The organism is Curtobacterium pusillum, assembly GCF_007680845.1.
Lineage (GTDB): Bacteria > Actinomycetota > Actinomycetes > Actinomycetales > Microbacteriaceae > Curtobacterium > Curtobacterium pusillum_B.
This window is the reverse complement of record NZ_VEIY01000005.1, coordinates 170,937-227,668: the sequence shown is the minus strand read 5'-3', so window position 1 is coordinate 227,668 and position 56,732 is coordinate 170,937. Positions and strand designations below refer to the sequence as shown.

50 protein-coding genes and 1 other RNA gene (2 of these 51 cut by a window edge) are annotated in these 56,732 nt (G+C 71.8%); 36 read left to right on the top strand and 15 right to left on the bottom strand.

Features of this window, described 5'->3' with window-relative positions; all coding sequences use genetic code 11:
- The 8 genes in view from FS825_RS12790 to FS825_RS12755 are tightly spaced (each overlapping or abutting the next) and all read left to right on the top strand, a layout consistent with a single transcriptional unit that may run on beyond the window.
- Window positions 1-843, top strand: the 3' portion of a protein-coding gene (locus FS825_RS12790; protein WP_144713591.1) for an NtaA/DmoA family FMN-dependent monooxygenase. 525 nt of this gene lie to the left of the window's left edge; the window shows 843 of its 1,368 coding nt (coding positions 526-1,368); the start codon falls outside the window, past its left edge; it ends in the stop codon at window positions 841-843.
- Window positions 840-1,856 (top strand): LLM class flavin-dependent oxidoreductase, encoded by a 1,017-nt coding sequence (locus FS825_RS12785; RefSeq protein WP_144713588.1) that lies wholly within the window; start codon window positions 840-842, stop codon window positions 1,854-1,856. The genes FS825_RS12790 and FS825_RS12785 overlap by 4 nt, the downstream gene beginning before the upstream one ends.
- Window positions 1,853-2,878: an ABC transporter permease gene (locus FS825_RS12780; RefSeq protein ID WP_144713586.1), complete on the top strand. Its 1,026-nt coding sequence runs from the start codon at window positions 1,853-1,855 to the stop codon at window positions 2,876-2,878. The genes FS825_RS12785 and FS825_RS12780 overlap by 4 nt, the downstream gene beginning before the upstream one ends.
- Window positions 2,875-3,777: an ABC transporter permease gene (locus FS825_RS12775; protein ID WP_144713584.1), complete on the top strand. Its 903-nt coding sequence runs from the start codon at window positions 2,875-2,877 to the stop codon at window positions 3,775-3,777. Before FS825_RS12780 ends, FS825_RS12775 begins: the two co-directional genes overlap by 4 nt.
- On the top strand, window positions 3,774-5,465 hold the full coding sequence (locus FS825_RS12770; RefSeq protein WP_144713582.1) for a dipeptide ABC transporter ATP-binding protein: 1,692 nt from the start codon (window positions 3,774-3,776) through the stop codon (window positions 5,463-5,465). Before FS825_RS12775 ends, FS825_RS12770 begins: the two co-directional genes overlap by 4 nt.
- Entirely contained in the window at window positions 5,462-7,087 is a 1,626-nt protein-coding gene (locus tag FS825_RS12765; protein WP_144713580.1) for an ABC transporter substrate-binding protein, read from the top strand. The genes FS825_RS12770 and FS825_RS12765 overlap by 4 nt, the downstream gene beginning before the upstream one ends.
- Window positions 7,084-8,262, top strand: coding sequence for an LLM class flavin-dependent oxidoreductase (locus FS825_RS12760; protein ID WP_260981160.1), 1,179 nt, complete (start codon window positions 7,084-7,086; stop codon window positions 8,260-8,262). Before FS825_RS12765 ends, FS825_RS12760 begins: the two co-directional genes overlap by 4 nt.
- The gene (locus tag FS825_RS12755) at window positions 8,262-9,359 is read left to right on the top strand and encodes an LLM class flavin-dependent oxidoreductase (RefSeq protein WP_144713578.1); all 1,098 of its coding nucleotides are present in this window, start codon (window positions 8,262-8,264) and stop codon (window positions 9,357-9,359) included. Before FS825_RS12760 ends, FS825_RS12755 begins: the two co-directional genes overlap by 1 nt.
- An 11-nt stretch (window positions 9,360-9,370) precedes the next feature.
- Here FS825_RS12755 and FS825_RS12750 read toward each other — a convergent pair whose 3' ends face one another.
- From FS825_RS12750 to FS825_RS12735, 4 genes are all read right to left on the bottom strand, one after another.
- Window positions 9,371-9,775: a VOC family protein gene (locus FS825_RS12750; protein ID WP_144713576.1), complete on the bottom strand. Its 405-nt coding sequence runs from the start codon at window positions 9,773-9,775 to the stop codon at window positions 9,371-9,373.
- A 134-nt stretch (window positions 9,776-9,909) separates the two neighbouring features.
- A complete protein-coding gene (locus tag FS825_RS12745; protein WP_144713574.1) occupies window positions 9,910-10,929 on the bottom strand; it encodes a transporter substrate-binding domain-containing protein in 1,020 nt (339 codons plus the stop codon).
- Window positions 10,930-11,007: 78 nt separating this feature from the next.
- The gene (locus FS825_RS12740) at window positions 11,008-11,781 is read right to left on the bottom strand and encodes an amino acid ABC transporter ATP-binding protein (RefSeq protein WP_144713572.1); all 774 of its coding nucleotides are present in this window, start codon (window positions 11,779-11,781) and stop codon (window positions 11,008-11,010) included.
- Complete coding sequence (locus tag FS825_RS12735) at window positions 11,781-12,818, bottom strand: amino acid ABC transporter permease (RefSeq protein ID WP_144713570.1); 1,038 nt, start codon at window positions 12,816-12,818, stop codon at window positions 11,781-11,783. Before FS825_RS12735 ends, FS825_RS12740 begins: the two co-directional genes overlap by 1 nt.
- 133 nt (window positions 12,819-12,951) lie before the next feature.
- On the opposite strand from FS825_RS12735, the gene FS825_RS12730 reads away from it, so the two are divergent.
- From FS825_RS12730 to FS825_RS12715, 4 genes are all read left to right on the top strand, one after another.
- Window positions 12,952-13,203 carry a DUF4287 domain-containing protein gene (locus FS825_RS12730; protein WP_144713568.1) on the top strand — a complete coding sequence of 84 codons (252 nt, stop codon included), beginning with the start codon at window positions 12,952-12,954 and terminating at the stop codon, window positions 13,201-13,203.
- 74 nt (window positions 13,204-13,277) lie between these two features.
- Window positions 13,278-13,844: a hypothetical protein gene (locus tag FS825_RS12725; RefSeq protein ID WP_144713566.1), complete on the top strand. Its 567-nt coding sequence runs from the start codon at window positions 13,278-13,280 to the stop codon at window positions 13,842-13,844.
- The gene (locus tag FS825_RS12720; RefSeq protein ID WP_222126934.1) at window positions 13,841-14,509 is read left to right on the top strand and encodes an RES family NAD+ phosphorylase; all 669 of its coding nucleotides are present in this window, start codon (window positions 13,841-13,843) and stop codon (window positions 14,507-14,509) included. Before FS825_RS12725 ends, FS825_RS12720 begins: the two co-directional genes overlap by 4 nt.
- Before the next feature lie 64 nt (window positions 14,510-14,573).
- Window positions 14,574-15,587, top strand: coding sequence for a hypothetical protein (locus FS825_RS12715; RefSeq protein WP_144713564.1), 1,014 nt, complete (start codon window positions 14,574-14,576; stop codon window positions 15,585-15,587).
- 14 nt (window positions 15,588-15,601) lie between these two features.
- Here the strand turns inward: FS825_RS12715 and FS825_RS12710 are convergent, their stop codons facing one another.
- The gene (locus tag FS825_RS12710) at window positions 15,602-16,168 is read right to left on the bottom strand and encodes a GIY-YIG nuclease family protein (RefSeq protein WP_144713562.1); all 567 of its coding nucleotides are present in this window, start codon (window positions 16,166-16,168) and stop codon (window positions 15,602-15,604) included.
- 178 nt (window positions 16,169-16,346) lie between these two features.
- The gene (locus FS825_RS12705; RefSeq protein WP_144713560.1) at window positions 16,347-17,192 is read right to left on the bottom strand and encodes a siderophore-interacting protein; all 846 of its coding nucleotides are present in this window, start codon (window positions 17,190-17,192) and stop codon (window positions 16,347-16,349) included.
- 58 nt (window positions 17,193-17,250) lie between these two features.
- Between FS825_RS12705 and FS825_RS12700 the strand changes: the two genes are divergently transcribed.
- The 10 genes from FS825_RS12700 (at window position 17,251) to FS825_RS12655 (ending at window position 27,386) form a co-directional block, all read left to right on the top strand.
- Window positions 17,251-17,949, top strand: coding sequence for a biliverdin-producing heme oxygenase (locus FS825_RS12700; RefSeq protein WP_144713558.1), 699 nt, complete (start codon window positions 17,251-17,253; stop codon window positions 17,947-17,949).
- 115 nt (window positions 17,950-18,064) lie between these two features.
- Complete coding sequence (locus FS825_RS12695; RefSeq protein WP_144713556.1) at window positions 18,065-20,722, top strand: phosphoenolpyruvate carboxylase; 2,658 nt, start codon at window positions 18,065-18,067, stop codon at window positions 20,720-20,722.
- Between the two features lie 130 nt (window positions 20,723-20,852).
- On the top strand, window positions 20,853-22,061 hold the full coding sequence (locus FS825_RS12690) for a Bcr/CflA family efflux MFS transporter (RefSeq protein WP_260981159.1): 1,209 nt from the start codon (window positions 20,853-20,855) through the stop codon (window positions 22,059-22,061).
- Window positions 22,062-22,117: 56 nt separating this feature from the next.
- Window positions 22,118-22,456: an STAS domain-containing protein gene (locus FS825_RS12685; RefSeq protein WP_144713552.1), complete on the top strand. Its 339-nt coding sequence runs from the start codon at window positions 22,118-22,120 to the stop codon at window positions 22,454-22,456.
- Complete coding sequence (locus tag FS825_RS12680) at window positions 22,453-22,866, top strand: ATP-binding protein (protein WP_144713550.1); 414 nt, start codon at window positions 22,453-22,455, stop codon at window positions 22,864-22,866. Before FS825_RS12685 ends, FS825_RS12680 begins: the two co-directional genes overlap by 4 nt.
- Window positions 22,867-22,968: 102 nt before the next feature.
- A complete protein-coding gene (locus FS825_RS12675) occupies window positions 22,969-23,928 on the top strand; it encodes a helix-turn-helix domain-containing protein (RefSeq protein WP_144713548.1) in 960 nt (319 codons plus the stop codon).
- Window positions 23,929-23,968: 40 nt separating this feature from the next.
- Window positions 23,969-24,538, top strand: coding sequence for an RBBP9/YdeN family alpha/beta hydrolase (locus FS825_RS12670; protein WP_144713546.1), 570 nt, complete (start codon window positions 23,969-23,971; stop codon window positions 24,536-24,538).
- Window positions 24,539-24,643: 105 nt separating this feature from the next.
- Complete coding sequence (locus FS825_RS12665; protein WP_144713544.1) at window positions 24,644-25,729, top strand: hypothetical protein; 1,086 nt, start codon at window positions 24,644-24,646, stop codon at window positions 25,727-25,729.
- A 74-nt stretch (window positions 25,730-25,803) separates the two neighbouring features.
- The gene (locus FS825_RS12660; protein WP_144713542.1) at window positions 25,804-26,649 is read left to right on the top strand and encodes a Nif3-like dinuclear metal center hexameric protein; all 846 of its coding nucleotides are present in this window, start codon (window positions 25,804-25,806) and stop codon (window positions 26,647-26,649) included.
- 2 nt (window positions 26,650-26,651) lie between these two features.
- Window positions 26,652-27,386 (top strand): zinc ribbon domain-containing protein, encoded by a 735-nt coding sequence (locus FS825_RS12655; protein ID WP_144713540.1) that lies wholly within the window; start codon window positions 26,652-26,654, stop codon window positions 27,384-27,386.
- Window positions 27,387-27,899: 513 nt separating this feature from the next.
- Here FS825_RS12655 and rnpB read toward each other — a convergent pair.
- The 3 genes from rnpB to map all read right to left on the bottom strand — a co-directional run bounded on the left by rnpB (window position 27,900) and on the right by map (window position 30,057).
- Window positions 27,900-28,259: RNase P RNA component class A (rnpB, locus tag FS825_RS12650), an RNA gene on the bottom strand.
- A gap of 159 nt (window positions 28,260-28,418) precedes the next feature.
- The gene (gene ppgK, locus FS825_RS12645) at window positions 28,419-29,168 is read right to left on the bottom strand and encodes a polyphosphate--glucose phosphotransferase (RefSeq protein WP_144713538.1); all 750 of its coding nucleotides are present in this window, start codon (window positions 29,166-29,168) and stop codon (window positions 28,419-28,421) included.
- A gap of 25 nt (window positions 29,169-29,193) precedes the next feature.
- Window positions 29,194-30,057 carry a type I methionyl aminopeptidase gene (map, locus tag FS825_RS12640; RefSeq protein ID WP_144713536.1) on the bottom strand — a complete coding sequence of 288 codons (864 nt, stop codon included), beginning with the start codon at window positions 30,055-30,057 and terminating at the stop codon, window positions 29,194-29,196.
- 132 nt (window positions 30,058-30,189) lie between these two features.
- Between map and FS825_RS12635 the strand changes: the two genes are divergently transcribed.
- The 6 genes from FS825_RS12635 to FS825_RS12610 all read left to right on the top strand — a co-directional run bounded on the left by FS825_RS12635 (window position 30,190) and on the right by FS825_RS12610 (window position 39,829).
- A complete protein-coding gene (locus tag FS825_RS12635) occupies window positions 30,190-30,369 on the top strand; it encodes an SPOR domain-containing protein (protein ID WP_144713534.1) in 180 nt (59 codons plus the stop codon).
- A 36-nt stretch (window positions 30,370-30,405) separates the two neighbouring features.
- Window positions 30,406-31,743, top strand: a complete 1,338-nt coding sequence (glnA, locus tag FS825_RS12630; protein WP_144713532.1) for a type I glutamate--ammonia ligase — start codon at window positions 30,406-30,408, stop codon at window positions 31,741-31,743.
- Between the two features lie 19 nt (window positions 31,744-31,762).
- Window positions 31,763-34,735: a bifunctional [glutamine synthetase] adenylyltransferase/[glutamine synthetase]-adenylyl-L-tyrosine phosphorylase gene (locus FS825_RS12625; protein WP_144713530.1), complete on the top strand. Its 2,973-nt coding sequence runs from the start codon at window positions 31,763-31,765 to the stop codon at window positions 34,733-34,735.
- Window positions 34,736-35,248: 513 nt separating this feature from the next.
- Window positions 35,249-36,865, top strand: a complete 1,617-nt coding sequence (locus FS825_RS12620) for a glycosyltransferase family 2 protein (protein WP_144713528.1) — start codon at window positions 35,249-35,251, stop codon at window positions 36,863-36,865.
- Window positions 36,858-38,402: a glycoside hydrolase family 26 protein gene (locus FS825_RS12615; RefSeq protein ID WP_144713526.1), complete on the top strand. Its 1,545-nt coding sequence runs from the start codon at window positions 36,858-36,860 to the stop codon at window positions 38,400-38,402. The genes FS825_RS12620 and FS825_RS12615 overlap by 8 nt, the downstream gene beginning before the upstream one ends.
- Window positions 38,399-39,829, top strand: coding sequence for a UDP-glucose dehydrogenase family protein (locus tag FS825_RS12610; RefSeq protein ID WP_144713524.1), 1,431 nt, complete (start codon window positions 38,399-38,401; stop codon window positions 39,827-39,829). The genes FS825_RS12615 and FS825_RS12610 overlap by 4 nt, the downstream gene beginning before the upstream one ends.
- Window positions 39,830-40,267: 438 nt before the next feature.
- Here the strand turns inward: FS825_RS12610 and glnA (FS825_RS12605) are convergent, their stop codons facing one another.
- Entirely contained in the window at window positions 40,268-41,692 is a 1,425-nt protein-coding gene (gene glnA / locus FS825_RS12605) for a type I glutamate--ammonia ligase (RefSeq protein ID WP_144713522.1), read from the bottom strand.
- A gap of 314 nt (window positions 41,693-42,006) precedes the next feature.
- Here glnA (FS825_RS12605) and FS825_RS12600 point away from each other — a divergent pair, with 314 nt between their 5' ends.
- Window positions 42,007-42,390, top strand: a complete 384-nt coding sequence (locus FS825_RS12600; protein ID WP_144713762.1) for an RDD family protein — start codon at window positions 42,007-42,009, stop codon at window positions 42,388-42,390.
- Between the two features lie 427 nt (window positions 42,391-42,817).
- Here FS825_RS12600 and FS825_RS12595 read toward each other — a convergent pair whose 3' ends face one another.
- The gene (locus tag FS825_RS12595; RefSeq protein WP_144713520.1) at window positions 42,818-43,546 is read right to left on the bottom strand and encodes a DUF4191 family protein; all 729 of its coding nucleotides are present in this window, start codon (window positions 43,544-43,546) and stop codon (window positions 42,818-42,820) included.
- Window positions 43,547-43,672: 126 nt separating this feature from the next.
- Here FS825_RS12595 and FS825_RS12590 point away from each other — a divergent pair, with 126 nt between their 5' ends.
- Window positions 43,673-44,596, top strand: coding sequence for a hypothetical protein (locus FS825_RS12590; RefSeq protein ID WP_144713518.1), 924 nt, complete (start codon window positions 43,673-43,675; stop codon window positions 44,594-44,596).
- A 110-nt stretch (window positions 44,597-44,706) separates the two neighbouring features.
- Here FS825_RS12590 and sucB read toward each other — a convergent pair whose 3' ends face one another.
- The 3 genes from sucB to FS825_RS12575 all read right to left on the bottom strand — a co-directional run bounded on the left by sucB (window position 44,707) and on the right by FS825_RS12575 (window position 49,283).
- Window positions 44,707-46,227, bottom strand: a complete 1,521-nt coding sequence (gene sucB / locus FS825_RS12585) for a 2-oxoglutarate dehydrogenase, E2 component, dihydrolipoamide succinyltransferase (RefSeq protein WP_144713516.1) — start codon at window positions 46,225-46,227, stop codon at window positions 44,707-44,709.
- Between the two features lie 49 nt (window positions 46,228-46,276).
- The gene (gene lpdA, locus FS825_RS12580) at window positions 46,277-47,650 is read right to left on the bottom strand and encodes a dihydrolipoyl dehydrogenase (RefSeq protein ID WP_144713514.1); all 1,374 of its coding nucleotides are present in this window, start codon (window positions 47,648-47,650) and stop codon (window positions 46,277-46,279) included.
- Between the two features lie 154 nt (window positions 47,651-47,804).
- Window positions 47,805-49,283 (bottom strand): leucyl aminopeptidase, encoded by a 1,479-nt coding sequence (locus FS825_RS12575; RefSeq protein ID WP_144713512.1) that lies wholly within the window; start codon window positions 49,281-49,283, stop codon window positions 47,805-47,807.
- Between the two features lie 75 nt (window positions 49,284-49,358).
- Here FS825_RS12575 and FS825_RS12570 point away from each other — a divergent pair, with 75 nt between their 5' ends.
- The 5 genes from FS825_RS12570 (at window position 49,359) to FS825_RS12550 (ending at window position 55,272) form a co-directional block, all read left to right on the top strand.
- Complete coding sequence (locus FS825_RS12570; RefSeq protein ID WP_144713510.1) at window positions 49,359-50,291, top strand: proteasome assembly chaperone family protein; 933 nt, start codon at window positions 49,359-49,361, stop codon at window positions 50,289-50,291.
- A gap of 139 nt (window positions 50,292-50,430) precedes the next feature.
- Window positions 50,431-51,750: an MFS transporter gene (locus FS825_RS12565; protein ID WP_144713508.1), complete on the top strand. Its 1,320-nt coding sequence runs from the start codon at window positions 50,431-50,433 to the stop codon at window positions 51,748-51,750.
- A gap of 190 nt (window positions 51,751-51,940) precedes the next feature.
- Window positions 51,941-53,236 carry an RNA polymerase sigma factor gene (locus FS825_RS12560; protein WP_144713506.1) on the top strand — a complete coding sequence of 432 codons (1,296 nt, stop codon included), beginning with the start codon at window positions 51,941-51,943 and terminating at the stop codon, window positions 53,234-53,236.
- A gap of 6 nt (window positions 53,237-53,242) precedes the next feature.
- Complete coding sequence (locus FS825_RS12555; RefSeq protein WP_144713504.1) at window positions 53,243-54,502, top strand: MurT ligase domain-containing protein; 1,260 nt, start codon at window positions 53,243-53,245, stop codon at window positions 54,500-54,502.
- On the top strand, window positions 54,499-55,272 hold the full coding sequence (locus tag FS825_RS12550; RefSeq protein WP_144713502.1) for a type 1 glutamine amidotransferase: 774 nt from the start codon (window positions 54,499-54,501) through the stop codon (window positions 55,270-55,272). Before FS825_RS12555 ends, FS825_RS12550 begins: the two co-directional genes overlap by 4 nt.
- Before the next feature lie 98 nt (window positions 55,273-55,370).
- Here the strand turns inward: FS825_RS12550 and FS825_RS12545 are convergent, their stop codons facing one another.
- On the bottom strand, window positions 55,371-55,595 hold the full coding sequence (locus FS825_RS12545; protein ID WP_144713499.1) for a DUF7455 domain-containing protein: 225 nt from the start codon (window positions 55,593-55,595) through the stop codon (window positions 55,371-55,373).
- 179 nt (window positions 55,596-55,774) lie between these two features.
- Here FS825_RS12545 and FS825_RS12540 point away from each other — a divergent pair, with 179 nt between their 5' ends.
- Window positions 55,775-56,732, top strand: partial view of a DNA gyrase/topoisomerase IV subunit B gene (locus FS825_RS12540; RefSeq protein WP_144713488.1) — the beginning only. 1,169 nt of this gene lie beyond the right edge of the window; the window shows 958 of its 2,127 coding nt (coding positions 1-958); the start codon lies at window positions 55,775-55,777; its stop codon lies beyond the right edge, outside the window.

Here is a 56,732-nt window from a genome sequence, read left to right as displayed (position 1 = left end):
GCCGCAGCGGGCGGCAGCTTCGCGGACCGCTCCCGGATCCGCGACGTCGACCACCACGGCCCGCAGTTCGACGTCACCGGGACGTTCCCGGTGCCGCGGAGCCCGCAGGGCCACCCCGTGGTCGTGCAGGCGGGCGACTCCGACGAGGGTCGCGACCTCGCCGCCCGGCACGCCGAGGTGATCTTCTCGCTGCACACCGAGTTCGAGGACGCGCAGACGTACTACCGGGACATCACCGAGCGCCTCGAGCGGGTCGGCCGGTCGAAGGACGAGCTGCACATCCTGCCCGGCGCGACCTTCACGATCGGGGACACCGCGGCCGACGCCGAGGAGCGGTCCCGCGCGATCCGCCGTGCCCAGGTCAGCCCGGCGACCGCGATCGCGTTCCTCGAGCAGGTCTGGAACCGCGACCTGTCCTCGTACGACGTCGACGGCCCGCTGCCCGAGGTCGATCCGGACTACGAGGGCGCGGCGATCACCCGCGGTCGTGCGCGGCACACCCGTGACGTGCCGGCGCTCGTGCAGTCCTGGCGCGACCTGGCCGAGGCCGAGCACCTGTCGATCCGCGAGCTCGTCATCCAGGTGTCGACCCGCGGCGGCTTCGTCGGCACGCCCGAGCACATCGCCGCCGAGATCGACCGGTACGTCCAGGAGCGCGCGACCGACGGCTTCGTCGTCGTCCCGCACACGAACCCCTACGGCCTCGACGAATTCGTCGACCGGGTCGTCCCGCTGCTGCAGGAGCGCGGGGTGTACCGGGAGTCGTACGACGAGGGCGCGACCCTCCGCGAGACGCTCGGCCTGCCGGGGACCATCACCCAGCGCCAGGCAGTGTCGGCATGACCGTGCGGAGCCTGTCCATCCTCGTCCCGGGGAACTTCGACGACGACGCCCCTGTCGAGGGACTCGAGGCGACGCTCGACCTGTTCGCCACGGCGGAGCGGCTCGGCGTCGACGGCGCCTGGGTCCGCCACCGCCACCTCGAGCACGGCATCGGGTCGGCGGCGGTGTTCCTCGCGGCGGCGTCGCAGCGCACGAGCACGATCGAGCTCGGCGTCGCGGTCGTGCCGATCGGCTGGGAGAGCCCGTTCCGCCTCGCCGAGGACTTCTCGCTCGCCGACGTCCTGTCCCACGGGCGGGTCCAGGTCGGGCTGTCGACGAGCGCGCCGCACGAGGACATCCTCGGCGACCTGGTGTTCGACGGCGACTGGCGCTCCTTCGACCGCGGCTACGGGCGGGTCACCCGGTTCGTCGACAACCTGCGCGGGGAGTTCCTCGGCGACGAGGACACCGTCATCCAGAGCCCGGGCAACGTCCAGCGGCCGCGGCTGCAGCCGCACGCCCCGGGGCTCGTGGACCGTGTCTGGTACGGCGCCGGGTCGCTGCGCTCGGCCGCGTTCGCGGGCAGCGCCGGACTCAACCTGCTGATCGGCAACCTCACCTCGGGCGAGGGCACCGACGACTACGCGACCGCGCAGCGGAACCAGCTCGCCGCGTACCGGGCGGCGCTACCGTCGGGCCGCGCGCCCCGCGTCGCCTGGGGTCGCTGCGTCGTGCCGACCGACTCGGCCGACCGGGTCTCCCGAGAGCGCTACCGGTCCTGGTACGAATCGCGACTCGCCCGCCAGTCCGCTCCCCAGGGGCCTCGTCGCACCCTGTTCTCCGCGGACCTCGTCGGTCCCGCCGAGCAGATCGTGGAGCAGCTCGTCGAGGACGCCACCCTCGCCGAGGTCGACGAGTTCCGCATCGAGCTGCCGTACGAGTTCGCCGGCGACGAGTACGAGCAGATCGTCGCCGACGTCGCGGCGAGGGTCGCGCCCGAGCTCGGTTGGCTGCCGGCGGTGGTCGCGGCGTGACCCGGTACGTGCTCTCCCGCATCGGGCAGGCCGTGCTCGTGCTCTGGGCGGCGTGGACGATCTCGTTCTTCGTCCTGTACGTCCTGCCGAGCGACCCCGCCCGGATCATGCTCGGGCCGGACGCCACCGACGTGACCCAGGCGCAGCTCGACCAGCTCCGGCACCAGTACGGGCTCGACCAGCCGGTCCTCGTGCAGTACGTCCAGCACCTCGGCTCGCTCCTGACGGGCGACCTCGGCCGCTCGATCGGCGTCGGGCGTCCGGTCACCGAGGTCATCGGCGAGGCCGTCGGACCGACCGTGCAGATCGCCGTCGCCGGCCTGCTCCTCGCGATCGTGTTCGGCGGCGGACTCGCGGTGCTCGCGACGTGGACCCGGAACCGCTCCCTCGGCCAGTTCCTCCTCCAGCTGCCCCCGATCGGCGTCGCCGTCCCCGGCTTCTGGTTCGCCCTGCTGCTCGTGCAGTGGTTCTCGTTCGGGCTGCACGTGTTCCCGGCGTTCGGCGGCGAGGGACCCGCGTCCGTGGTCCTCCCCGCGATCACCCTGGCGCTCCCCACCGGAGCCACGATCGCCCAGCTGCTGTCGAAGTCCCTCGTGGCGACGCTCCGCGAACCGTACGTCGACACCGCGTACGCCAAGGGCGCGAGCCGCTGGCGGGTGCAGCTCCGGCACGCGCTGAAGAACGCCGCACTGCCGGCCCTCACCGTCACCGGCCTCATCGTCGGCCAGCTCTTCTCCGGCACCGTCGTCACCGAGACCGTGTTCTCCCGCCCCGGCCTCGGCCGCGTGACCGCGACGGCCGTGCAGGGGCAGGACATCCCCGTCGTCCAGGGCATCGTGCTCGTCGCCGCGGCGATCTTCGTCGTCGTGAACCTCGTCGTCGACCTCGTGTACCCGCTCCTCGACCCGCGCGTGGTGCTCGCCGGCAGCCGCCGACGGCTCCGCGAGCAGGACGGAGCGGCACCCGGCGCGGGTACGCCCGGGGCGAGCACCCACTCCGAACCGAAGGCGGTCCCCGCATGACCGAGACCACCCGGCTCGCCGTCGGCCGCGTCGCCCCGCTCGGTGCCGACGCGCTCCCCGGCACCCACGGCGGACCGACCGCAGCTCTCCGCGCCGTCGTCGCGCGCCCGACCCTCACCGTCGCGGTGGTGTGGCTCGCGCTCGTCGTCCTCGCCGCCCTCGTACCGGCGCTCCTCACCCAGCACGACCCGCTCGCCGCCGAGCCGGCGGTGAAGCTCACCGCCCCCGACGCCGCGCACTGGTTCGGCACCGACCAGCTCGGCCGGGACCTCTACGCCCGGGTCGTGCACGGGACCGCCCTGACGCTGCAGGCCGCGATCCTCGCGATCCTCATCGGGCTCGTCGGCGGGTCGCTCGTCGGGCTCGTCGCCGGGTTCGTCGGCGGCGTCGTCGACACCGTGCTCATGCGGGTCGCGGACGTCCTCCTCGCGATCCCGAGCCTGCTGCTCTCGCTCACCATCGTCACCGTGCTCGGCTTCGGCACCGTGAACGTCGCCGTCGCGGTCGGTGTCGCGAGCATCGCCACCATCGCCCGGATCATGCGGTCCGAGGTCGTCCGCGTCCGCACGGCCCTGTACGTCGAGGCCGCGGCAGCGAACGGGAACCGCTGGTGGCGGGTGCTCCTCGTGCACGTGCTGCCGAACGCCGCCGGCCCGGTGCTCGTGCTCGCCGCACTCGAGTTCGGCACCGCGATCCTCGCGGTCTCGAGCCTGAGCTTCCTCGGCTACGGCGCCCAGCCGCCGGCGCCGGAGTGGGGCTCCCTCGTGGCGACCGGCCGCGACTCCATCGCCACGTCGTGGTGGCTGACGACCATCCCGGGTCTCGTCATCGCGGTCACGGTCCTCGCGGGCAACCGCGTCGCCCGCGCGCTCGACACCGAACGGCGGGCGGTCCGATGAGCCTCCTCAGCATCCGCGACCTCACCGTCGCCTACGGCCACGGCCGGCACGCGCGCACCGCGCTGCACGGGGTCTCGCTCGACGTCGGCCGCGGCGAACGGGTCGCGATCGTGGGCGAGTCCGGGTCCGGCAAGTCGACGACGGCGCACGCGGTCCTGCGGCTCCTGCCCGCAGCGGCGGAGCTGACGGGAGGCACGGTGCGGCTCGCCGGGACGGCCGCCGGTCCCGCAGGCCTCGACCTGGTCACCGCGTCCGACGCCGAGGTGCGCTCGGTCCGCGGCCTCCGGATCGGCTTCGTCCCGCAGGACCCGACCGTCTCGCTCAACCCCGTCACGAGGATCGGTACGCAGGTCGCCGAGGTGCTCGAGATCCACGGCATCGCGACCGGAGCCGAGGCGCACGAGCGTGCCGTCGAGGAGCTGCGCCGCGCCGGCATCGACCGGCCGGACCTCCGCGCGCGGCAGTACCCGCACGAGCTGTCCGGCGGCATGCGGCAGCGCGTGCTCATCGCCATCGCACTCATCGGCGACCCGGAGCTGCTGGTCGCCGACGAGCCGACGAGCGCGCTCGACGTGACGGTCCAGCGGACGATCCTCGACCACCTCGACCGGCTCGTCGCCGAGCGGGGCACGAGCGTCCTCTTCATCACGCACGACCTCGGGGTCGCCGCCGACCGGGCCGACCGGATCGTCGTGATGTCCGAGGGGCGGATCGTCGAGCAGGGCACCCCCGCCGAGGTGCTCGGCGCACCCCGCGAGCCGTACACCCGCGCGCTCATCGCCGCCGCCCCGAGCCTCGACGACGTGACGGGCGCCGTCGACGCGCGCCGGGCCGTGACGGCGACCAGCGTCGAGGACCGGTCCCCGGCCGACGGGGCCGCACCGCGCCTCCCGTCCGACAGCGGCGAAGCGCTCGTCGTCGCGACCGGACTGCGGAAGTCCTTCGCCCGTGTGACGGCCGTCGACGGCGTCGACGTGACCGTCCCGCGCGGCCGCACCCTCGCGCTGGTGGGGGAGTCCGGGTCCGGCAAGTCGACCACGGCGCGGCTGGTGCTCGGGCTCGAACGCGCCGATGCCGGCGCCGTCCGGTTCGACGGCGACGACGTGACCGACGCGCGCGGCGGGCGCTTGCGGGCCTACCGGCGCCGCGCGCAGATCGTGCAGCAGAACCCGTACGCGGCACTGCACCCACGGCTGTCGGTCGGCTCGATCATCGCCGACCCGCTCGCGGCGTTCGGCGTCGGCACCCGGCGTTCGCGTGCTGCCCGCGCCGCGGAGCTGCTCGACCTCGTCGCCCTGCCCGCCTCCGCCGCGCGGCGTCGGCCGTCAGAGCTGTCCGGCGGCCAGCGGCAGCGCGTCGCCATCGCCCGGGCGCTCGCGCTCGACCCGTCGTTCATCGTCCTCGACGAACCCGTCTCGGCGCTCGACGTGTCCGTGCAGGCGCAGATCCTCGAGCTGCTCGCCACGCTGCAGGACGCACTCGGGGTCTCCTACCTGTTCATCTCGCACGACCTCGCCGTGGTCCGCCGCATCGCCCACGAGGTGTCCGTCCTCCGGGGCGGGCGCGTGGTCGAGCACGGCGGGGTCGCCGCGGTCCTGCACCACCCGCAGCACGAGTACACGCGTGCGCTGCTCGACGCGATCCCGGGACGATCCCGGCACCTCGCCACCTCAGAAGGAGTCTCATGACCACCCACCGCACCCCGATCCGTCTGGTGGCCGCGATCGCGGCCAGCACCGCGGCGGCACTGGTGATGGCCGGCTGCTCGTCGGGGAGCACGTCGTCGTCCTCGTCGTCGTCGAAGCCCGTCGACGGCGGTTCGCTGCAGTACGCGATCGCCAACGACCCGATCTCGCTCAACCCGAGCGGGACCGGCGCGGGCAACGACACGCTCGCCATCACCCGGCAGCTCGTCGACTCGCTCCTCTGGCAGGACCCGTCCGACGGCTCGCTCAAGCCGTGGCTGGCGACGAAGTACTCCGCGAACAGCGACGCGACCGCCTTCACGTTCGACCTGCGGTCCGGCGTGACGTTCTCGGACGGGTCCGCGTTCGACGCCACCGCCGTGAAGGACACCTTCGACGACATCGCGAAGGCCGGGGCCTCGAGCACCGCCGCGGCGTACTTCTCCGGGTACCGCGAGACGAAGGTGATCGACGACGACACGGTGGAGGTCGACTTCACCACGCCGAACGCCGCGTTCCCGAACGCCACCTCGACCGTCGCCCTCGGCATCGTCGCACCGAAGACCACCGAGACGCCGTTCGACGACCGCGCCGACGGGTCCGCCGTGATCGGCTCGGGACCGTTCACGCTGCAGTCGTACACGAAGAACACCTCGACGGTCCTGACGAAGCGGAAGGACTACGACTGGGGTCCCGCCGCTCGTGGAGACTCCGGAGCCGCGCACCTGTCGAAGGTCACGTTCCAGGTCGTGCCGGAGGCGAGCGTCCGCACCGGCAGCCTGCAGTCCGGGCAGCTCGACGCGATCTCGAGCGTGCAGCCGAGCGACGTCGACACCCTGAAGTCCCAGTACGAGCTCGTCACGCGGGCGAACCCCGGGCAGGTGTTCGGTCTGACGTTCAACCAGAAGCGCGCGGTCGTGTCCGACCTCGCCGTCCGCAAGGCGATCGCGCAGGCCGTCGACCCGAAGACCGTGCGGGACACCTCCCTGAACGACCTGTTCAAGGTCGCCACCTCGGTGCTCGGCTCGACCACGCCCGGGTACACGGACACGTCGTCGGCCATCTCGTACGACCCCTCGGCCGCCGCTTCGGCTCTGGACGACGCCGGGTGGAAGAAGGGCTCGGACGGCATCCGTGCGAAGGACGGCGAGAAGCTGCAGCTCAAGCTCATCTGGATCACGAACTTCGGCCCGAACCAGACCTCGCTCGAACTCGTCCAGCAGGAGCTGAAGAAGGTCGGCGTCGGCCTGACCCTCGAGAGCGGCACCGTCCCGCAGTACCTGGCGAACCTGACCAGCGGCGACTGGGACCTCTCGTGGGACAACAGCTCCCGGGCCGACGGTGACGTGCTCCGGTCGAAGTTCGCCAGCGGCGGTGCGCAGTCCATCGGGGCGTCCGACTCGACGCTCGACGCGCTGTTCACGAAGGAGCTGTCCCAGTCCGACGCCACGGCCCGGTCGGCCACCTTCGCCGAGATCCAGGAGCGGATCGCGTCGCAGGTCGACTTCGTGCCGGTGCACGAGCTGACGAGCATCATCGCGACGGCGAAGGACGTGCACGGCATCGTCTTCGGCGCGGACACCCGGCTCGACCAGCTCACCGGCGCGTGGAAGGACGCATCGTGACCGGCGCGCTGGGTGCTGAGTCCGGCGCTGGCGGCCGCGCTGTCCCGCTGTCCGTGCTCGACCTCGTGCCGGTGTCGTCCGGGTCGACCGCCACAACGGCACTGGCGAACACCCTCGACCTCGCCCGCGCCGCCGAACGCGCCGGGTACGCCCGGTACTGGCTCGCCGAGCACCACCTCAACCCGGGGGTCGCCGGCAGCGCACCGAACATCGTGATCGGTGCCGTGGCCGCCGCGACCTCGACCATCCGCGTCGGCAGCGCGGCGACCCTGGTCGGCAACGTCCGCGGGCTGCAGATCGCCGAGACCTTCGGCACGCTCGCCGCCCTGTACGGGCCGCGGATCGACCTCGGGCTCGGACGGTCCGGTGCGCCCGCGCCCGGCACACCCAAGCCGCCCTCGCTCGCTCCGCGTGAGGACGAAGTCGTCGACGGCCTGCTCGTCCCGGCACCGTTCGACTTCCGGATCGCGCCACGTTCCCGGTTCGCGCTGCAGGGCGAACTGCTCGGCCGGGTCCCCGGCGACGTCGACCGGTTCTCAGACGATCTTGCGGTGATCCGAGCCCTCTTCGCGGGGACGTACACGCGAGACGGCGTCGTGGTCGAGGCGCCACCCGCCACCGGAGCACCCGTCGAACTCTGGATCCACGGGTCGACGGGAGGTGAGAGTGCCCGGACCGCCGGTGCGCTCGGCCTGCCGTACGGCGCGAACTACCACACGTCGCCGGGCACGGTCCTGGCTTCGGTGCAGGCGTACCGCGACGCGTTCCGGCCCGGTGTGCTCGACGCCCCGCACGTCATCGTGTCGGCCGACGTCGTGGTCGGCCGGACCCCGGACGAGGCGGCGGAGCTCGCGCTCGGCTACGGCCAGTGGGTGCACTCCATCCGCTCCGGAGTCGGGGCCGTCGAGTACCCGACGCCCGACGCAGCACGGGAGCACCCGTTGGACGACGCCGCGGCGGCATCGGTGGCGGACCGCATCGCGACCCGGTTCGTCGGCGACGCCGGGACGGTCGCCGACCGGCTCGAGACCCTGCGCCGTGCGACCGGGGCGGACGAGCTCCTCGTCACCACGATCACGCACGACCACGCCGCCCGCGTGCGCTCCTACGAGCTGCTCGCCGCGGAGTGGGCCCGGCGCGCGGACGCCCCGGAGCCCGCGGTGGCGGTGCGCTGATGCGGTTCCAACTGCTCGACATCGTCCCCTACCAGGAGGACCCGGTCACCGGGCACATCGTGCCGCCGTCGGAGCGCTTGGCATCGGTGGTCGAGACCGCCCGGTTCGTGGAGGAGCTCGGGTTCGACTCCTTCGCCGTGGGGGAGCGGCACGCCGGTCCGTTCCTGTCCGCCGCGCCGACCGTGCTCCTCGGGGCGATCGCGGCCTCGACCTCGCGCATCCGCCTGCAGACCGGGGTCACCGTGCTGTCGATCCTCGACCCCGTCCGGGTCGCCGAGGACTACGCCACCGTCGACCAGCTCTCCCGTGGTCGTCTCGAGCTGACGGTCGGCAAGGGCAACGAGGTGCTGCAGTACCCGATCTTCGGGCTCGACCTCGCCGACCAGTGGGACCTGCTCGCCGAGAAGTACGCGGCGCTCCGGGCGTTCTGGGGCCCGGCGCCGGTGGACTGGGCCGGTGGGGCCTCCACCCACCCGCAGCACGGCATCACCACGCTGCCGCGCCCGTTCCGTCCGGGAGGTCCACGCGTGTGGCACGGCTCGGCATCCTCCACGGTGTCGGTCGAGCTCGCCGCACGGTGGGGCGACCCGCTGTTCAGTGCGAACGCCATCCAGCCGCTCGAGGCCTACGGTGTGCTCGTCGACCGGTACCGCCGTGCCTTCGCGGAGGCCGGGCACACCGACCGGAGGCCGTACGTCGGCGCCGGAGCCGGTGCGGGCGGCATCTTCGTCGCGTCGACGTCGCAGGAGGCCAAGCGGCTCTACGGTCCGGTGTACGAGGGACTCGTCGCCCGCCGCGACGTGCCCGGGAACAACACGCCCTTCCGTGACATCGACCACGCCGTCGCCGAGGGGCCGGCGCTGGTCGGCAGCCCGCAGCAGGTCGTCGACAAGATCGGGCGGTTCCACGAGCGGCTCGGCACGGACCTGCAGTCGGTGTCGTTGCCGACGACGCTGCCCCTGGCGGATCAGTTCGCGACGCTGGAGCGGTTCGCCGCCGAGGTGGTGCCGGTGGTGCGCGCGGCGTTCCCGACCACCCTCTGGTCGGAGGCGGACGTGCACGGCTCGGCGGTCCCCGCCGCGGAAGTCGCGGCCTGAGGTCGTCGGCGTCACTCCGTCGCGTCGGCGTCCGGCTTCATCCAGAACGGCGACCAGTGGTAGCCGTCGGGGTCGTCGAACTGGCGCTGGTACATGAACGGGTAGTCGTCGGTGTCGCCGCTCCGTCCTCCCGCGGCGCCGGCCCGTTCCACGAGGTCGTCCACCGCTTCGCGACTGCCGAGGTCGAACGACACCGTGACCTTCGACGGCGTGTCCGGTCCACCGATCAGGGACTCGACGCCGCCGACGCTCGCGTACATCTCACGGCTGCCGAGCATCACGTACTGGTCAGGAGCGATGGCGAAGCACGACACCTGGTCGCCGGACAGCTCAGCGTTGAGCGTCCAGCCGAGGGCGGTGGTGAAGGCGGTCGCGCGCGGCACGCTCTCGACCGGGCAGGTGATGAAGATGCTCATGCGGCCGAGCGTGCCCGCGCGGGTCCCCGGCGTCAAGGGCACGGCAGGGCGGCCTGCGCATCGCGTGCGGCCTGGCGCGCACATGCAGCGACACCGCACGCGTCGATGGACGGGTGCGGTGTCGCAGCCACGGTTCAGCTGTTGTCGAGCGGCAGACCCTCGGGGTTGAGCTCGGACTGCTTGACGGCCTCGTTCGACAGGTTGTACGCCTTGAGCCACTTCGCGTAGGTGCCGTCGTCGATGAGCTCGTCGATCGCCTCCCGCATGGGCTTGGCGATCCCGCTGTCCTTCTTCGTGGTCGCCGCGATCAGCCCCTGCAGCGAGGAACCGGCGCCGGAGTACGTGCCGGCGGTCTTGGTCGGCTTCGCGCTGCCCTTGCTCTGCGTGTTCTGGTACGCGATCGTCGGGTTCGGGCCGAAGTACGCGTCGATCTTGCCCGAGTCGAGCGCGAGCTTGATCGCGTTCCCGTCCGGGTAGTACTTGATCGAGAAGTCCTTGCCCTTCGCCTGCAGCTCCTTCTGCCACCCGAGCAGGATCTTCTCCTGGTTGGTGCCCGAGCTGACCGACAGGGTCTTGCCGGCGAGGACGGACGGGTCCCCGTCGAAGGTGAACGACGAGTCGGCGAGCACCTGGAACGCGAGGTTGTCCTGGCGGTACGAGGCGAAGTCGTACTTCTCCTTGCGCTGCTCGGTGACGGTGATGTTCGAGAAGCCGGCGTCGTACTTGCCGCTGTCGATGCCGACGAAGAGGTTGTCCCACGTGGCGTTCTGGACGTCGGCGTCGAGACCGAGCTTCGCGGCGACGAGTCGACCGAGGTCCGGTTCGGACCCGGTCAGGGTCTTCTGGTCGTCACCGGTGAACGCGAGCGGCGGGAACCCCGACGGCAGGGCGCCGACACCGATCGTGAGCTTGCCGGACTTCTTGACGGCGGCGGGGAGTTCGTCGTGGAGCTTCGTGTCCTCGGCGACGGTGACCTTCGTCTCGGTCGCGGCGCCGTTCGACGCGGCACCGATCGTGACCGTGCCGTCGGACGAGTCGGAGCCCGTGCCGGCGCTGGCGTTCGCGGCGCAGCCGGCGAGGGCGACGACGACTCCGGTGGCGAGGACGAGGGCGCCGGCGCGGTGGCGCCAGCGTGCGGGGGTGGTCGTGGACATGGTTCTCCTGGGGTCGGGTCGAGCGGGGTCGGGTCGAGCGGGGTCGGGTCGGGTCGGTGTGCTGTGTGCGGGGAGTCGTCAGCGGACGCGGGACAGGAAGTCGCGCGTCCTGGGGTGCTGCGGGTCGTCGATGACCTGCGCGGGCGGGCCCTGCTCGACGACGCGGCCGTGGTCGAGGAACACGACGTGGTCGGCGACCTCGCGGGCGAAGGCGACCTCGTGCGTCACGATGACGAGGGTCGTGCCGGACTCGGCGAGGCCGGCGATCACGCCGAGCACCTCGCCGACGAGCTCGGGGTCGAGGGCCGAGGTCGGCTCGTCGAGCAGGACCACGGACGGCTCGAGCGCCAGCGCCCGGGCGATCGCCACGCGCTGCTGCTGCCCGCCGGACAGTTGCCGCGGGCGGGTGGCCCCGCGGTCGCCGAGGCCGACCCGTTCCAGCAGCGTCTGCGCCCGCGCCTTCGCCGTCGCCGCCGGGACACCCGAGGCGATCGGTCCCTCGGCGACGTTCTCGAGCGCGGTGAGGTGCGGGAACAGGTTGAAGTGCTGGAACACGAACCCGATCCGGGAGCGCTGTCGGAGGATGTGCCGCTCGGGCAGCTCCTTGTACCGGGGGACCCCGTCGCGGCCGGTCTTCACGCGGACGCCGATCGTCTCGCCGCCGACCGTGACGACGCCGCGGTCGAGGGGTTCGAGGTGGTTGATTGCCCGCAGCAGCGTGGACTTGCCGGAGCCGGAGGGGCCGAGGATCACGGTGACGCTCCCGGACGCCAACTCGAGGTCGACGCCGTCGATCACGACCTGGGAGCCGAACGTCTTCACGGCGCCGTGGATGCCGATCGCTGCGCTCATCAGACGGCCTTCCCGTCGTTCCGGGGCCGACGTCCGGCACCGCGCCGGACCGCAGCCCGCAGCCGCTGGAACGGCGTCGGCGGGAGCGACCGCACGGACCCGCGCGCCGTCCACCGCTCGACGTAGTACTGCACGACCGACACTGCGCTCGTGAGCGCGAGGTACCAGATCGTCGCGACGACGAGCAGCGGGATGATGTCGGTCGGGTACGTGCTCGACAGGTTCTGCACCACGCCGAACAGGTCGAGCAGCGACACGTAGAACAGCAGCGACGACGCCTTGAGCAATCCGACGACCTGGTTCACGAACGCCGGCACGATCGACCGGAGCGCCTGCGGCAGGATGACCCGGACGAACTGGCGCCGTCGGGGGAGCCCGAGTGCCTGCGCGGCCTCGTGCTGCCCGTGGTCGACGGCGAGCACGCCGGCGCGGACGATCTCCGACGCGTACGCGATCTCGCTGAGGCTCAGGCCGATGACGCCGATGGCCAGGTCGCCGAGCACGTTCGCGGTCGGCACCTGGAACTGCGGCCCGAACGGGATGCCGACGCCGATCGTCGGGTACAGCGAGCCGAGGTTGTAGAGGAAGACGAGGACGAGGATGAGCGGCACCGAGCGGAACAGCCACACGTAGCCCCACGCGAGCCCGGACAGCACCGGGTTCCGCGACAGCCGCGCGATCGCCACGACGACGCCGCCCGCGAAGCTGATGACGGCGCTCAGCCCGGTCGCGACGAGGGTGAGCTGCAGGCCGGTCAGGATCGCCGGGCTGAACAGCCACTTCCCGACGGCCGGCCAGCCCCACTGCTCGTTGGTGAAGAGCGTCTCGACGAAGTTGAGCAGCACCACGAGCACGAGGGCGGCGGCGATCCAGCGCAGCGGGTGGCGCAGCGGGACGACGGGGCGGTCGAGCGCGGCGCGTCCGGCCGCGTCGATGGTCGCGGCGGACGGACGGGAGGCGCGGTGCGCGTCGTCCGCGTCCGCTCCGGTCCCGACGCTGGTCGCGCCGCGCCTGGGCGCCTCGGTGATCTCGGTCATGCGGCGACCGTAGGAGGGGTGCGGGGAGGACGACAACGGCACCCGCAACACACCGGCACGGGGCGGAACACGACGTCACGTGGCACGCGGGGATGACGTTCTGTGACTCGTGTGCGCGGCTATCGTGACGACCATGACCGCACATCGCGTGACCGCACCCGAGCCGCCCGCCGCCGGCACGAAGGTGCAGGGGCCGGCGTCGTACTTCCCGAGCATCGAGAAGACCTACGGCCGTCCGGTGCAGGAGTGGCTCGACCTCGTCGTCGACCGGCTCGACGACCACAAGCACATGGAGGTCGTTTCCTGGCTCAAGGCCGAGCACGGCATGGGGCACGGGCACGCGAACGCCATCGTCGGCTACGTGCGCCGGGCACTGGCTGACTGAACGTCCCGGACGTGGTTGACACGGTTGTCGGACCCGAGCGAGAATGGGTTGACACGGTTGACAGGAGGATGATCATGGCGACCCCGCAACGCTCTGGCGGCCACGCTGGCGCACCGGCTCACGTCGACGCGCTCAGCCCCACCGAGGAAGCCCTCCTCGCGACCCTCCGGCAGCGGTTCGTCCTCGGGCGCATCGGCGGGGTCCTCGCCGACGACACCGACGTCGAGCTCCTGGCCGACCGGATGGTCGCGGCGCTCCCTGCCGTCAAGCACGAGGCGGACGCGCTCATCGGGCCCTTCTACGACACCCCGTCCCTCGCCGCCTGGCGTGGGGTCACCCGGCAGGCGCTGAGCAAGGCCACCGCGAAGCGCGACCTCATCGGGCTGAAGATCGGTGACGGCAGCCTGGTGTTCCCGTCGTTCCAGTTCGGGGCCTCCGGGTCGCCGCTCCCGAACCTCCGGCAGGTGCTCGCCCTCATCGACCCGGACCGGATCGACCCGTGGGGCAGCGCGCTGTGGCTCAACACCGTGGCGGACGAGTTCGGCGGTACCACCGCTGCGCAGGCACTCCGCGACGGCCGCGCCGAGCAGGTGCTCGCGGCGGCCCGTCGTGCGGCGCACGCGTGGGCGGCGGACGCGTGAGCCCGAACCGCAACGACGTCGCGCAGCGCGTCCCGCGCGACGACCTCGACCTGACGGACTTCCCGGCCGAGGAGTCCCGCGGCACCACGTTCTACCGGGCGAAGCGGCACGACCGCGGGGCGTGGTGGTTCGCGAGCACCGAACCCGGTGCCGACGGCGTCGACGGCGGTCGATTCGACCTCGCCGTACCCCGGGGCACCTGCTACTGGGCGGACGCGGTCGAGGTCGCGGTGCGGGAACGCCTCGCGCACCACGTCCTCACGACGAACACCGTGTTCGTCTCCCGCGCGCGCGAGATGGTCGTGGTCGCGGCCCGCGCTTCCCGCGGGCGTCGGTTCGCGGACGTCACGCACCCCGCGGCCGTCCGGTTCGGCGTCGGTGCCGAGCTCCAGACGATGGGGGACTACCGCGTGCCGCAGGCGTGGGCGCGGGCGTTCGACGCGGCCGGGTTCGCCGGTGTGCGGTACAGCACGCGGTTCACCAGTGCCTCGGCGGCGAACGCCTGGGCGGTGTTCGGCGCAGCCGGGGTCCCGAAGCGCCCCCGACCGGAGCGCGTCCACCGCGACGGCGTGACGGCGTGCCGCGAGTCGGGCATCCGCGTGCTGGACGACGGGTCCGATGCCGGGCCCGAGCGCTTCACGTTCGTCGCGCCGCCGTCGGACTGACCGCCGCACCGGTGTCCCGGCCGTGGGCCGGTCGGGTGTCGGTGGTGTTCCCTAGCGTGACGACGTGGCCGAACCCGTCGATGCGTGGTGGCGCCGCCGGCAGTGGTCGCGCGGTGTCGCGGTGCCGTACGCCGTCGGGGCCTTCCGTGCCGAATGGGCGTCGTACCCGGTGCTCATCCGGCAGTACCACCCGGAGTGGAACCACGGCGTCGTCCTCACCCAGGTGCCGCCGGCGGCCGAGGTGCTTCTCACCTGGGAGTGCGACGTCGGCCACGTCTTCGTCGCGACGCCCGCCGAACAACGGTCCCGCCCGGGCCGCGAGCGTCGACGGTCGGTGTGGTGCCCGGAGTGCGCGGTCCAGGCGCAGCCGCAGCGCTGGCCCGTGCTGCCGTCGGACTGGCCCGAGGGGGTGCCGGTCCCGCAGCGCGTCGTGCGGCTGACCGGTCGCCAGACCCTGCCGGCAGCACCGTCGCGCGGCATGCCGGCGATGCCGTCCAACGGGGGCGCACCGTCGCTCGGCGTGCCCGCGGGCGCGGTCGCCTCGAGCCGGGGTCGCTCGCGTCGACCGGAGCCCGGCGCGCCCCGACGCCCGCGTCCACCGGCCGTGCCCCGGTCGATCTGCCCGAAGACGCCCCGGCTGCCCTCCGGAGAGTCGTTCACCAGCGCGTGCGCCCCGGCGACGGCGTCCGCGGTCGAAGCCGAGCTCCGTACCGCCCTGGCCGAACGCTTCGACTTCACGTTCGACCACTCCGCGATCCGCCTCGACCGACCGTTCTTCGACCACGTCGAGGCGTGGCCGGACATCATCCTCCCGGAACTCCGCGTCGCCATCGAGTACGACTCCACCGGCCGGCACGGGCTCGAGCACGTCGGACCCCGGCAGGAGACCGACCGCCGGAAGGACCGCGCGGTCCGCGGTGTCGGGTGGGAGGTCGTCCGCATCCGCACCGGGCGCCTGCAACCACTCGGGCCGTACGACCTCGAGGTCTCCGGCATCTCCGGCCGGACCATCGGACGCCTGGCCGACACGCTGCGGGAGATCCGCGGCGCGCTGTTCGTCGACGCCTACGCCCGCTGACCCGGGTCCTGGTCTCAGCCGCGGAGCGCCAGCGCCTCGCTCGACCACCGCGCGTGCAGGGCCCACGGGTCGTCGACCCCGGCCGCGACGGCGTCGACGTGGGCGAGCAGCTCGGGCGTCACCCGGAACCACTCGGTGCCCGGGTACCGCGTCGCGGCGAACTGCTCGTGCCGTCGGCGTTCGAGCGTCCGGTCGCCGCGCTCGAAGGCCAGCAGGTCCTGGTGCGGGATCGCGGCGAGGCGCTGCCGCGGGTTCGTCGTCGTCCCGATCTTGATCCGGTCGCCGAAGTCGTCGCGCATCCGGAGGTAGTAGACGACGTCGAGGCGCGGGGGAGCGAGGTCGCCGTCCGGCACGTCCCCCCACCGCCACTCGCACGTCGCGCACACGACGGCGGAGGGGTAGCGCACGCCGATCCGGGAGCCGCACACCGGGCACGGGCCGGGCAGGGCGTCCTCGGTGCCGGCGTGTTCGGCGGCGAAGTCGGCCACGAGCGCGACGTGCCCGGCACAGAGCGGCACCGGTGGCCCGTCGGCGGCGGCGACCCGTCCGTCGCACCCGGGGACGCAGCACGAGGTGACCATGCCCGGAACGCTAGCCCGACCCACCGACGGCACCCGCGCCTCCCGTCCGCCGCGCCGTGCCGCGCACCCGCCGCACCGAACCACGGAAGCGACATCGAACCGTTCGCCGACGCTGGTTCGACGTCGTTCGCGTGGTTCGACCCCAACCCGACCACCGCCGCGGCCCGCGCGCCCGCCGCTACTCGGTGAAGATCACGCCGATCGGCTCGCGCTTCTCCTCCTGGAACCGGTCCTCGGCGCGGCCGAGCGCCCAGTACGCGGACAGCGACATCTCGGACTTCTCCAGCCCCCAGTCGTCCTGCAGCAGCCGACGGATCGCCTTCATCGCGGTCCGCTCGCCGTGCGCGAACACCTCCACCGGCCTGGAGGGACGCTCCAGCGCCCGGGCCGCGTCCAGCAGGAGCGTGCCCGGCTCGGCGCCGGCGGCGTCGCGGTGCAGCCACCGCAGGTCGACCCCGCTCGGGTGGCGGACCGGCTGCTCGTCGTCGGGACCGGCCACCTCGACCAGGGCGACGCCCGTGGCGGAGTCGGGCAGCGCCTCCAGTGCGGCGGAGATCGCGGGGAGCGCGCTGTCGTCGCCGAGCAGCACGTGCGTGACGGCCGGGTCGGACGACGGCGTGTACCCGCCACCGGGCCCGGAGAGCGCGAGCAGGTCGCCGGGCTGCGCGGCCGCCGCCCACGGGCCCGCCAGCCCCTCGTCACCGTGCACGACGAAGTCGACCGCGATCGTCCGCGCGTCGTGGTCGACCGCGCGCACCGTGTAGGTGCGACGCGCGGGACGGTCCTGTTTCGGGAGGGACTCGCGCAGCGCCTCGAGGTCGTACGGCGGCGTCAGGCCGAGCGACGGCTTCGCGAGCAGGAGCTTCACGTACTTGTCCGTCGCGGCGAGTCGCTCGGGATCGGCGCCGCCGACGAACACGTCGAAGGCGGGGCCGCCGAGGTGGACCCGGACCATGTGCGGGGAGAGGCGCTCCGTGCGGTCGACGACGAATACGTGCTGGGGGCGCTGCGGTTTCGAGCTCATCGGTGCGAGCTTCCTCTCGGATCCTTGACGTTGTTCGAACTGAGGTTAGCCTTACCTCATGGACACGCCGGTCATCCCGTTCTCCGAGGTGCTGCGGCAGCGTGCCCGTCGGGCGCAGCGTCCGTCGGCGGGGGACGGCTTCATGCAGGACCTGCTCGGCGGCCGGTGCGACGTCGCCGAGTACGCGGCCCTGCTCGGGCAGTACGCGTTCGTCTACGCCGCGCTCGAGCGGGCAGCGGAACGGATGGCCGACCACCCCGTCGCCGCGCCGTTCGTCACCGCGCGGCTGACGCGGATGCCGGCGATCCGGGCGGACCTCGAGTACCTGGTCGGCCCGGACTGGCAGGAGCTCGTGTGCCCGCTGCCGGCGACCACGGCGTACGTCCGGCGTCTCAACGAGGTCGCTGCCCAGTGGCCCGGCGGCTTCGTCGCGCACCACTACACGCGGTCCCTCGGCGACCTGTCCGGCGGACGCGCCATCGGGCGGGTGCTGGCGGACCAGTTCGGCTTCGAGACGAACGGGATCCTCTTCTTCATCTTCGACCAGGTCGCGGACCCGAGCGCGTTCGAGGACACCTACCGTGCGCAGCTCGACGCGGCACCGTGGTCGGCCGAGGAGCGGGAGCGTGTCCTCGCAGAGGTGGAGCTCGCCCGTCGGCTCGACGACGGACTCCTGGCTGACCTCGACGCGACGCGCCGACCGGCCTTTCCCGGCGCTCCGGGGCGCGCGGGTGCCGACGGCGCGGTCGTCGCCTGAGCCCGACGCCCGCCGTGCCGCGGTCCGTCCGGACGGTTGTCGTCAGCCGCGGTGAGGGGCCGATACGCTGCTGGGATACCGGGAGTGCACTCCCGGCAGACCCGGAAAGGACCACATGACGGCGATCGATGGATCGACGCGCCACGGGCGCGCTCGGGACGACGTCAGCGGAGCGGTCGACAGCGACCTGCGTTCCGACGTCCGGTACCTCGGCAACCTGCTCGGGCGGGTGCTGCGCGAGACCGGCGGCGCGGACCTGCTGCGCGACGTGGAGGACCTCCGCGCGGCGGTGATCGACGCGTTCGAGGGTGCTGAGGCCGAGGGTGCGGCGCGCGCCGAGGCGATCGTGGCGGCCATGTCGGCCGAGCGGGCCGAGGCCGTCGCGCAGGCCTTCACGACCTACTTCCACCTGACGAACCTGGCTGAGGAGCACCACCGCGTCCGTGTGCTCCGGCACCGCGGCGACGACGGCGGCCTCGCCGGGGACTCGTTCCCCGCGACCTACGCCTCGCTCGTCGAGCAGGTCGGCGAGGACGCCGCCGCCGAACGGCTGCGCGACCTCCGCTTCCACCCCGTGCTCACGGCGCACCCGACCGAGGCCCGCCGGCGTGCGGTGACCACGGGCGTGCGGCGCATCACGGACCTCATCGACGAGCGCGACCGGACCACGAACGCGACGGCCCGCGCCGAGAACGAGCGCCGGCTGCTCGAGGAGATCACGACGCTCCTCCGCACCTCCCCGCTCCGCACGACCCGGCCGACCCCACTCGACGAGGTCCGCACGGCGATGAGCGTGTTCGACCAGACCCTGTTCGAGATCGTCCCGCAGGTGTACCGCCTGCTCGACGACCGGCTGCAGGGCGACGACGCCGGCCGCGTCCCCGTGACCGCGCCAGCCTTCGTCCGCTTCGGTACCTGGATCGGTGGCGACCGCGACGGCAACCCGCACGTGACCGCCGACGTCACCCGCCAGGCGGCCGAGATCGCGGCCGAGCACATCCTCCTCGGGCTCGCCCGCGCTGCGACCCGGATCGGCAGCACCCTGACGCTCGACGCGAGCGAGACCCCCGCGGACGCCGGGCTCACCGCCCTCGTGGCCGCGCAGGAGTCGCTCGACCCCGGGATCGCGGAACGCATCGGCGTCCGCGCCCCGAACGAGACGCACCGCCGGGCGCTGCTGTTCGTCGCCGCCCGCATCGACGCCACCCGCCGGGGCGAGGCGGCCCTCGCCTACGACGGCCCGGACGCGCTGCTCGTCGACCTGCGGACGATCCAGTCCTCGCTCGTCGCCGCCGGCGCCACCCGCCCGGCGAACGGCGAGCTGCAGAACCTCATCTGGCAGGTCGAGACCTTCGGGTTCCACCTCGCCGAGCTCGAGGTCCGGCAGCACTCGCAGGTGCACCGGAACGCCCTCGCCGAGATCCGCGCGGGCGGCGAGCTGAGCGAGATGACCCAGGAGGTCCTCGAGGTCTTCCGGACCATCGCGTCCCTCCAGTCCCGCTACGGGGTGCGCGCGTCGAGCCGCTACATCGTCTCGTTCACGCAGTCCGCGGCCGACCTCGCGAACGTCCACGAGCTCGCGGTCGCGGCCCTCGGCTCGGTCGAGGCCGCACCGATCCTCGACGTCATCCCGCTGTTCGAGACCTTCGCGGACCTGCACGCCAGCGTCGACATCCTCGACGAGGCCGTCCGGACCGAGGCGTTCCAGCGCCGCCTCGCCGCCACGGGTCGTCGGCTCGAGGTCATGCTCGGCTACTCGGACTCGTCGAAGGACGTCGGACCGGTGTCCGCGAACCTCGCGCTGTACGACGCCCAGGCGCGCATCGCCGACTGGGCTCGGCAGAACGACGTCGAGCTCACGCTGTTCCACGGTCGCGGCGGTTCGCTCGGCCGCGGTGGCGGTCCCGCGAACGAGGCGGTCCTCGCGCAGCCGGCCGGCTCGATCGACGGTCGGCTCAAGCTCACCGAGCAGGGTGAGGTCATCTTCGCCCAGTACGGCGACAAGGACATCGCCGCCCGGCACCTCGAGCAGATGGCGTCGGCGACCCTGTTCGCGTCGTCGCCCTCGAACGAGGAACGCACGACCGTGGCGGCCGGCCGCTTCGCCGAGCTCGCCCAGCAGCTCGACGACGTGTCGCGACAGGCCTTCTACGACCTCGTCAAGGCCGACGGCTTCGCGCCCTGGTTCGCCCGGGTGACGCCGATGGAGGAGATCGGGCTGCTCCCGCTCGGCTCCCGCCCCGCCCGCCGCGGGCTGAGCGTCGAGTCGCTCGAGGACCTCCGAGCCATCCCGTGGGTGTTCTCGTGGACGCAGGCGCGCATCAACCTCGCAGGTTGGTACGGCCTCGGTTCCGCGCTCGAGGCCGTCGGCGACGTGGCGCTCCTCCGCACCGCGTACGCCGAGTGGCCCCTGTTCGGCGCGATGATCAAGAACGTCGAGATGTCGCTCGCGAAGACCGACGAGCACATCGCCCGCCGGTACCTCGAGCTGGCCGACCGTGACGACCTCGCGGCGAAGGTGCTCGACGAGATGGTGCGCACCCGCGACTGGGTGCTGCGGGTCTCCGGCGGCTCCGACGTGCTCGAGGACCGGCCCGTCCTCGCCCGCGCGGTCCGCCTGCGCAGCCCCTACGTGGACGCCTTGTCGCACCTGCAGCTGCGCGCGCTGCGCTCGATCCGCACCGCCGGCAGCACGGACCCGACGGACGCGGACCACCGGCTGCTGCTCCTCACCGTCAACGGGGTCGCCGCCGGCCTGCAGAACACGGGGTGACCGTCTGGAGGCGCGGTGCCGGTCCGCCGGACCGGCACCGCGCCTCCAGACCGTCGCGTCCACCCCGTGAGTGGCGCCCGTTCGCGCGTCGAGCTGTCGAATCGATTCGAACCGGCGTAGCGTGACGCCGGTGACGACGGAGCGCACCAGGACCCCGAGGACGACGACGCTGCCGCCGATCCTGCCGCTCGCCCTGATCGTCGGCGTCTCGCCGTTCGCGACGGACATGTACATCCCGGCCCTGCCGGCGATCGCGCACGACCTCGGCACGTCGCCGGGAGCGGTGCAGCTGTCGTTGACGGCGTTCCTCGTCGCGTTCGCGGTCGGCCAGCTGCTCGCCGGCCCGGTGTCCGACGGCATCGGGCGTCGCCCGCTCATGCTCGTCGGCACCGCCGTCTTCGCACTCGCCTCGATCGGCTGTGCGCTCGCGCCGGACGTCCTGGTCCTGGTCGTCGCCCGGGTGCTCCAGGGGCTCGCCGGAGCGGCCGGAGCGGTCGCCGGCCGGGCCATGGTGTCCGACGTCGTCGGCGGCCCGCGGATGGCGAAGGTCTTCGGCACGCTCGCGGCGATCAACGCGATCGGCCCGGTGGTGGCGCCGCTGGCCGGGGGAGCCGTGCTGACCGTCGGCACCTGGCGGCTGATGTTCGTGGTGCTCGCGGTGCTGGGTGCGGTGTTCTTCGGCGCGGTCGTCGTCCGGTTCCACGAGACACTGCCGCACGCCTCGCGCGGCGGGGTCGGGTTCGGGGCGAACTGGGCGCGCATCCGGGAGCTCATGGCCATCCCACGGTTCCGCGCCTACGTGCTCACCGGGGTGCTCTCCACGATCGGCTTCTTCGCGTACATCGCCACGAGCTCGTTCGTGTTCCAGACCGAGTTCGGCTTCTCGGAGGGGCTGTACACGCTCGTCTTCGCGACGAACGCCTCGATGATGATCATCACGACCCTGGTGTTCCGTCGGGTCGTCGGCCGGTTCTCCGAGGACGCGTTGCTCTCGTTCGGCCTCGCGCTCGGGACGCTCGGCGCCGTCGGGGTGCTCACGTCCGCGCTGCTCGGCCTCGGCGCCGTCGCGGTCTGGGTGTCGCTCGCGGTGGTGACGGCAGCCTGGGGGTTCGTGCTGCCGGCGGCGATGACGCGCACGCAGCACGTCGGCGCGGTGCACCCGGGGACGGCCGCGGCGCTCCAGGGCGGTCTGACCTTCGGACTCGGGGGCCTCGGGACGCCCCTCGCCGGCGCGCTGGGCGGGACGGCGCTCGCGATGGGGTCGGTGATGGCGGTGCTCATGGCCGCAGCGGTCGTCGTCCAGGTCGTCGCCACCCGGCGAGGCCGGAACGCGTCCTGAGGCGGACCCGGTAGGTTGCAGGGTGCACGCCGCACCGAACCGAGGAGGCACCCCACATGGACATCGTCGTACACGAGGCAGACGCGGGATCCGCGGTGCTCGAGTGCAGCGGACGCCTCAACATGGTGTCGGCCCCGACCTTCCGCGAGACGGTGGCGCAGGTCGTCGACGGCGGCCGCTCCCGCGTGGTGATCGAGCTCTCCAACGTCGAGTTCATGGACTCGTCCGGGCTCGGCGCACTCGTCGGGTCGCTCAAGGCAGCGCGGCAGGCCGGCGGTGACCTCCGCATCGCGGCGCCGTCCGACCAGGTCGAGATGGTGCTGAAGCTCTCCAACATGGACAAGATCCTCCGCACGTACCCGGACGGGGACGCCGCGGTGACCGACTGGGCATGAGCACCTCGGTGGGTGGGCACAGCCTCGTCATGGCGTGCCCGCCGGACGACGTCACGGCGGTCCACGCCTTCCTGGCGTCCGTGTGGGACACCGAACCGTCGGTGTCCGCCGAGGACCGGATGGCGCTCGAGCTCGCGCTCGTCGAACTGGCCTCGAACGTGATCGAGCACGGCGGGGTCCGTGGAGCGGTGTCCTGCTCCCTGCACCTCGACGTCGGGTCGGACGAGGTCGAAGCGCACCTCACCGACGACGGCGTTCCGGTCCCGGTGGACCCGTCGACCGCGAGGTTGCCGGACGCCCTCGCCGAGAGCGGACGCGGGCTCGCCCTCGTGCAGATGGTCGTCGACGACCTCCGGTACGAGCGGGTGGACGACCGGAACCGGTGGATCGTGCGGCGCGGGCGACACTGAGGCGGTCTCGCTTCATCCGCACCGCGCAGCGGTAGAGCCGTTACCCGCAATGCGTCGCGGCCGAGGACAGCAGTTCCGTGCCGTCGTGTCACGATCCAGGCGATGAACGCCGAGCCCGACCCCAGGATCAGCTTCGAGACCTCCGGGATCGACCTCGCGGCGGCGATCCAGATGTACGAGGACGCCTACGCCGCCGCCGGGTTCCGGGCCGAGCGGACCGAGCGGCCGTTCAGCTACCGCTTCCGCGTGACCGGCGACGACACGATGTCGTTCCGGTCGACGCGCTTCGACGCCCGGATGGTGGGCGAGCTCGAGTCGGCGGACGAGTACGTCGTCATGTGGCTCGCCGACGGCGGCGGCACGGTCGACGTCGGCCGGCAGGAGGTCGCCTTCGTCCCGGGGACGCCGATGATGTTCCCGACCGGGCGACCGTTCGCGTTCGACCTGCAGGACGTGCGGCAGAGCCTGGTGCAGTTCGAGCGGACGTTCCTCGAGGGCGTCGCCGCCGAGGTGCACGGCACGCGACCCGCCCCGCTCGTGTTCGACCACACCGCTCCGCCGCGCCGCGAGGACCTGCGCGGCTGGAACGCCCAGGTGCACCGCGCCGCCGAGGTCGTGCTCGGCACCACCCCGCTCTCGCCGATCGTCCTCGCCGAGACCGCCCGCGACACCGCCGTGGCGCTGCTCCGGACGTTCCCGCACACGACGCTCGCGCCGGACGTCGACCTGCCGCAGGGTGCGACCGGACGCGTCCGCAAGGCCGTCGAGTACATGCACGCGTTCGCCCACACGCCGATCTCCACGACGGACGTGGCCGAGCATGTCGGCCTCAGCGTGCGCGGCCTGCAGCAGGCCTTCCAGCGCCAGGTCGGCACGGCGCCGAACGCCATGCTCCGTGGCGTCCGCCTCGACCGGGTGCGCGACGAACTCGTGCGGTCGGCCCCGGGGGAGGTCACCGTGGCGGCGGTCGCGATGCGGTGGGGCTTCGCGCACCTCGGGCGGTTCTCCGGCGCGTACGCGGCGCGGTTCGCGGAGTACCCGCGCGACACGCTGCACCGCTGATCCCGGTCGTGCCCCGGGGGCCCGCCGCTACGCTTCGAGGGTGCAGCGACCTCGACCGTGGGTGATCGTGCCCGGGATCTGGAACTCCGGCCCCGAGCACTGGCAGACGCTCTGGCAGGACGAGCGGGCAGCGAGCGGGGGCCGGGTGCTCCGCATCGGGCCGTCGTCGTGGAGCGAACCCGAGCCCGACGACTGGACGGCCGCGATCTCCCGTGCGGTCGCGGCGTCGGACGAGCCGCCGGTCCTCATCGCGCACAGTCTCGGCGTCCTCGCCGTCGCCGAGTGGTTGCGGGGATCCGGGCGACCCGCGGTGGCCGGTGCGTTCCTCGTCGCACCGCCCGACCCGGACGCGCCGGGGTTCCCCGAGGCCGCGCGGGGCTTCCGGGCGCCGACCGCGCTGGCGGACGCGGATCGAGCGGGGGTCCCGGCGCGCATGGTCGTGAGCGACGACGACCCGTACTGCACGTCCGACCGGGCCGTGGGGTTCGCGGGGGCGATCGGCGCCGAGGTCATCCGTGTCGGGGCGCTCGGACACGTCAACGTCGCCAGCGGCATCGGCTCGTGGGACCCCGGGCGGGCGCTGCTCGACGACTTCGAGCGCACGCTCTGACCCGTCGCCGACACGCCGTTCAGGTTCTCGGCGATATGGCAGGGACTCCGGCGACACACCGCGGATGTCCACGACGAACGCGGTCGCGATATTTATGCTCCGACCATGGAAACGCAGTCCGGTGCACGCACCCCCCTCGTCGACCCCTTCGGTCGCGAGCTCGAGGAGTGGCTCCGAGACGCCCCGGCGACGCGCGGACCGTACCTGTCGGACCTCGTGGTCCCGCCGGTCACCGGACCCGTGCAGCGACCGGATGTCGCGCCTCCCGCCGCCCCGGCCGAGCCCGTCAGCGCCGAGCCCGCCCCGGCCGGGCCTGTCCTTGCCGAGCCCGCTGCGTCGGCCGACGACTCAGCCTTCCGTCGACCCCGTGACCGCGCCCGGCACGCGGCCGTCTGCGCCCCGTCGTTCCCCGAGCCCCCGGAGCGCATCGCCCTCCGGTTCGAGGACCTCGCGGTCGAGGTCTCGGCGTCGAGCGGCCGCACGACGATCGAGCGCATCGTGATCCTCGAGGACGAGGTCCGCCGCCGCGACGAGGACCTCGCACGCCTCGCCGCGTGGGAGGCCACGGTAGCCGGCATCGCCGACCCCGAGGTGGAGGCCGCCCGCGCCTTCGCCCACACCGTCTTCGCCGACCTGCTCGCGGACGCCGCGGCCGAGGCCGACCGGCGGGAGCGCTCCGCGGCGCGGCGCGCGGCCACTGGTCCCGTGGCGGTCCCGATCGTGTCCGCAGCTGCCGCGTCCGCACCGGCGCCCGCGCTCGTCGCGGCCACCGAGGTCGACGACGCGATCGACGCGCCCGAGCCGACCACGGCACTGGAGGCGAGCACCGCGGGACGCGACGAGCCCGCCCGTGTCGTGCTGTCCCTCCCGGTCGTGTCGCCGGTCGTCTCACCGGTGTCCGCGAACACCCGGCCCACGCCGCTCGTCCAGCCTGCGACCGGCCCGACCGTCATCGACCGCGCTGCCTTCGCCGCCGTGCTGACGGCGCACGTGGGCGCGACGGCCAGCACGCCCGTCGTCCTGCCGGAAGCGGCGACGCCGGCCGCCTCGACAGCCCCGGCGGTGTCGACGGTCCCCGCGGGGGAGTCGGCCGAGCGTGTCGAGCAGGGCGCGGTCGAGCAGGGCACCGGGTCCGACGGCTGGTGGTCGCGGCTCGTCGCCCGCATCCTGCAGGCCTTCGGGCGCCGCTGATCCACAGGTCGGTCCCGTGGTCCGCGCTGTCCACAGGCACCTCGGAGGCACGGTCTGCTCGGTACACTGACGGGATGCCGACGCTCCGCGAACTCCAGGCCGTGATCGAAGACCTGTGGCCCGCCGCCGGTGCCGAATCGTGGGACTCCGTCGGCCTCGTCGCCGGTGACCCCGACCAGACCGTCGAGCACGTGCACCTCGCCGTCGACTCCGTCCCGGCCACCGCGCGGGAAGCCGTCGAACTCGGCGCCGACCTGCTCCTGACGCACCACCCGCTGCTGCTCCGTGGCGTGACGACGATCGCCGAGTCCACGGTCAAGGGCAGCGTCCTCGCGACCCTCGTGCGTGGTGGTACTGCGCTCGTGGCCGCCCACACCAACGCCGACGTCGTCACGACCGGCACCTCGGCCGTCCTAGCCGACCGCCTCGGCCTGACCGAACAGCGTCCGCTCGAGCCCGGGGCCGACCCTGCGACCGGCATCGGCCGCGTCGGCGTCCTCGCCGAGCCCACCACGCTCGGCGCCCTGGCGCGTGCCCTCGTCGACCTGCTCCCGAGCACTGCGACCGGGGTGCGGGTGTCCGGCGACTTCGACCAGCCGGTCCGCACGGTCGCGCTCTGCGCCGGCGCCGGCGACGCGTACCTCGGGCACCCCGCCGTGCTCGCGGCCGACGTCTACGTCACGAGCGACCTCCGGCACCACCCCGCCTCCGAGTTCCGCGAGCAGGCCCTGCTCACCGGCGGCCCCGCGCTCGTCGACACGTCGCACTGGGCGACCGAGTGGCTCTGGCTCGACGTCGCCGCCGAACAGCTGCGCCGTGCCGCCGGGGTCCGGGTCACCGTGAGCGACCTCCGTACCGACCCGTGGGACTTCGCCGTCCTGCCGGCCGCCGAACCCACCCCCGACACCGAAGGAGTCTGACCATGAAGGCAGCACCCGAGGACCAGGTCATCCTCCTCGACGTCCAGCGTCTCGACAACGACGTGACGCGCATCGCGCACCGCATCACGGCCCTGCAGAAGGGCGACCGGCTCACCGAGCTCAGCACCACCGCCGCGGGCCTGCGCGCCAAGCTGGCCGCCGCCACCGGCGACGTCGAGGACGCCGAGCGCGAGCTCGCCCGCCTCGAGTCCGACACGGCAACGGCGCAGGCCCGGGTCGAGCGCGACACCACCATGCTGCAGAACGTCTCCAGCGCGAAGGACGCCGCCGGCCTCCAGAACGAGCTCGACTCGCTGCAGCGCCGCATCGGTGACCTCGAGACGGCCGAGCTCGAGGTCATGGAGCACCTCGACGGCTTCCGCGCCCGCGTCGGCGACATCGAGGCGCAGCTCGCGGACGTCGAAGCCGCGCGCTCCGGGCTCGTCGCCGAGCGCGACGCCGAGATCGCCCGGCTCGAAGCGGACCGAGAGTCCGCCGTCCAGAGCCGTGCCACCGTCGCGGCCAAGGTGCCGGCGGACCTCCTCGCGCTGTACGACCGACAGCGTGCCCGGTACGGCTTCGGCGCGTCGCTGCTGCAGGGCGGGGTGTCGACGGCGTCGGGCGTGACGCTGACGAACTCCGACCTGCAGACGATCCGCCGTGCGGCGCCCGACGACGTCGTGCTCTGCCCGGACAGCGACGCGATCCTGGTGCGCACGGCGGAGTCCGGGCTCTAGGCCCCCGTCCGTCCGCGCGCCCCGCGCGCGCGCCGAGCGGGCAAATCCGGCCGTCCCGGCGCGCCGAGCGGGCGAATCCGGCCGGTCCGGCGCGCCGAGCGGGCAAGATCGGGCCCGCTCGGCGAACGCCCGTGGCGTGTCCTGCCCGCTCGGGCCTCGGCGCTCGTGCCCGCTCGGCGTTCGGCCTCGCGCCCGCTCGGCGAACACCCGGGGCGCGGCCTCGCCGGTCGCCGCACCTCGAGCGGGCGAATCCGGCCGCTGCGGCGCGCCAAGCGTGACAGATGTGGCCCGGTCGGTGAACGCCCACGGCGCGTCATGCCCGCTCGGGAGTCGGGACTGCGTCTGCTCGAGTGGGCGGAATCGGCCGGTGCGGTACGCCGAGCGTGACAGATGTGGCCCGGTCGGCGAACGCGCGCGGCGTGTCGTGCCCGGTCGGCCAACGTGAGCGGCGCGTTCTGCCCGCTCGGCGAATGCCCGAACGCCCGCGCCTGACCCCGCCCGGCGGCTCTGGTGCGAATGGGCCGGCCGTACGCCGGGTTCTGTCCCGCCGCTCGCGCAGCGGTGACGGCCATCTCTCTCGGACCGACGTTGCCGTCGGCCTCCAGCGGTCTACCCGAGGACTCGGCGAGCAGCCTCAGCGTCCTCTGTCTGACCTTGCTCCGGGCGAGGTTTACCGAGCGGATCCGGTCACCCGGACCCCTGGTGGTCTCTTACACCACCGTTTCACCCTTACCGACGTCGCCGCCGGCGGTCTGCTTTCTGTGGCACTGTCTCGCGGATTGCTCCGGGTGGGTGTTACCCACCGCCCTGCTCTGTGGAGCCCGGACGTTCCTCGGCACTCCCGGGGAGTGACGCGACCGTCTCACCGACCCATTCGCGACATCGAGTCTACCGGGTTCGGGCCCGGGTTCGGGGACGGGGCGAACCGGGCGTACCCGGCGGAAACGGGCGTACCTTCGACCAGGTACGCCCGTTTCGGCATTCCATGACACCTGCACGCGCAAGCAAGACACGCGCGAGCAAGACCCGCGCTCAGGCGCTCCGCGCCGCCAGCGTCGCGGCTCCGATGATGCCCGCATTGTTGCGGAGCGTCGCCGGGATGATCTCCGCCTGCAGGTCGAGCAGCGGCAGGAACTCCTCGTACTGCTTCGACACCCCGCCCCCGACGACGAAGAGCTCCGGGGAGAGCAGCGCCTCGAGCGTCGAGTAGTACTTCTGCAGCCGCTTCGCCCAGTGCTTCCACGACAGGTCGTCCCGCTCCTTCGCGGCGAACGAGGCGCGGGTCTCGGCGTCGTGCCCGTCGATCTCGAGGTGCCCGAGCTCGGAGTTCACGATGAGCACGCCGTCGTTGATGAGGGCGCTGCCGATGCCGGTCCCGAGGGTGGTGACGATCACGAGGCCGTCCTTGCCCTTCGCCGCGCCGAACTGCTGCTCCGCGAACCCGGCGGCGTCCGCGTCGTTGACGAAGTGGATGGAGCGGCCGAGCTCCTTCTCGAACAGGGCCTCGGCCTCGAAGCCGATCCACTTCTTCGACACGTTCGCGGCTGACATGGTCTTGCCGTCCCGGACGATCGCGGGGAAGCAGACCCCGACGGGGACCTCGGCTGCGGGTGCGAGCTCCTCGAGGATGGAGGCGGCCACCGCGACGATGTCCTGCGGCTTGCCGCCCTCCGGCGTGGCCTTCTTGATGCGGTCCGTGGTGAGTTCGCCGGTGCTGACGTCGACGATCGCGCCCTTAATGCCCGTACCGCCGATGTCGACGCCGACTGCGAGGGTGGTCATGAGGAGCCTTTCGGTAGGGAAGGGTTCAGGAGACGGTGAGGAGTTCCGCGCCGCGCTCGGTGACGACGAGAGTGTGTTCGAACTGTGCGGTCCAGGACTTGTCCCGCGTGGAGACGGTCCAGTCGTCGGACCAGATGTCCGCCGCGATCCCGCCGAGCGTGAGCATGGGTTCGATCGTGAACACCATGCCCTCCTCGATGACGGTGTCGTACTGCGGCGCGTCGTAGTGGGGGATGATCAGCCCCGAGTGGAAGGCCCGCCCGACCCCGTGTCCGGTGTAGTCACGGACGACCCCGTACCCGAAGCGCTTCGCGTACGCCTCGATCGCCCGACCGATGACGTTGACCTGACGACCCGGGGCAACGGCCTTGATCCCGCGTTCCATGGCGGTGCGGGTGCGGTCGACCAGGTCGGTGACCTCCTGCGAGGCCTCGCCGACGACGAACGTGCGGTTGGTGTCCCCGTGCATCCCGTCCTTGTAGGCGGTGATGTCGATGTTGACGAGGTCGCCCTCCTGCAGGACGGTGTCGTCCGGGATCCCGTGGCAGATGACCTCGTTCAACGAGGAGCAGAGCGACTTCGGGTACCCGCGGTACCCGAGCGTCGACGGGTAGGCACCGTGCGCGACGATGAACTCGTGGCCGATGCGGTCGAGCTCGTCGGTGGTGACGCCCGGACGGATGGCCTCGCCGACGGCGTCGATCGCCTGCGAGGCGATGCGTCCGGCGGTCCGGATCCGCTCGATCTCGTCGGCGTCGTAGAGGTCGCCGTGCCCGAGCTCGTCCGGCTGCGCCCGGCCGACGTACTCCGGCCGCTCGATGTCCTTGGGGACGGCCCGCTGCGGGGAGATGCGGCCAGCGGTCAGGTGTCCGTGTTCGTCCCGGGGCATGCGACCACCCTATCCGCGCGCACGGACAGGCGGGCACCGCCCCGCGCCGTGGTGGTGACCGCCTGGAGGCGCGGTGCCGGCCCGGCGGACCGGCACCGCGCCTCCAGGCGGTCGCGTCGGTACGGTGGCGGTATGAGCGACGAACGCATCGAGTCCCAGTGGTGGTTCAACGAGAAGACCCACGCCGTCGAGCAGGGCCCGCAGTCCCCGCAGCGCGACCGCATCGGCCCGTTCGGCACGCGCGAGGAAGCGCAACACGCCCTGGACCGCATCAAGGCGAACAACGAGCGCTGGGACGACGAAGACCAATAGGCTGATCACCCCAGCTGCACCACGGAAAGGGCGTCAATGGACAAGCAGACGGACTTCGTGCTCCGCACCATCGAGGAGCGGGGCATCAAGTTCATCCGACTCTGGTTCACGGACGTCATCGGGACGCTCAAGTCGGTAGCGATCGCGCCGGCCGAGGTCGAGGGGGCCTTCGCCGAGGGCATCGGCTTCGACGGTTCCGCGATCGAGGGGCTGACCCGCTCCTACGAGGCGGACGTCCTGGCCCACCCGGACCCGTCCACGTTCCAGATCCTGCCGTGGCGCGGCGAGATCGACCCGACGGCGCGGATGTTCTGCGACATCACGACGCCGGACGGCCAGCCCGCCGTCGCCGACCCCCGCAACGTGCTGAAGCGCACGCTGGCGAAGGCGAGCGAGCGCGGCTTCACGTTCTACACGCACCCCGAGATCGAGTTCTACCTGCTGAAGAGCCGGGACTGGAAGGACGGCGGCCCGCAGCCCGTCGACCGTGCGGGCTACTTCGACAACGTCCCCGGCGGCAGCGCCCACGACTTCCGTCGCCGTTCGGTGCGCATGCTCGAGGACCTCGGCATCTCGGTGGAGTTCTCCCACCACGAGGCGGGCCCCGGCCAGAACGAGATCGACCTCCGGTACGCCGACGCGCTGACGATGGCGGACAACATCATGACGTTCCGCACCGTCGTGAAGGAGGTCGCGATCGAGCAGGGCGTCTACGCGACCTTCATGCCGAAGCCGCTCTCCGGTCAGCCCGGTTCCGGGATGCACACGCACGTGTCGCTGTTCGAGGGCGACCAGAACGCCTTCTACGAGGCCGGCGGGCAGTACCAGCTCTCCGAGACCGCGAAGCACTTCATCGCCGGCGTGCTCAAGCACGCGCCGGAGATCACGGCGGTCACGAACCAGTTCGTGAACTCGTACAAGCGGCTCTGGGGCGGCGACGAGGCCCCCTCGTTCGTCACGTGGGGCCACAACAACCGGTCGGCCCTGGTGCGCGTGCCCCTCTACAAGCCGAACAAGGGCCAGTCCGCGCGGGTCGAGTACCGCGGCATCGACTCCGCGGCGAACCCGTACCTCGCGTACTCGCTGCTCCTCGCCGCCGGCCTCAAGGGCATCGACGAGGGCTACGAGCTCCCGCCCGAGGCCGAGGACAACGTCTGGAGCCTCACCGACTCGGAGCGCAAGGCCCTCGGCTACAGCCAGCTGCCGGCGAGCCTCGACCACGCCCTGAGCCTCATGGAGGACTCCGAGCTCGTGGCCGAGACCCTCGGCGAGCAGGTCTTCAACTTCGTGCTGCTCAACAAGCGGCAGGAGTGGAAGGCCTACCGCGACCAGGTGACGCCGTTCGAACTCGACACGAACCTCGGCGCGCTCTAGCCACCAGGAGCTCCACGACATGTCCGGTCGCACGACGTCGTCGCGTTCCGAGCTGGCCCGGTTGGGCTTCGCGGAGCTGTCGGAGAGCCTGGAACGCATCGCCGGACTGGAGGCGCGGTTCGGCCCCGACCTGCCCCTCCCGTTCTCGGGATCGGGTGCGTCCTGGGGTGCCACCGCCGATCCCGACGGTGCGCTCCGCCTGCTGGAGCGGTTGCTCGACCGCGCACCGGACGCGGTGCGTCCGGTGCTCGCCGACCCGGACGCGACGGACCGGCTCGTCCGGCTCCTCGGGGCCTCGGTCGGACTGGGGGATTTCCTGCACCGGCGGCCGGCCGAGATCGCGCTCCTGCTCGACCCCGTCACGGAGCCGTGGTCGCAGGAGCGGTACACCGAGTCCCTGCTCGCGGCGGTCGGCGATGCCCGGGGTGAGGACGCCCGGCTGGGCCTCCGGGTGCGCTACCGCCGGCACCTCGCCCAGATCGCGCTCTACGACGTCCTCAACGACGCGCCGACCGAGGCGTTCCCCGCGGTCGCCGCCGGCCTGGCCGACCTCGCCGGCGCCGCGCTCGAAGCCGCCGTCGTGATCGCTCGTCGTGAGGTCCCGTTCCCGGCCGCCGACGTCGCCGCGACGCCGCTCGCGGTGATCGCGATGGGCAAGGCCGGCGCCCGGGAACTCAACTACGTCAGCGACGTCGACGTCATCTTCGTCACCGAGCCGACCCGCGACGACGACGCGGACACGGGTGTCGGCACCGACCGTGCCGTGCTCATCGCCACGCGGCTGGCGATCGCGGCGACCCACGCCATCACCGACCTCGCTGCGGAGCCCGCCCTGTGGGAGGTCGACGCGAACCTCCGCCCCGAGGGCAAGGACGGCGCGCTCGTCCGGACCCTCGACTCGCACGTGGCGTACTACGAGCGCTGGGCGAAGGCGTGGGAGTTCCAGGCGCTGCTCAAGGCGCGGCCGATCGCCGGCTCGGTGGACCTCGGTCAGCGGTACGCCGCCGCGGTCGCCCCGTTCGTCTGGACCTCTGCGAAGCGCCCGGGGTTCGTCGAGTCCGTGCAACGGATGCGCGAACGCGTGACCGAGCACATCCCGGACGCCGACGTCGACCGGCAGCTCAAGCTCGGTCCGGGTGGCCTGCGCGACGTCGAGTTCACCGTGCAGCTCCTGCAGCTCGTGCACGGGCGGGACGACGAGTCCGTCCGGGTCCGTTCGACGCTGGAGGCGATGGACGCCCTCACCGCGGCCGGCTACGTCGGACGGCCCGAGGCAGCGCGCTTCGGCCCCGACTACGCCCTGCTCCGGCTCCTCGAGCACCGCATCCAGCTGCGACGGCTCCAGCGCACGCACCTGATGCCCTCCGACGAGGACGAACTCCGGGTCCTCGCGCGGTCCAGCGGTCTCGCGAAGTCCGCGTCCGCGCTGGAGACCCGCTGGCGCGCCGTGAAGCTCGAGGTCCGCGGCCTCCACGAGCGCCTGTTCTACCGGCCGCTGCTCTCGGCGGTGGCGGCGAGCGACGGCGACATCGTGCTGACCAGCGACCAGGCGGTGGACCGTCTCGGCGCGATCGGCTTCGCAGACCCCGCCGGCGCCCTGAGCCACATCCGCGCGCTGACGCAGGGCACGAGCCGTCGTGCGGCGATCCAGCGGAACCTCCTGCCGGTCCTGCTGCGGTGGATGGCGGAGGGCCCGGCACCGGACCGGGCACTCCTGGCGTTCCGGCGGCTGAGCGACACCCTGGGGGAGTCCAGCTGGTTCCTCCGGATGCTCCGCGACTCGTCCGGTGCGGCGCACTCGCTCACCACCGTGCTGTCCGAGTCCGCGTTCCTGTCCGGGCTCCTCGAACGCTTCCCCGAGGCCGTGGCGTGGCTCGACGAACCGGACACGCTGCTGCGCCCCCGCCCGATCGAGTCCCTGCTGGCCGAGGGCACGGCGACGACCGCACGGCACGGGCAGGACGTCGACGGGTCGGCAGCGCTCATCCGGTCCGTCCGACGGCGTGAGACGCTCCGGCTCGGCATGGCCGCCGTGCTCGGGTACCTCGACGTCGACGCCCTCGGTCCGGCGCTGAGCGACGTCACCGAGTCGACGCTCGCCGGTGCGCTCGCGCTGGCCCGTCGCGACGCTCCGCCCGGGCTCGAGTTCGGCGTCATCGCGATGGGGCGGTACGGCGGCCGGGAAGTCGGCTTCGGCTCCGACGCCGACGTCCTCTACGTGTACCGAGCACCGGCGGACCTCCCGCCCGAGCAGGCCTCACGCGCCGCCCAGACGATCGTGCGGGAACTCTCCCGCCTCACCGACGACGCGATCCACCCGTTCGAGCTCGACATCGACCTCCGGCCGGAGGGCAAGAACGGCCCCGTGGTGCGCACGCTCGACTCCTACGGCGCCTACTACGCCCGGTGGTCGCTGACGTGGGAAGCGCAGGCGCTGCTCCGTGCCCGGGGCGCCGTGGGGGACGAGCAGCTCCTCCGCGACTTCGAGCACCTGGCGGACCGGACGCGCTACCCCGAGCACATCGACGACCAGCAGGTGCGCGAGGTCCGGCGCATCAAGGCGCGGGTGGAGTCCGAGCGGTTGCCCCGCGGCGCCGACCCGGCACGGCACCTCAAGCTCGGGCGGGGTTCGCTCAGCGACGTCGAGTGGTTCGTCCAGCTCCTGCAGCTGCAGCACGCCCTCACGGTGCCCGGCCTCCGGACCACCTCGACCCTCGACGCCCTCGCCGCCGCGGCCGACGCCGGGTTGGTCGGAGCCGAGGACGCCGAGCGGTTGGGCGCGGCGTGGCGGTTCGCCTCCCGGACCCGCAGCGCGCTTGTGCTGTGGTCGGGGCGCACCACGGACGTGCTCCCCGTCGACCGGGTGCAGCTCGAGGGGATCGCCCGGCTGATGGAGTACCCGCCGGGTTCGGCCTCGCAGCTCGAGGACGACTACCTGGGCATCACGCGCCGTGCACGACAGGTGTTCGAGCGCGAGTTCTACGGCGCCTGACGCCCCGCCCGGCGCCCGCGACACGCCCGGGACGACGTGTTTCGCGCGGAGTTGACACGTCCTCGACAGTGAATTCCCCGTAACACGGGGCGTCCCCCGATCTCCGCCGCGGCGTACCCCGTTCCCTGGGCATCCGCTGGCCGTGATCGCACCGTGATCCAGCGCGCTCCGGACGCGCCCTGTTGCGCTCGACACGTTCGGTGCCGGAGGAGGCGACCCCCTCCTGACCTGGGCTTTCCACCGGAGACGAGCCGTGCCTCCAGGCTGCACGTCAGTGCCGCCAGTCCGCTCGAACCGACCACGCGAGTCCACCGGAGTGCTGTCAGCAGCAGTGCGGACACGACCTGTCCAGGGCGAGGGGGACCACGGTGTACCCCGTAACGTGCCCGTAACGCCCCCGGACGGGGGTCGCGTTGCGGGCACGCGCACGTTCTGCGTCAATGGGGGCACCCGAACCGACCCTGATTCCCCGATGAAGCGGAATCTCCACCTCGAACGTTGAAGCAGGGATCGATGTTCACCTTCATTCTGCAGATCCGGCAGATGGTCGACGGGCACCCCGAGTTCTACCTGTTCGCCGTGTACTCCGCGGTGATCTGGCTGCTCTGGTTGCTCAAGGTCGTCCTGTCCGCCCGCTACCGCCCCTTCACCGGCACCTTCACCGGTACCACCAGCGTCGTCGTCCCCGTCGTGGACGAACCGCTCGACCTGTTCCGCGACGTCATCGGCCGCATGGTCGAGCAGCAGCCCGGCGAGATCATCGTCGTCATCAACGGCGCGCGGAACGAAGCGCTCGAGGAGGTCTGCGAGGAGTTCGCCCCACTCGTCCGCTGGACCCACACGCCCATCCCGGGCAAGCGCAACGCCGTCAAGGTCGGCACCGAGATGTCGAACGGGGACATCACGATCCTCGTCGACTCGGACACCGTCTGGACCCCCGGCGCCCTCGACGAGCTGCTCAAGCCGTTCGCGGACGCCTCCGTCGGCGGTGTCACCACGCGTCAGCGCATCCTCGAGCCGGAGCGCAGCTGGATCACCCGCTGGGCGGACTGGCTGGAGAACTCCCGCGCGCTGTACTCGATGCCCGCGCAGAGCGTGCTCGGTCAGATCGGCTGCCTGCCCGGGCGGACCATCGCCTTCCGCCGCGACATCCTCATGCGCGTCATGGACCGTTTCATGCACGAGAAGTTCATGGGCGTGTTCCTCGAGGTGTCCGACGACCGGACGCTCACGAACCTCACGCTCAAGGAGGGGTACCGGACCGTCTACCAGTACACCTCGCTGGTCTACACGGACGCGCCGCTCCAGGTGAAGAAGCTGTTCAAGCAGCAGCTCCGCTGGGCCCGCGGCTCGCAGTACAACACGCTGCGGATGCTCCCGTGGATGCTCGGCCACGCGCCGGTCCTGGCGCTGTTCTTCATCACCGACATCATCCTGCCGTTCATGCTCTTCGGCGTGATCGCGGGCTGGATCTACCGCGGGTTCACCGGTCAGGGCTCGAACCTCTACGAGGGGATCCTGCACCAGTATGGCTTTTCCACCGGCTTCGTCTACGTCGCCGGGCTCATGGTGGTCTCGTCCGTGCTGAGCATGGCGATCCGGCAGATGCGGCACCTCGCCGAGAAGCCGAGCGACTTCTTCCGCCTGCCGATGTTCATCATCGTGTCGACGTTCTTCCTCATGCCGATCCGGCTCATCGGCTTCTTCCGCCTGGCGCACGCGTCCGGCTGGGGGACCCGGGCCGGTGCGTACGCCGGGGGACCGATGGAGGAGGACCCGGCGGACGCCGTGCAGCCCTCCGCCGTCGGAGCGCAGACGCCGGTGAGCCCGATCGACGCCGCACCCGTGGACGCCACGGACCGCGCCCGGGCCGCCGTCGCCGGCGACCCCGAGCTCGCCCCGGACCAGCGCGCCGTCGACCGTGCGTTCGACGACCTGTTCGGGCCCGACGCCACCACCAACTCCACCGCGACGGTGCTCGCGACCCGACGGACCGCGGCAACCGCGGTGCAGTCGGCTCGCGCCTCGGCTCCGGCCCCCGCACGCGTCCGCCGGTACAACCCGTACGCCGCGATCCCGTACTGCATCGGCATCGCGGTCTTCGCCCTGGAGGCCTTCCTCATTGTCTGACCTCATCCGCTCCTCAGGTGCCTGGTGGGCCCAGTCCAGCAGGCACGCACGACTCACCGCAGTCGGCACCACCGCCATCGTCCTCGTCCTCGGGCTCATCACCTGGAACGTCTGGGTCTCCCCGGCCGGCTCGGTGTCGACCGCGGTCCACCAGGCGCTCGGTGTCACCCCGCCGAAGAAGAAGATCTCGGCCGCCGAGCTCCAGACGAAGCTCACCGCAGCCCAGAAGGAGATCTGGGCGCTCGAGGGCAAGCTCGACTCCTCGACGGCGCAGGCCGGGTCGCGCGGCGACCAGATCGCGCAGCTCAAGGCGCAGATCGCGTCGCTCCAGTCCCAGCTGGGGTCCGCCCAGGGCGGTTCGGGAGGCGCGTCCTCCTCCGGTGGGTCGGCCTCCGGCGCCGAGGCGGCCGGCTCGGGCAGCGGGTCCGGTTCCGGCAGCGGTTCCGGCAACGGCTCGGGTTCCGGCAACGGATCCGGCAACGGTTCCGGTGGCCCGGCGACGAACCCGAACACCGGGCCGTCGAAGGACCCCGACGGCACCGACCCGATCACGACGCCCACCAAGGCCCAGGTGCTCGCCCAGCAGTCCCGCTGGTACGGGCTCTACACCTCGCAGTCGCCCTTCAACTGGTCCGAGTACGACCAGGTCTCGCAAGAGGTCGGCAAGGCGACGAACATGGTCGGCTTCTTCCAGGGCTTCGACCAGGACTTCAACGCCAGCGCGGTCCAGCGGTCCTGGGCGAACGGCCGCCTGCCCCTCATGACGTGGGAGTCCGTCCCTGCCAAGACCGGCAACGACCAGCCGTACGTCCCCGGGTACACGAACGAGGACGTCATCTCCGGCAAGTTCGACGCCTACCTGACGAAGTACGCGCAGGCACTCAAGGCGAACGGCATGCCGCTCGTCATCCGCTTCGACCACGAGATGAACGGCCAGTGGTACAACTGGTCGGAATCCGCGAAGCAGCAGAACGCCGCCGGCTCGTACACGGCCATGTGGAAGCACGTCTGGCAGGTCTTCCAGGACAACGGCGCGAACCAGTACGCCATCTGGGACTGGTCGCCGTCGCGCATCGACAAGCTCGGCAACACGAAGTACCAGACGCTCGACTACATGCAGAACTACTACCCGGGGTCGCAGTACGTGGACTGGGTCGGCATGAGCGGCTACTACCGTGACGCCACCGAGTCGCCGACGTTCCAGAACACCTTCGGGGCGACGCTCGCACAGATCCGGCAGATCGCACCCGGCAAGGGGATCGTGCTCAACGAGATCGGGGCCACCGAGACCGGGGGCAGCGTCTCGAACCCGCAGAAGTCGCAGTGGATCAACTCACTGTTCGACGCCCTCGCGGACCCGGCGAACGACGACATCATCGGCTTCGCGTACTTCAGCGAGACCGCGACCACCATCGTCGACGGCACCCGCACCACCAACGACTGGCGCCTCGACTCCCGCGCGGACAGCCTCCAGGCCTTCGCCGACGGCATCAAGCGCAACGACATCGACTACGACCTGCAGGAGGTCAAGCAATGACCGCTCAGAAGAAGACCGGCCCGGACGCCACCGACGTCCGCCCCGCTCCCGTCATCAGCGTCATCGGCACCGGCTACCTCGGCGCCACCCACGCGGCCGCGATGGCCGAGATGGGCTTCGAGACCATCGGCGTGGACGTCGACCCGTCGAAGCTCGCCGCGCTGTCCGCCGGTGAGGTCCCGTTCTACGAGCCCGGGCTGCCCGAGCTCATCACGAAGCACGTCGCGAGCGGCAAGCTCCGCTTCACGGCGGACCTCGCCGCGGCCGTGGCCGAGGCGGACGTGCACTTCGTCTGCGTCGGTACGCCGCAGAAGGCCGGGTCGCACGCCGCGAACCTCACCTACGTCGAGAACGCCACCCGCGGGGTCGCCGAGAACCTGACCCACCCGGGGCTCATCGTCGGCAAGTCGACGGTCCCGGTCGGCACCGCGGCGCGGCTGCGCGGCATCGTCCGCGAGTTCACCCCCTCCGGGATCGACGCCGAACTCATCTGGAACCCCGAGTTCCTCCGTGAGGGCAAGGCCGTCGACGACACGCTGCACCCGGACCGCCTCGTCTGGGGTGGCGCATCGGCCGCGGCCGACGCCGTCATCCGCGAGGTCTACGCCGCACCGATCGCCGAGGGCACCCCGGTCATCACGACCGACCTCGCCACCGCTGAGCTCGTGAAGGTCAGCGCGAACGCGTTCCTCGCGACGAAGATCTCGTTCATCAACGCGATCTCCGAGATGTGCGCCATCACCGGTGCCGACGTGTCGACGCTGGCGGACGCCCTCGGGCACGACGCCCGCATCGGCCGCAAGTTCCTCAACGCCGGGCTCGGCTTCGGTGGCGGCTGCTTGCCGAAGGACATCCGGGCGCTCATGTACCGGGCGAACGAGATCGGCGCGAACCGCGTCGTCGGGCTCATGCAGCAGGTCGACGAGATCAACATGGGTCAGCGCGAGCGGGTCATCGACATGACGATCGAGGCCCTCGGCGGCTCCGTGCTGAACCGCCGGGTCGCCGTGGTCGGGGCGGCGTTCAAGCCCCTCACCGACGACGTCCGCGACTCGCCGGCGCTCAACGTGGCCGCTGCGCTGCACCTGCGCGGCGCCCAGGTCACGCTGTGGGACCCCGAGGCGATGGAGACCGCCCGTCGGTCCTTCCCGACCCTCACCTACTCGGCCTCGATGGAGGGTGCGATCGAGGACGCCGACGTCGTCCTCGTCCTCACCGAGTGGGACGAGATCGTCGAGGCGTCGCCCGCGGCCCTCGCTGCGATCGTCGGGCGTCGGTTCGTCATCGACGCCCGCAACTGCCTCCCGGTCACCGACTGGGTCAAGGCGGGTTGGACCGTCCGTTCCCTGGGACGGCCCACCCCGGTCACGGGTGCACCCGTGAGCGTCGCTGCGGGGACGTACGACGCGGTGGCCACCGCGCGGTAGGTCCGCCGTCCGCGAAGCGGGGTCCGTGCCGGGGCGGTGCGGGCCCCGTTCGCGTGCGCGGGGGGCCTTGGTGCCTGGTCGCGTGTCTTATCGGGCGTACCTGGTCGAATCGGGCGTACCTGGCGGGTTCATCCGGCCGGGTACGCCCGATTCCGCTTGCCATCGCAGGCGTTCTGGGAAGGAACGTGCCAGGGCGACCGCCTGGAGGCGCGGTGCCGGCCCGGCGGACCGGCACCGCGCCTCCAGACGGTCACCACCACTGCACGTGCTTGCGCTCGTCCCGGCGCGAGACTCGCGCGGGGCGACCGATCTCGTGCCACGGGACCCGAGAAGCGTCGCTCGAACCGAGACTCGGGTTGCGGCGCGACCGCCGCACGCGGAAGGGCCCCGCACCGGTGACGGTGCGGGGCCCTTCGTCGTGCTGCTGAGCGGGGAGGCTCAGACGCCGAAGTACAGCTCGTACTCGAACGGGTGCGGGCGCTGGGCCAGCGGGAGGATCTCGTTCTCGCGCTTGTAGTCGATCCAGGTCTGGATGAGGTCCTCGGTGAAGACGTTGCCCTTCGTGAGGAACTCGTGGTCCGCCTCGAGCGCGTCGAGGGCCTCGTCGAGCGAGCCGGGGACCTGGGGGATGCCCTTGGCCTCCTCCGGGGGGAGCTCGTAGAGGTCCTTGTCGACCGGCTCGTGCGGCTCGATGCGGTTCTGGATGCCGTCGAGGCCCGCCATGAGCTGCGCGGCGAAGGCGAGGTACGGGTTGCCCGAGGCGTCCGGCGCGCGGAACTCGATGCGCTTCGCCTTCGGGTTCGTGCCCGTGATCGGGATGCGGATCGCAGCGGAGCGGTTGCCGGCCGAGTAGACCAGGTTGACCGGCGCCTCGAAGCCCTTCACCAGGCGGTGGTAGGAGTTGATCGACGGGTTCGTGAAGGCGAGCAGCGCCGAGGCGTGCTTCAGGATGCCGCCGATGTACCAGCGGGCGAGGTCGGAGAGGCCGCCGTAGCCGTTCTCGTCGTAGAAGAGCGGCTTGCCGTCGTTCCACAGCGACTGGTGAGTGTGCATGCCCGAGCCGTTGTCGCCGAAGAGCGGCTTCGGCATGAACGTGGCGACCTTGCCCCACTGGTCGGCCGTGTTCTTGACGATGTACTTGAACTTGAGGATGTCGTCCGCGGCGTGGACCATCGTGTCGAACTTGTAGTTGATCTCCTGCTGGCCGCCGGTGCCCACCTCGTGGTGCGAGCGCTCGAGCTCGAAGCCCGCCTCGATCAGCTTGAGGGTGATGTCGTCACGCAGGTCGGCCGTCTTGTCGACCGGGGAGACCGGGAAGTAGCCGCCCTTGTACGGGGTCTTGTTGGCGAGGTTGCCGCCCTCTTCCTCACGGCCGGTGTTCCACGCGCCCTCTTCGGAGTCGACCGAGTAGAACGACTTGTTCTGCGTGACCGAGTAGCGGACGTCGTCGAAGATGTAGAACTCGGCCTCGGGGGCGAAGAACGCGGTGTCCGCGATGCCGGTCGAGGCGAGGTACTTCTCCGCCTTCTTGGCGACCTGGCGCGGGTCACGGCCGTAGATCTCGCCGTTCCGCGGGTTGTAGATGTCGAAGATCATGATCAGCGTGCGCTCGGCGCGGAACTGGTCGATGTACGCCGTGGTCACGTCAGGGATGAGCTGCATGTCCGACTCGTGGATCGAGGCGAAGCCGCGGATCGAGGAGCCGTCGAAGAGCTGACCGACCGAGAAGAAGTCCTCGTCGACCGTGGACGCCGGGATGTTGAAGTGCTGCTGCACACCGGGCAGGTCGGTGAAGCGGATGTCGAGGAACTTGACGTCCGTGTCCTTGATGAAGGCCAGGACCTCGGAGGAATCGCTGAACATGTGTCGATCTCCAGGGGGTTTGGGTGATGTGGAGGTGCCGCGGGTGCACCCTCCGACGAGGCTATTGACACCGAGTTTCCCGGACATGACTGGATTGTTTCGTGCGTGTTACGACGGGCGGTTCGCCGTACCCTTGGAGCATGGCCCGCAGCACCAGTCCGTCGTCCGCTTCGTCCGGCTCCGGGTCGTCCGGGGCTGGCTCGTCCGGGTCCCGGGCCGCGGGGTCGGGGTTCGGATCTGGGTCGTCGGGGTCGGGCGGGTCCGGGTCCCGGTCGTCCGCGCACCCGGACGGCTGGCCCGGCAAGGACCTCGGCCTGCCCGAGGAAGGACCCCGCAGCGTCGGCCGCATCGGTCGGCGTGTCGTCGCACTGCTCATCGACGGCGCCCTGGCCGACCTCGTCGCCTACGTCACCGGTGTGTGGTCGCCCGTGAACGGCTCCGGTGACATCACCCACTCGTGGATCCAGATCGCGATCTTCGCCGCGCTGCAGATCCTGTTCATCTGCCTGCTGTCGGGGTCGTTCGGGCACATCTGTGTCGGACTCCGCGTGGTGCCGATGCGGGGCGGCTACGTCGGGGTGTGGCGGCCGGTCGTCCGGACGCTGCTGCTCTGCCTGGTCGTGCCGGCGCTCATCATCGACCGGGACAGCCGCGGGGCGCACGACCGCATCGCGGGGACGGTGTTGGTCCGGCGCTGACGGGTGCGGCGCCTCTGGGGCGGGGGACTGCCAGGGCGCGACGCCGTCCTCTGCGTCGACGTCGAACGACTTCGTCGCTGTCGTACGACACCCGCGGTGTCGCAATCCCGCGTGTGCAACCGTTGCAGGCGTGCGGGTGCGACAAACCCGATGTCGTTCGACAACAGCGGTGTCGCATCGGGGGCGTCACACCGCGCGGTGTCGCCCGCGCCCGGCGTCACCCGCGGCCGGTGTCGCCCGTGCCCGCCGTCACGCGTGCCAGCCGTCGCCCGTGCCCGCCGTCACGTGTGCCAGCCGTCGCCCGCGCCCGGCGTCACCCGCGCCCGGCACGCCGAGCGCGTCCGGCCGGCACCACACCCGCAGAGCAGAACGCCCCCGACCTGGCACGGTCGGGGGCGTTCTGCGGTGAGGCGCCGCGGGCGCTGGGTCAGCGCGGACGCCCGGCACGCGCCCGCATCGGGTCCATGCCCTTCGGGATCGCGGAGGCCGGGCTCTGCGTCAGCGAGTCGAGACGGTTCGCGACCGCCAGGACCTCGTTCCGGTTGAGCGCCTTCTTGAACTTGTTCATCGCACGGGGGAGCTTGTGCAGCGTCACGCCGTCGTCACCCGCACCGTCCTTGCCGGAGGCCACGTGGACCACGTGCACCGGGACGTTCGGGACGATGCGCTGCACCTTGCGGCGCTCCTCGTCGACCTGGCGGTTGAGGTTGCCGCGCTGGCCCTCGGTGATGAGGACGACGCCCGGGGTGCCCACCGCACGGTAGACAGCGGCCTGCGAGCGACCGTGGACCGCGACGGGCATCTCGCTCGAGCGCCACTGACGACGGAGCGAGTTCGACAGCACGGCGCCGACGGCTCCGGGCTGCCCTTCGATCTGCGAGTACGCGGCGCGCTCAGCGAGGCGACCGAGGACGATCAGGAACAGCAGCACGCCGAGCAGCACGCCGGCGACGATCCACAGGACGATCGCGAGCCAGTTCTGACCGGGGAGCAGCAGCGCGAGCAGGACGCCCAGCACCACCGGGACCACGAACGCGAGGGCGAACCACCAGATCGAGCTCGGGTCTGCCCGACGGGTCATGGTGAAGACCTGGTACATCTGCTTGAGACGACCCGGCTCCTTCGCCGTCGTACCTTGAGAACTGCTGCGTGCCATGCGACCAGGATACGGCCTGCGCCGACCTGTCCGAACCTCCGGTGGTCCGGCTGTGGGCGAACAGCGTTCTCCACAAGACCGGGCCCGGACGGGAGGCGCGACTCACCTCCCGACAAGGTGGTCGTCATGCAGATGGTCACCGATCACGTCCGCTGGTGCGCGACCGACGACGAGCAGCCGGTGCTCGCCTGGTGCGCCGATCGCTCGACGGTCGGCACGGGATGGTGCGGCCGGCACCTCGCGCCGGTGGCCGCGGTCGGACGGCTCCCCGACGGATGCCTGGCGGTCGACGTCCTGCGGCCGTCTGGAACTCCGCTGTCCGCGGCGCTCGACACGATCGGCACGCTGACGACCGGCGTGGCGGTGACCCTCAGCGTGCCGCTCCTGGAACTCGCCGCGGCGGAGCGGAGCGGAGCGGTCCACATCGGGGCGGCCACCCTCGACGACGTCCTGGTGGACGATGCCGGCGCGGTGGTGCTCTGTGACCGGCCGCCAGCCGCTCGACTTCCTGGGGCGCCGGATCCCTCAGCGCGAGCCCCCGCGGGCGATGCTCCGAGCGCCCCCGCGCGCCACGATCCGCCGGCGGGGCGCCGCGCAGCAGTCCGCGGCGCACGGGTGCAGCCCGGCGACCGGATCCTCGTCCTCGCCGCCCGGGTGGTGTGGGAACGGACGGACGCCAGGGATCCTGACCGCCAGACGGTCGACGGCGTGTTGGCGGAAGCCCTCGACGGCGACGCCACGTCGGTCCGTGCAGCTCTGGCGGTCGTCCGGGCGACCGCTGCCCCGAGGCCGGTCCGGTGGGAACCTCCCTCGGACGACCTGCTCGGCGGGTACGTCGCTCCGGTCTCCTCGTCGACGCGGTCGAGGCGGTCGATGCAGTCGATGCGCCCCGACGATGGCGCCGTCGCGTTCCTCACGGCGGTGGTCCGGGACGCCGTGGAACGCGGCCTCCCGGTCGGCGCCGACCAGCGCGTGCCGCTCCGACACGTGGTCGTCGGCCTCGTCGTCGCCGCCGGACTCACGGTCGCGGCCGTCTCGGCGCTCGGCTGACGCGAACGGGAACGGCCCCGATCCCGCTCGGCTGACGCGAACGGGAACGGCCCCGATCCGCAGTGGGATCGGGGCCGTCCTGTGACGCTGGTCCGGTGTCGAGCTCGGACTCAGTACCCGAGGTTCGGGCCGAAGTTGCCCTCCTCGAGGCGGTTCTTCACCGCGACGAGGTACCGCGAAGCGTCGGCACCGTCGATGATCCGGTGGTCGTACGACAGCGCGAGGTAGACGAACGAACGGATCGCGATCGCTTCCTGCCCGTCGACCTTCACGACCGCCGGACGCTTCGTCACGATGCCCGTGCCGAGGATCGCCGACTGCGGGAGGAACACCACGGGGGTGTCGAACAGCGCGCCACGCGAACCGGTGTTGGTCAGCGTGAACGTGCCGCCCGCGAGCTCGTCGGGCTTCAGCTGGTTGTTGCGCGTGCGCTCGGCGAGGTCCGCGATCGACTGCGAGAACCGCGCGAGGTCGAGCGACGCTGCGTCCTTGATCACCGGGGTGAGCAGGCCGCGCTCGGTGTCCACCGCGATGGAGACGTTCTCGGTCTCCGGGTAGACGATCTCGTCCGCGTCGACCGTCGAGTTGATCTTCGGGTGGGCCTTGAGCGCCTCGGACGCCGCGAGGGCGAAGAACGGCATGAAGGAGAGCTTCGAACCGGTCTTCTCGAGGAACTCGGCCTTGTGCGCGTCGCGGAACTGCGCGACCTTCGTCACGTCCACCTCGACGACGCTGGTGAGCTGCGCGGTCGAGGTCATCGACTGCACGGCGCGCTCGGCGACGACCTTGCGGAGGCGGGTCATCTTCTCGCGGGTGCCGCGGAGCGGGGAGACCTCGGCGACGAACGGGCCGGACTGGGCCGCGGCCGGAGCCGAGCCCGAAGCGGCCGGAGCCTGCGCAGCAGCAGCGGCGGCGGCGAGCACGTCCTCCTTGCGGATGCGCCCACCGACTCCGGAGCCGGTGACGGTCGACAGGTCCACGCCCTGCTCGTTCGCGAGCTTGCGCACGAGCGGCGTGACGTAGCCGGATGCCGAGGCGTCCTGCGTCGGGTTCGGCACGGCGGCGGTCGCTGCCGGCGCAGAGGCGGCGGGAGCGGCGGCGGGTGCTGCTGCCGGAGCCGGGACCGGTGCCGGCGGTGCGGCAGCGGGCGGCGGGACCGGAGCGGCCTGGGGGACCGGTGCCGCGGCGGGCGGGGCCGACGGAGCCTGCGGTGCGGCGGGCTGCGTCTGGCCGGCCGGAGCGGGCTCGGCCTGCTGGGGCTCGGGCGCGCGCTCCTCCTCCTGCTGCTCGGTGCTCGGTGCGGCCTCGGGCTCCTCGGCGTCGGCAGCCGCTTCGTTCGAGGCGCCGACCGACGCTTCGGAGGACTCGGGGGACCCACCGTCGGACGAACCGGTACCGTCACCGATCTTCACGAGCGCGGTGCCGACCTCGACGGTCTCGTCCTCCTGCACGAGGATCTCCTCCACGACACCGGCGATCGGCGACGGGATCTCGGTGTCGACCTTGTCGGTCGAGACCTCGAGCAGCGGCTCGTCGACCTCGACCCGGTCACCGACGTTCTTCAGCCATCGGGTCACCGTGCCCTCGGTGACGCTCTCGCCGAGCGCCGGGAGGTTGACGGATTCGCTCATCGGGTGGACTCCTCTTCGCAGGGGTGGTTCGTGGTGGTGGTCATGGTGTTCACAGGGCGTGCAGCGGCTTGCCCGCGAGGTGCAGGAACGCCTCGCCGAGCGCCTCGTTCTGCGTCGGGTGCGCGTGGACGAGCGGGGCGACGTCCTCCGGGTACGCCTCCCAGTTCACGGCGAGCTGCGCTTCACCGATGAGCTCGCCGACCCGGGCGCCGATCATGCTCACACCGACGACGGGACCGTCGACGACGCGGACGACCTTCACCGAACCGGAGGTGCCGATGATGTGGCTGCGGCCGTTGCCGGCCAGGTTGTACTCGTAGGAGTCCACCTTGTCGGCACCGTACTGCTCCTCGGCCTTGGCCTGCGAGAGCCCCACGGACGCGACCTCGGGGTCGGAGTACGTGATCTTCGGGATGTTCTTGTCCTCGATGACCACCGGGTTCAGCCCGGCGATCTCCTCGGCGACGAAGATGCCCTGCTGGAAGCCGCGGTGCGCGAGCTGCAGGCCGGGGACGATGTCGCCGACGGCGTAGACGCCGGGGATGTTCGTGGCGAGGCGCTCGTTCGTGGTGACGAACCCGCGGTCCATCGTCACGCCGACCTCGTCGTAGCCGACGTTCTGCGTCACGGGGCCACGGCCGACCGCGACGAGGAGGATGTCCCCGTCGAAGGTCTTGCCGTCCTCGAGCGTGACGACGACGCCGTTCTCGTGCTGCTCGACGCCCTGGAACCGGACGCCCAGCGAGAACTCGATGCCGCGCTTGCGGAACGCACGCTCCAGCTGCTTCGACATCGACTCGTCCTCGGCGGGGACGAGGTGGGGGAGCGCCTCGACGATCGTGACCTCGGCACCGAAGGACTTCCAGACACTGGCGAACTCGACGCCGATGACGCCACCGCCGAGGATGACGACCTTGTTCGGGACGTAGTCCATGCGGAGGGCGGTCTCGGACGTGATCACGCGTCCGCCGATCTCGAGCCCGGGCAGGGACTTCGAGTAGGACCCGGTCGCGAGGACGATGTTCTTGCCCGTGACGGTCTGGTCGCCGACCTGCACGGTGTTCGACGAGGTGAGTCGACCCCAGCCCTCGACGACGGTGATCCCGCGCGCCTTGATGAGGCCCTGGAGACCCTTGTACTTCGAGTTGATGACGCCCTGCTGGTACTCGATGACCTTCGGGACCTCGACGCCGGCGAACTCGGCGATGACGCCGTACTTCTCGGCGTCGCGGGTGCCGTCGGCGATCTCGGCCGCGTGCAGCAGCGCCTTCGTCGGGATGCAGCCGCGGTGCAGACACGTCCCCCCGAGCTTGTCTCCCTCGATGAGCGCGACGCTCATCCCGAGCTCGGCGGCCCGGAGCGCAGCGGCGTACCCACCACTGCCGCCACCGAGGACCACGACGTCGTAAGTCTGTTCCGTCACCTGGTGCAACTCCCTCGTGCGTGTCGGGGTCGATCGGACCCCGGTGGACACCGCGGTGGCGGCGTCCGACGGTCGGACCGCGTGGTTCCGGTCCCGTCCCGTTGGTTTCCGGCGGGGGCACGCCGAGCGTGCTGCCCCACCGGAACCAAACCTACTACTTGGCCTGGAGCTCTTCTGCGAGCGAGATGAGCGTCCGGACCATCACACCGGTCGCGCCCTTGCCGAGCCACCCGTACCCGCCGCCCTTGTTCTCCGACGGGCCGGCGATGTCGAGGTGCGCCCACGGGATGCCCTCGCCGACGAAGCGCTCGAGGAACTTGCCCGCGAGCAGCATGCCGCCGGCGGGGTTGCCGACGGTGGCGTTGACCATGTCGGCGACCTCGCTGGCGAGCCGTGCGTCGAGCTCCTCGGGGAGCGGCATCGGCCAGATCGGCTCCGCGACGCGCTCGGCGACGGCCCGGACCTGCGCGACGAGGTCGTCGCTGCCCATCAGGCCGGTCGTCCGGTCACCGAGCGCGACGACCTGCGCGCCGGTCAGGGTGGCGACGTCGACGATCGCGTCGGGCTGCTCGAGCGACGCCGCGGCCATGCCGTCGCCGAGGACGAGTCGTCCCTCGGCATCGGTGTTCGTGACCTCGACGGTCTTGCCGTTCTTCAGCGTGAGGACGTCGCCCGGACGGGTCGCAGAGCCGGACGGCATGTTCTCGGCCAGGCACAGCCACGCGGTGACCCGGACGTCGAGCCCGAGTCGGGCAGCGGCCACGGTCGCGGCGAGGACGGTCGCGGCCCCGGTCATGTCGGTCTTCATGCCGAGCATCGAGCCGGCCGGCTTCAGCGAGAGCCCGCCGGAGTCGAACGTGATGCCCTTGCCGACGAGGGCGAGGTGCTTGGTCGCCCCCTCCGGCGAGTAGCGGACGACGACGAGCCGCGGCGGGCGCACGGAGCCGACGCCGACCCCGAGGATCCCGCCGAACCCCTGCTCCTCGAGTGCGGTCTCGTCGAGCACCTCGACGGTCAGCGGCAGGCCCTCGGCGACCGCGCTGGCCACGTCGGCGACGTCGGACGGGCCGAGGTCGCCCGCCGCGGTGTTCACGAGGTCGCGCACGAGCGTCGCGGCGTCGGCCACGATCGCCGGCCGCACCGTGGCGTCGGTGGCGGCGGACGGGGCGACGACGGTGATCTGCTGGTCGCCGCGGGTCGGGCCGGTGGTCCCGGCGCCCTTGTGGCGGGTGAAGGAGTACGCGCCGAGCGCGGCACCCTCGAGCGCGGCGTCGACGAGCTCGTCCGAGTCGGTGGGGAGCGCGAGCGCGATCGAGGAGACCGTCGGCAGCTGTCGGACGGCGCTGCCCGCCGCCGAGCGGATCGCGGCGGGGCCGGTGGCGGTGCCGAGACCGATGAGGGCGATCCCGTCCGCGGCGACGCCGGTGCCCGGCAGGCGGACCAGCTGGTCCTTCGCGCCGGTGACACCGATCGACGCGAGGTCGAGGTCCGCGAGCGCGTCGACCGGTCCCACGGCGCCCGGGACCACCCGCGCCGGCGCACCGTCCGTCCCGGGACGGACCCCGACGACGAGGACGTCGGCGGCGATCGAGGAAGGAGCGGATGAGTCGGTGGAGAGCGTCGGTCGGACCATGCGCCAACCCTATCCAGCAGGTGTTCGCTGTCGGCGTGGCCGCCGCGCACGGGGGACCGTGACGGCCCGCCTAGCATGGGGACGGTGAACCACCCCGAGGAGCTCTACACCTTCGCCGAGGACGCGCCGACCGTGCCCGAGGGGCTGCACCTGGTCGCCGGACTGACCGGCTTCGCCGACGCCGGATCGGCCGTGGCGCAGGTGACGACCGCCGTCCTCGAGGACCTCGAGACCGAACTCGTCGCCGAGTTCGACCCGGACGTCCTGCTCGACTGGCGCGCCCGTCGTCCGGTGATCACCTTCGAGCACGACCACATCGCTGCCGTCGAGCCGCCCCGGCTCCGGCTGCACCTCGTCCGCGACGAGATCGGCCAGCCGTTCCTCTTCCTCTCCGGCTACGAGCCGGACTTCCAGTGGAACCGCTTCGTCCGTGCGGTGACCGACCTCGCCGCCGACCTGCGGGTCGCGGACACGACGTGGGTGCAGTCGATCCCGATGCCGGTCCCGCACACCCGCCCGATCAGCCTCACCGTCTCCGGCACGCGCGCCGACCTGGTCGAGCAGATGAGCGTGTGGAAGCCCGAGACCCAGGCGCCGGCGAACGTCCTGCACCTCGTCGAGCACCGACTGTCGGAGCTCGGGCAGCAGGTCACCGGTCTCGTCCTCCTCGTGCCGCACTACCTGTCCGACACCGAGTTCCCGGACGCCGCGGTCGCCGCGCTCTCCGGCATCTCCTCGGCGACGGGCCTCATCTTCCCCTCGGACGAGCTCCGCGAAGAGGGGCGCGAGTTCCGCACCCGCGTCGACGAGCAGGTCGCCGGCAACGAGGAACTGCAGCGGCTCGTGTCGGTGCTCGAGGACCGTCACGACACGTACATGGCGGGCAACCCGATCGGGTCGCCCCTGACGGGCGTCGACGGCCAGGTGCCGACCGCCGACGCGATCGCGGCGGAGCTCGAGCGGTTCCTGGCGGACCGCCGGTCCGACGGCGACGCGACCTCCGACTGACCGGACACGCGTGGCGGGGCCGCACCGCGCCTCCCGTCCGGCACGGTGACCGCCTGGAGGCGCGACCCACCGCACGCAAGGATCCCGCGTTCTCCACAGGGCGTCCTGGCGGCGGGGCCGCCCCCGCTAGCCTGGTCCGGTGAACTCCCGCCGCGCCTTCCTCGTGTGGGGCGTCGCGGTGCTCGCGTACGTCCTCGCGGTCGTGCAGCGGTCCTCGCTCGGGGTGTCCGGCGTCGACGCGCAGGACCGCTTCGCGGTGTCGGCGGCCGTCCTCTCGACGCTCGCGGTCGTGCAGATCGCCGTCTACGCGGGGCTCCAGATCCCGGTCGGCATCGCCCTCGACCGGGTCGGCCCCCGCAAGCTCGTCCTGCTCGGCGCCGCGCTCCTGGTGGTCGGCCAGGCCGTCGTCGCGGTCTCGCCGACCATCGGGCCGGCGATCGCGGGGCGCGTGCTCGTCGGAGCCGGCGACGCGATGACCTTCATCTCGGTGATCCGGCTCGTGCCGATGTGGTTCAGCGGGCCGATCCTGCCGCAGATCTCGCAGTGGACGGGGAACCTCGGGCAGGTCGGCCAGATCCTCTCGGCCTTCCCGTTCGCCGTCCTGCTGCACGGTGCGGGGTGGACGCCGGCGTTCGGCGTCGCGGCGGCGGCCAGCGCGGTGGGGCTGGTGCTCGCGTCCGTCTTCGTCCGGAACGGGCCCGTCCCGGTCCGGACCGACACGATCCCGCTCCCGCACTCCTGGCGCGGCGCGTTCCACACGTTCGGGCACGCGCTCCGCCGTCCCGGCACGCAGCTCGGCTTCTGGTCGCACTACGTGACGCAGTCCTCCGGCACCGTGTTCTCGCTGCTCTGGGGCGTCCCGATGCTCCGCGGGCTCGGCTACTCCCCGTCCGAGGCGGCCGGCTTCCTCACCGTCATCGTGGTCACCGGCTTCGTGGCCGGTCCCGTCCTCGGCGTGCTGTGCGCCCGGTTCCCGCTGCGTCGCTCGAACCTGGTGCTCGGCATCGTGTTCGCCCTCGCCGTGGTGTGGACCGCGATCCTGCTCTGGCCCGGGCACCCACCGACCTGGCTGCTCCTGGTCCTGGTGGTCGTCATGGGCATCGGTGGACCGGGGTCCCTCATCGGGTTCGACTTCGCCCGCTCGTTCAACCCGGTCGGGTCGCTCGGCTCGGCGAACGGCGTGGTGAACGTCGGCGGGTTCCTCGCGGCGTTCGTGATGATGTTCCTCATCGGGACGATCCTCGACCTCGCCGCGCAGGCGACCGGGCAGACCGTCTTCGCGTGGGCGAACTTCCGGCTGGCCCTCACCGTGCAGTACGTCGTGGTGGGGATCGGCGTGGTGATGCTGCTGCACGCTCGGCGCCGGACACGCCGCGTGCTGCACGCCCAGGACGGAATACGGCTGGGGCCGCTCTGGGTTGCACTGGTTGCACGCCTGCGGAAGCGGAGCGTGCAATAATGAACCCGGACCCTTTCGGGACTCCCGCGTTCCGGCACACACCCGTGCGCCGCCGAATCCGGGGGACTTGACATGGGTCCTCGTGCTGCCCGGAAGGTGGACCTGGAGACGCGTGTGAACGCGGCGCAGGCCCTGGGTGGCGAGGGAGGCCACGACCCCACGAACGTGGCACGACGAGAGAGGTGATCGCATGGCTGCCCGGAGCACGACGATCGATCCCACCAAGGACACCGCGAACGAGACCGCGCCCGACGGCACGACGGCGGACGCCGCCGCTGCCGCCGACGAGACGGCCGCGCCGAAGAAGCGCGCCACCAAGACCACCGCCAAGAAGGCCGCCCCGAAGAAGGCCGCTCCGAAGGCGAAGAAGCAGTCCGACGACGACGACGTCGACGAGGAGACCCCGGTCGCCGAGACCGACGTCGACGCTGCCGACGACACCGAGACCGACGCCGAGGGCGAAGCGGACGACAAGGACGCCAAGCCCGACGCGGCAGCAGCGGTCGCCGCGGGCGCGCTCGTCATCTCGCAGTCCGACGACGACGAGGCCCCGGTCTACTCGACCACCATCACCGGCGCCACGGCCGACCCGGTGAAGGACTACCTCAAGCAGATCGGCAAGGTCGCCCTCCTCAACGCCGAGCAGGAGGTCGAGCTCGCGATGCGCATCGAGGCCGGCCTGTTCGCCGAGGACAAGCTGCAGCACTCGACCGGCCTGTCGAAGCCCGAAGAGCGCGAGCTCCGCTGGGTCGCCCGTGACGGACAGCGCGCGAAGTCGCACCTGCTCGGCGCGAACCTCCGCCTGGTCGTCTCGCTCGCGAAGCGCTACACGGGTCGTGGCATGCAGTTCCTGGACCTCATCCAGGAAGGCAACCTCGGCCTCATCCGTGCGGTCGAGAAGTTCGACTACACCAAGGGCTTCAAGTTCTCGACGTACGCCACCTGGTGGATCCGTCAGGCGATCACCCGTGCCATGGCCGACCAGGCGCGCACCATCCGCATCCCGGTCCACATGGTCGAGGTCATCAACAAGCTCGCCCGCGTGCAGCGCCAGATGCTGCAGGACCTCGGTCGCGAACCCACTCCGGAAGAGCTCGCCCGCGAACTCGACATGACCCCGGAGAAGGTCGTCGAGGTGCAGAAGTACGGCCGCGAGCCCATCTCGCTCCACACGCCCCTGGGCGAGGACGGCGACTCGGAGTTCGGCGACCTGATCGAGGACACCGAAGCGGTCGTGCCGGCCGACGCGGTCGGGTTCACGATGCTGCAGAAGCAGCTCGAGAGCCTGCTCGACTCCCTGTCCGAGCGCGAGGCGGGCGTGATCCGCATGCGCTTCGGCCTCGGCGACGGCCAGCCGAAGACCCTCGACCAGATCGGCGACACGTTCGGCGTGACGCGCGAGCGGATCCGTCAGATCGAGTCCAAGACGATGGCGAAGCTCCGCCACCCGTCGCGGTCGCAGTCGCTGCGCGACTACCTCGAGTAAGCCGGCATGCGCTTCATCATCCCGATCCTCGTCGGGCGGATCCTCCGAGCCCTCGCCAGAGCGCGGGGCGGGGGATCCGCCTACCCGGGGTACATCGTCCTGAAGCTCGTGCCGGGGTTCCTGCAGCACGTGACGAAGCAGTTCCCGAACGGCGTCGTCTTCGTGCTCGGCTCGAACGGCAAGTCGACGACGACCCACATGATCTCGGACATCGTGCGGGCGCACGGGCTCCGGGTCTTCACGAACCCGTCCGGCGCGAACCTGCCGCAGGGCATCGCCTCCGCGCTGCTGTCCGAGGTCTCGCTCACCGGCAAGCTCAAGGCGGACATCGGCATCCTCGAGGTCGACGAGGCCTTCGCGGTGGAGCTCGCCGGCATCCTGTCGCCCTCCACGGTGACGATGCTCAACGTGCAGGTCGACCAGCTGTACCGCTTCTTCGAGACCGAGCGCGTCGCCGACATGATGCTCGACACCGCAGCGCTGTCGTCCCGGAACGTCATCACGAACCGCGACGACCAGTTCCTCGACGCGTACACGAGCGTCGACGGGCAGCGGGTGCTCCGCTTCGGTGCGAGCGCCGAGGTCGTCGCCGCGGCGCCGAACGGCCTGCAGAACGCGGACGACTTCGACCGTCAGGACGCCCAGCCGAACGTGGCCGACGCCGAGGTCACCGCCCACACCGGCGACGGCGCGACGATCCGGTTCGACGGCACCGACATCCCCGTCCGGCTCCCCGCACGCGGCCTGCACTACGCCGTGGACGCCGCCGCGGCCACCGCGACCGCGAGTGCCGCGCTCGGCACGCAGTTCCGCGCGGATGCCGTGACCACGGCCTTCGGCACCATGAAGCCGGCGTACGGCCGCGGTGAGCGACTGCCGATCGCGGGCGAGTCCGCCGAGTTCACGATGTTCAAGAACGCCGCGAGCCTCCAGCTCAACCTCGACGCCCTGCCGGACCGCCCCGAGCAGGTCCTCATGGCGATCGACGAGGGCACGCCGGACATCTCGTGGATCTACGACATCGACTTCTCGCGGCTCGACCACGTCGACGTGGTGTCCGGCGACAAGGCGTGGCAGATCGCGATCGCGCTCGAGCACGCCGGTGTCCGCATCGGGCGCGTCGAGCCCGACGTCGAAGCGGCGATCAAGCACATGGAGCAGCTCGGCGCCACGACCAGCGGCACGAAGAACTTCATCGTCAACTACGAGATCATGATGATCGCCCGGAAGGCCCTCGGCCACCCGGACATGGAGAAGACCGCATGACGGCCGACCGGCTGACCATCCTGCACGTCTACCCCCGCCAGATGGGTGTCTCGGGCGACCGCGGCAACGTCGCAGCGCTGGTGCGCCGTGCTGCCGCGGCGGACATCGACACCGAGGTGCTCGAGTACGCCCCGGGCGACGCACTGCCCGAGACGGCGGACATCGTCGTGATCGGCAACGGTCCGCTCAGCGCCATGCGGTCCCTCGGTGCCGACGTCACCCGGATCGGTTCGCCGCTGCGCGAGTTCGCTGCCGCGGGTGTGCCGGTCGTCGCGGTCGGCGGCGGGTTCGACCTCGCCGCGAACGAGGTCGTGCCCACCGATGGCGCAGCGGTCACCGGTTTCGGGGTCTTCGACGCGCGGGCGATCCGCGGAGCCGAACGGCGGGTGAACTACTTCGTGCTCGACACGGCCTACCCGCTCCTGCCCGGTGCTCCGACCCGGCTCGCCGGCTTCGAGGACCACGCCACGAAGATCGAACTCGGCGCCGGTGTCCGACCGTTCGCCGACGTCGTCTCCGGCGGCGGCAACCAGGCCGGCTCCCCGGTCGAGGGCGCGATCGCCGGGAACTCCTTCGGCACGCACACCCAGGGCCCGATCCTGCCGCTCAACCCGCAGCTCACCGACGGTGTCCTCGCCGCGGCCACCGCCCGGCTCGGCCGTGCGTACGCACCGGATCCGGAGCGCACCGCCACCATCGACCGGTACGCGCGCGAAGCGCGCGCGACGGTCGACCGCTACGTCGACAAGGCGTTCAAGCGCATCGCGTGACGGTGGTCTGACCGGACCACACCGAAGACCGACCACACAGAAGACGGGAGGCGCGGTGCCAGCTGGCACCGCGCCTCCCGTCTGCTCTGGGCTGACGTCTACTTCGACTCGTAGAGTCGGCTGCTCTCGTCGTGCCACTCGATGGCGGTCGCCGCGAGCTTGTCCTTGAACTCGGCACCGTGGTGCGCGCAGAAGTACAGCTCACCGCTGGCCATGGTGGCCCGGATGTACGCCTGCGCTCCGCAGCTGTCGCAGCGGTCAGCAGCAGTGAGCTGGTTGCTGCCGAGTTCGTCGATGGAGAGGTCCTGCACGGTCTGGGTCATTGCTGTGCTCCTCACGGATCGCAGGTGGTGCGGGTTGGTCCACCTATTTCAACACGTGATGCCTGAGAGTCATGCATTGTCGGCGGTCCATTTCGCTGAGCGCGGATCGACTGTCCCCAGTCCGAGGCGCGCCGTCGGTCCGGGGCTGGGGTGTCGGCGGGCGTCGGTACGATCGGGAGGTGAGCTCCGACTACTCCGCACGCCACCTCTCCGTCCTCGAAGGGCTCGAGGCGGTCCGCAAGCGTCCGGGCATGTACATCGGTTCGACGGACTCCCGTGGGCTCATGCACTGCCTGTGGGAGATCATCGACAACTCGGTCGACGAAGCCCTCGCCGGGCACGGTGACGAGATCGGCGTGGTGCTCCACCCGGACGGGTCGGTCGAGGTCCGGGACACCGCTCGCGGCATCCCCGTGGACGTCGAACCGAAGACCGGGCTCACCGGGGTCGAGGTCGTGTTCACCAAGCTGCACGCCGGCGGCAAGTTCGGCTCCGGCTCGTACGCGGCGTCCGGCGGGCTGCACGGCGTCGGCGCGTCGGTCGTGAACGCGCTGTCCGAGCGACTCGACGTCGAGGTCGACCGTGGCGGCAAGACGTACGCCATGTCCTTCCACCGCGGAGAGCCCGGCACGTTCGACGACTCGAAGGGCATCGGCCCGGACGCCCCGTTCTCGCCGTTCACCTCCGGGAGCGAGCTGCGCGTCGTCGGCAAGGTGAAGAAGGGCGTCACGGGGTCGCGGATCCGGTACTGGGCCGACCGCCAGATCTTCACCGTGGACGCCCGGTTCAGCACCGGTGACCTCGTCACCCGCGCACGCCAGACCGCCTTCCTCGTGCCCGGGCTCGGCATCACCATCACCGATGCGCGTCCCTCCTCGATCGAGGCCGCGGCGCAGCGGGCGGAAGCCACCGGCACCGCCGTGGAGTCCGGTCCCGTCGTCGAGCGCTTCCGGTACGAAGGCGGCATCAGCGAGTTCGTCGAGCACCTCGCCGTCGACTCCGCCGTCACCGACGTCTGGCGGATACAGGGCACCGGGACCTTCACCGAGACCGTGCCGATGCTCGACGACAAGGGGCACATGGTCTCGACGTCGGTCGACCGCACGTGCGAGGTCGACATCGCGCTCCGGTGGGGCA

What these genes read in the sequence shown, in the direction of transcription:
- FS825_RS12785 (WP_144713588.1), top strand. Translation starts at nt 840, where the DNA reads ATGACCGTGCGGAGCCTGTCCATCCTCGTCCCGGGGAACTTCGACGAC.
- FS825_RS12775 (WP_144713584.1), top strand. Translation starts at nt 2,875, where the DNA reads ATGACCGAGACCACCCGGCTCGCCGTCGGCCGCGTCGCCCCGCTCGGT.
- FS825_RS12770 (WP_144713582.1), top strand. Translation starts at nt 3,774, where the DNA reads ATGAGCCTCCTCAGCATCCGCGACCTCACCGTCGCCTACGGCCACGGC.
- FS825_RS12765 (WP_144713580.1), top strand. Translation starts at nt 5,462, where the DNA reads ATGACCACCCACCGCACCCCGATCCGTCTGGTGGCCGCGATCGCGGCC.
- FS825_RS12755 (WP_144713578.1), top strand. Translation starts at nt 8,262, where the DNA reads ATGCGGTTCCAACTGCTCGACATCGTCCCCTACCAGGAGGACCCGGTC.
- FS825_RS12750 (WP_144713576.1), bottom strand. Translation starts at nt 9,775, where the DNA reads ATGAGCATCTTCATCACCTGCCCGGTCGAGAGCGTGCCGCGCGCGACC.
- FS825_RS12745 (WP_144713574.1), bottom strand. Translation starts at nt 10,929, where the DNA reads ATGTCCACGACCACCCCCGCACGCTGGCGCCACCGCGCCGGCGCCCTC.
- FS825_RS12740 (WP_144713572.1), bottom strand. Translation starts at nt 11,781, where the DNA reads ATGAGCGCAGCGATCGGCATCCACGGCGCCGTGAAGACGTTCGGCTCC.
- FS825_RS12735 (WP_144713570.1), bottom strand. Translation starts at nt 12,818, where the DNA reads ATGACCGAGATCACCGAGGCGCCCAGGCGCGGCGCGACCAGCGTCGGG.
- FS825_RS12730 (WP_144713568.1), top strand. Translation starts at nt 12,952, where the DNA reads ATGACCGCACATCGCGTGACCGCACCCGAGCCGCCCGCCGCCGGCACG.
- FS825_RS12725 (WP_144713566.1), top strand. Translation starts at nt 13,278, where the DNA reads ATGGCGACCCCGCAACGCTCTGGCGGCCACGCTGGCGCACCGGCTCAC.
- FS825_RS12710 (WP_144713562.1), bottom strand. Translation starts at nt 16,168, where the DNA reads ATGGTCACCTCGTGCTGCGTCCCCGGGTGCGACGGACGGGTCGCCGCC.
- FS825_RS12705 (WP_144713560.1), bottom strand. Translation starts at nt 17,192, where the DNA reads ATGAGCTCGAAACCGCAGCGCCCCCAGCACGTATTCGTCGTCGACCGC.
- FS825_RS12700 (WP_144713558.1), top strand. Translation starts at nt 17,251, where the DNA reads ATGGACACGCCGGTCATCCCGTTCTCCGAGGTGCTGCGGCAGCGTGCC.
- FS825_RS12695 (WP_144713556.1), top strand. Translation starts at nt 18,065, where the DNA reads ATGACGGCGATCGATGGATCGACGCGCCACGGGCGCGCTCGGGACGAC.
- FS825_RS12685 (WP_144713552.1), top strand. Translation starts at nt 22,118, where the DNA reads ATGGACATCGTCGTACACGAGGCAGACGCGGGATCCGCGGTGCTCGAG.
- FS825_RS12680 (WP_144713550.1), top strand. Translation starts at nt 22,453, where the DNA reads ATGAGCACCTCGGTGGGTGGGCACAGCCTCGTCATGGCGTGCCCGCCG.
- FS825_RS12675 (WP_144713548.1), top strand. Translation starts at nt 22,969, where the DNA reads ATGAACGCCGAGCCCGACCCCAGGATCAGCTTCGAGACCTCCGGGATC.
- FS825_RS12665 (WP_144713544.1), top strand. Translation starts at nt 24,644, where the DNA reads ATGGAAACGCAGTCCGGTGCACGCACCCCCCTCGTCGACCCCTTCGGT.
- FS825_RS12660 (WP_144713542.1), top strand. Translation starts at nt 25,804, where the DNA reads ATGCCGACGCTCCGCGAACTCCAGGCCGTGATCGAAGACCTGTGGCCC.
- FS825_RS12655 (WP_144713540.1), top strand. Translation starts at nt 26,652, where the DNA reads ATGAAGGCAGCACCCGAGGACCAGGTCATCCTCCTCGACGTCCAGCGT.
- ppgK (WP_144713538.1), bottom strand. Translation starts at nt 29,168, where the DNA reads ATGACCACCCTCGCAGTCGGCGTCGACATCGGCGGTACGGGCATTAAG.
- map (WP_144713536.1), bottom strand. Translation starts at nt 30,057, where the DNA reads ATGCCCCGGGACGAACACGGACACCTGACCGCTGGCCGCATCTCCCCG.
- FS825_RS12635 (WP_144713534.1), top strand. Translation starts at nt 30,190, where the DNA reads ATGAGCGACGAACGCATCGAGTCCCAGTGGTGGTTCAACGAGAAGACC.
- glnA (WP_144713532.1), top strand. Translation starts at nt 30,406, where the DNA reads ATGGACAAGCAGACGGACTTCGTGCTCCGCACCATCGAGGAGCGGGGC.
- FS825_RS12625 (WP_144713530.1), top strand. Translation starts at nt 31,763, where the DNA reads ATGTCCGGTCGCACGACGTCGTCGCGTTCCGAGCTGGCCCGGTTGGGC.
- FS825_RS12620 (WP_144713528.1), top strand. Translation starts at nt 35,249, where the DNA reads ATGTTCACCTTCATTCTGCAGATCCGGCAGATGGTCGACGGGCACCCC.
- FS825_RS12610 (WP_144713524.1), top strand. Translation starts at nt 38,399, where the DNA reads ATGACCGCTCAGAAGAAGACCGGCCCGGACGCCACCGACGTCCGCCCC.
- glnA (WP_144713522.1), bottom strand. Translation starts at nt 41,692, where the DNA reads ATGTTCAGCGATTCCTCCGAGGTCCTGGCCTTCATCAAGGACACGGAC.
- FS825_RS12595 (WP_144713520.1), bottom strand. Translation starts at nt 43,546, where the DNA reads ATGGCACGCAGCAGTTCTCAAGGTACGACGGCGAAGGAGCCGGGTCGT.
- FS825_RS12590 (WP_144713518.1), top strand. Translation starts at nt 43,673, where the DNA reads ATGCAGATGGTCACCGATCACGTCCGCTGGTGCGCGACCGACGACGAG.
- sucB (WP_144713516.1), bottom strand. Translation starts at nt 46,227, where the DNA reads ATGAGCGAATCCGTCAACCTCCCGGCGCTCGGCGAGAGCGTCACCGAG.
- FS825_RS12575 (WP_144713512.1), bottom strand. Translation starts at nt 49,283, where the DNA reads ATGGTCCGACCGACGCTCTCCACCGACTCATCCGCTCCTTCCTCGATC.
- FS825_RS12570 (WP_144713510.1), top strand. Translation starts at nt 49,359, where the DNA reads ATGGGGACGGTGAACCACCCCGAGGAGCTCTACACCTTCGCCGAGGAC.
- FS825_RS12560 (WP_144713506.1), top strand. Translation starts at nt 51,941, where the DNA reads ATGGCTGCCCGGAGCACGACGATCGATCCCACCAAGGACACCGCGAAC.
- FS825_RS12555 (WP_144713504.1), top strand. Translation starts at nt 53,243, where the DNA reads ATGCGCTTCATCATCCCGATCCTCGTCGGGCGGATCCTCCGAGCCCTC.
- FS825_RS12550 (WP_144713502.1), top strand. Translation starts at nt 54,499, where the DNA reads ATGACGGCCGACCGGCTGACCATCCTGCACGTCTACCCCCGCCAGATG.
- FS825_RS12545 (WP_144713499.1), bottom strand. Translation starts at nt 55,595, where the DNA reads ATGACCCAGACCGTGCAGGACCTCTCCATCGACGAACTCGGCAGCAAC.